This is a genomic window from Stenoxybacter acetivorans DSM 19021, from assembly GCF_000745895.1.
Taxonomy (GTDB): domain Bacteria; phylum Pseudomonadota; class Gammaproteobacteria; order Burkholderiales; family Neisseriaceae; genus Stenoxybacter; species Stenoxybacter acetivorans.
Genome location: NZ_JQKE01000020.1, coordinates 1 through 43073, shown reverse-complemented (window position 1 = coordinate 43073; position 43073 = coordinate 1). Strand labels below are relative to the sequence as shown.

Annotated in this window: 53 protein-coding genes, 3 pseudogenes and 1 CRISPR repeat array; of the genes and pseudogenes, 20 read left to right on the top strand and 36 right to left on the bottom strand. The window is 45.1% G+C overall.

Translation table 11 applies throughout. The annotated features are described in order from the left end of the window. The 12 genes and pseudogenes from Q384_RS03700 to Q384_RS03660 form a co-directional block, all read right to left on the bottom strand. A pseudogene (locus Q384_RS03700) lies at positions 1–289 on the bottom strand (IS481 family transposase); the annotation flags it as partial. A gap of 50 nt (positions 290–339) precedes the next feature. Further along, positions 340–477: a hypothetical protein gene (locus Q384_RS13195; protein WP_156956438.1), complete on the bottom strand. Its 138-nt coding sequence runs from the start codon at positions 475–477 to the stop codon at positions 340–342. A 2-nt stretch (positions 478–479) separates the two neighbouring features. After that, a complete protein-coding gene (locus tag Q384_RS03695; RefSeq protein ID WP_037586032.1) occupies positions 480–734 on the bottom strand; it encodes a hypothetical protein in 255 nt (84 codons plus the stop codon). Positions 735–1761: 1027 nt separating this feature from the next. Further along, positions 1762–1923 carry a hypothetical protein gene (locus tag Q384_RS13190; RefSeq protein WP_156956437.1) on the bottom strand — a complete coding sequence of 54 codons (162 nt, stop codon included), beginning with the start codon at positions 1921–1923 and terminating at the stop codon, positions 1762–1764. Further along, positions 1920–2177: a hypothetical protein gene (locus Q384_RS03690; RefSeq protein ID WP_037586031.1), complete on the bottom strand. Its 258-nt coding sequence runs from the start codon at positions 2175–2177 to the stop codon at positions 1920–1922. Before Q384_RS03690 ends, Q384_RS13190 begins: the two co-directional genes overlap by 4 nt. Positions 2178–2317: 140 nt before the next feature. Beyond that, the gene (locus Q384_RS03685; RefSeq protein WP_051940403.1) at positions 2318–2779 is read right to left on the bottom strand and encodes a DUF3577 domain-containing protein; all 462 of its coding nucleotides are present in this window, start codon (positions 2777–2779) and stop codon (positions 2318–2320) included. 318 nt (positions 2780–3097) lie between these two features. Next, the gene (locus Q384_RS03680) at positions 3098–4105 is read right to left on the bottom strand and encodes a DUF2326 domain-containing protein (protein WP_169740831.1); all 1008 of its coding nucleotides are present in this window, start codon (positions 4103–4105) and stop codon (positions 3098–3100) included. A gap of 38 nt (positions 4106–4143) precedes the next feature. After that, positions 4144–4893, bottom strand: a complete 750-nt coding sequence (locus Q384_RS03675; RefSeq protein ID WP_037586029.1) for a hypothetical protein — start codon at positions 4891–4893, stop codon at positions 4144–4146. Then, positions 4893–5177 carry a hypothetical protein gene (locus Q384_RS03670; RefSeq protein ID WP_051940401.1) on the bottom strand — a complete coding sequence of 95 codons (285 nt, stop codon included), beginning with the start codon at positions 5175–5177 and terminating at the stop codon, positions 4893–4895. Before Q384_RS03670 ends, Q384_RS03675 begins: the two co-directional genes overlap by 1 nt. Further along, a complete protein-coding gene (locus tag Q384_RS03665; RefSeq protein ID WP_156956436.1) occupies positions 5158–5997 on the bottom strand; it encodes a hypothetical protein in 840 nt (279 codons plus the stop codon). The genes Q384_RS03670 and Q384_RS03665 overlap by 20 nt, the downstream gene beginning before the upstream one ends. 139 nt (positions 5998–6136) lie before the next feature. Continuing rightward, positions 6137–6313, bottom strand: coding sequence for a DUF5131 family protein (locus Q384_RS12880; protein ID WP_245608502.1), 177 nt, complete (start codon positions 6311–6313; stop codon positions 6137–6139). Next, complete coding sequence (locus Q384_RS03660; protein WP_037586027.1) at positions 6314–6712, bottom strand: hypothetical protein; 399 nt, start codon at positions 6710–6712, stop codon at positions 6314–6316. A gap of 121 nt (positions 6713–6833) precedes the next feature. On the opposite strand from Q384_RS03660, the gene Q384_RS03655 reads away from it, so the two are divergent. Next, positions 6834–7823 (top strand): hypothetical protein, encoded by a 990-nt coding sequence (locus Q384_RS03655; RefSeq protein ID WP_051940399.1) that lies wholly within the window; start codon positions 6834–6836, stop codon positions 7821–7823. Here Q384_RS03655 and Q384_RS13185 read toward each other — a convergent pair. Further along, positions 7820–7981, bottom strand: coding sequence for a hypothetical protein (locus tag Q384_RS13185; RefSeq protein ID WP_156956435.1), 162 nt, complete (start codon positions 7979–7981; stop codon positions 7820–7822). The genes Q384_RS03655 and Q384_RS13185 overlap by 4 nt on opposite strands. Before the next feature lie 224 nt (positions 7982–8205). Here Q384_RS13185 and Q384_RS13915 point away from each other — a divergent pair, with 224 nt between their 5' ends. From Q384_RS13915 to Q384_RS03640, 3 genes are all read left to right on the top strand, one after another. Further along, complete coding sequence (locus Q384_RS13915) at positions 8206–8472, top strand: FitA-like ribbon-helix-helix domain-containing protein (RefSeq protein WP_037586026.1); 267 nt, start codon at positions 8206–8208, stop codon at positions 8470–8472. Between the two features lie 2 nt (positions 8473–8474). After that, entirely contained in the window at positions 8475–8900 is a 426-nt protein-coding gene (locus Q384_RS03645) for a type II toxin-antitoxin system VapC family toxin (RefSeq protein ID WP_037586025.1), read from the top strand. Between the two features lie 99 nt (positions 8901–8999). Further along, positions 9000–9257 carry a type II toxin-antitoxin system RelB/DinJ family antitoxin gene (locus Q384_RS03640; protein ID WP_245608501.1) on the top strand — a complete coding sequence of 86 codons (258 nt, stop codon included), beginning with the start codon at positions 9000–9002 and terminating at the stop codon, positions 9255–9257. 7 nt (positions 9258–9264) lie between these two features. Here Q384_RS03640 and Q384_RS03635 read toward each other — a convergent pair whose 3' ends face one another. Further along, complete coding sequence (locus Q384_RS03635; protein ID WP_037586023.1) at positions 9265–9447, bottom strand: hypothetical protein; 183 nt, start codon at positions 9445–9447, stop codon at positions 9265–9267. A gap of 61 nt (positions 9448–9508) precedes the next feature. Here Q384_RS03635 and Q384_RS03630 point away from each other — a divergent pair, with 61 nt between their 5' ends. Then, on the top strand, positions 9509–9790 hold the full coding sequence (locus tag Q384_RS03630; RefSeq protein ID WP_037586022.1) for a hypothetical protein: 282 nt from the start codon (positions 9509–9511) through the stop codon (positions 9788–9790). Between the two features lie 189 nt (positions 9791–9979). Here Q384_RS03630 and Q384_RS03625 read toward each other — a convergent pair whose 3' ends face one another. The 7 genes from Q384_RS03625 to Q384_RS03595 form a co-directional block, all read right to left on the bottom strand. Continuing rightward, positions 9980–10414 carry a hypothetical protein gene (locus Q384_RS03625; RefSeq protein ID WP_037586021.1) on the bottom strand — a complete coding sequence of 145 codons (435 nt, stop codon included), beginning with the start codon at positions 10412–10414 and terminating at the stop codon, positions 9980–9982. 105 nt (positions 10415–10519) lie between these two features. Beyond that, entirely contained in the window at positions 10520–10765 is a 246-nt protein-coding gene (locus Q384_RS03620) for a DUF551 domain-containing protein (RefSeq protein WP_037586020.1), read from the bottom strand. A gap of 55 nt (positions 10766–10820) precedes the next feature. Next, positions 10821–11300 carry a transglycosylase SLT domain-containing protein gene (locus Q384_RS03615; protein WP_051940397.1) on the bottom strand — a complete coding sequence of 160 codons (480 nt, stop codon included), beginning with the start codon at positions 11298–11300 and terminating at the stop codon, positions 10821–10823. A gap of 71 nt (positions 11301–11371) precedes the next feature. Continuing rightward, the gene (locus Q384_RS03610; protein WP_051940395.1) at positions 11372–14506 is read right to left on the bottom strand and encodes a conjugal transfer protein TraG N-terminal domain-containing protein; all 3135 of its coding nucleotides are present in this window, start codon (positions 14504–14506) and stop codon (positions 11372–11374) included. A gap of 30 nt (positions 14507–14536) precedes the next feature. Continuing rightward, positions 14537–16039 carry a conjugal transfer protein TraH gene (locus tag Q384_RS03605; RefSeq protein ID WP_037586018.1) on the bottom strand — a complete coding sequence of 501 codons (1503 nt, stop codon included), beginning with the start codon at positions 16037–16039 and terminating at the stop codon, positions 14537–14539. Between the two features lie 195 nt (positions 16040–16234). Further along, complete coding sequence (locus Q384_RS03600; protein WP_051940393.1) at positions 16235–16537, bottom strand: type II toxin-antitoxin system RelE/ParE family toxin; 303 nt, start codon at positions 16535–16537, stop codon at positions 16235–16237. After that, on the bottom strand, positions 16534–16824 hold the full coding sequence (locus Q384_RS03595; protein ID WP_037586017.1) for a CopG family ribbon-helix-helix protein: 291 nt from the start codon (positions 16822–16824) through the stop codon (positions 16534–16536). The genes Q384_RS03600 and Q384_RS03595 overlap by 4 nt, the downstream gene beginning before the upstream one ends. Positions 16825–16976: 152 nt before the next feature. On the opposite strand from Q384_RS03595, the gene Q384_RS03590 reads away from it, so the two are divergent. Together Q384_RS03590 and Q384_RS03585 are read left to right on the top strand one after the other, a co-directional pair. Then, positions 16977–17261 (top strand): type II toxin-antitoxin system TacA family antitoxin, encoded by a 285-nt coding sequence (locus tag Q384_RS03590; protein ID WP_051940391.1) that lies wholly within the window; start codon positions 16977–16979, stop codon positions 17259–17261. After that, the gene (locus Q384_RS03585) at positions 17261–17770 is read left to right on the top strand and encodes a GNAT family N-acetyltransferase (protein ID WP_037586014.1); all 510 of its coding nucleotides are present in this window, start codon (positions 17261–17263) and stop codon (positions 17768–17770) included. Before Q384_RS03590 ends, Q384_RS03585 begins: the two co-directional genes overlap by 1 nt. Here the strand turns inward: Q384_RS03585 and Q384_RS03580 are convergent. Continuing rightward, positions 17759–18232: a hypothetical protein gene (locus tag Q384_RS03580; protein WP_156956434.1), complete on the bottom strand. Its 474-nt coding sequence runs from the start codon at positions 18230–18232 to the stop codon at positions 17759–17761. The genes Q384_RS03585 and Q384_RS03580 overlap by 12 nt on opposite strands. A 33-nt stretch (positions 18233–18265) precedes the next feature. Here Q384_RS03580 and Q384_RS12585 point away from each other — a divergent pair, with 33 nt between their 5' ends. Beyond that, positions 18266–19135 (top strand): hypothetical protein, encoded by an 870-nt coding sequence (locus Q384_RS12585; protein ID WP_051940389.1) that lies wholly within the window; start codon positions 18266–18268, stop codon positions 19133–19135. A gap of 33 nt (positions 19136–19168) precedes the next feature. Here Q384_RS12585 and Q384_RS03570 read toward each other — a convergent pair whose 3' ends face one another. The 6 genes from Q384_RS03570 to trbC all read right to left on the bottom strand — a co-directional run bounded on the left by Q384_RS03570 (position 19169) and on the right by trbC (position 24803). After that, positions 19169–19738, bottom strand: a complete 570-nt coding sequence (locus Q384_RS03570; protein ID WP_037586012.1) for a hypothetical protein — start codon at positions 19736–19738, stop codon at positions 19169–19171. 96 nt (positions 19739–19834) lie between these two features. Continuing rightward, the gene (gene traF, locus Q384_RS03565) at positions 19835–20659 is read right to left on the bottom strand and encodes a conjugal transfer protein TraF (protein WP_245608500.1); all 825 of its coding nucleotides are present in this window, start codon (positions 20657–20659) and stop codon (positions 19835–19837) included. After that, a complete protein-coding gene (locus Q384_RS03560) occupies positions 20656–21060 on the bottom strand; it encodes a hypothetical protein (protein ID WP_156956433.1) in 405 nt (134 codons plus the stop codon). The genes traF and Q384_RS03560 overlap by 4 nt, the downstream gene beginning before the upstream one ends. 10 nt (positions 21061–21070) lie before the next feature. Next, the gene (traN, locus tag Q384_RS03555; RefSeq protein ID WP_211251075.1) at positions 21071–22783 is read right to left on the bottom strand and encodes a conjugal transfer protein TraN; all 1713 of its coding nucleotides are present in this window, start codon (positions 22781–22783) and stop codon (positions 21071–21073) included. After that, entirely contained in the window at positions 22735–24057 is a 1323-nt protein-coding gene (locus Q384_RS03550; RefSeq protein WP_051940382.1) for a hypothetical protein, read from the bottom strand. Before Q384_RS03550 ends, traN begins: the two co-directional genes overlap by 49 nt. After that, positions 24054–24803 carry a type-F conjugative transfer system pilin assembly protein TrbC gene (gene trbC, locus Q384_RS03545; protein ID WP_051940380.1) on the bottom strand — a complete coding sequence of 250 codons (750 nt, stop codon included), beginning with the start codon at positions 24801–24803 and terminating at the stop codon, positions 24054–24056. Before trbC ends, Q384_RS03550 begins: the two co-directional genes overlap by 4 nt. Before the next feature lie 846 nt (positions 24804–25649). On the opposite strand from trbC, the pseudogene Q384_RS14485 reads away from it, so the two are divergent. After that, positions 25650–26000 (top strand): annotated as a pseudogene (locus Q384_RS14485) (hypothetical protein); the annotation flags it as partial. A 739-nt stretch (positions 26001–26739) separates the two neighbouring features. Further along, positions 26740–26898 carry a hypothetical protein gene (locus Q384_RS13180; RefSeq protein ID WP_156956432.1) on the top strand — a complete coding sequence of 53 codons (159 nt, stop codon included), beginning with the start codon at positions 26740–26742 and terminating at the stop codon, positions 26896–26898. Between the two features lie 665 nt (positions 26899–27563). Here Q384_RS13180 and Q384_RS14240 read toward each other — a convergent pair. Further along, the gene (locus Q384_RS14240; RefSeq protein ID WP_281174498.1) at positions 27564–27698 is read right to left on the bottom strand and encodes a hypothetical protein; all 135 of its coding nucleotides are present in this window, start codon (positions 27696–27698) and stop codon (positions 27564–27566) included. 249 nt (positions 27699–27947) lie between these two features. On the opposite strand from Q384_RS14240, the pseudogene Q384_RS14480 reads away from it, so the two are divergent. Then, positions 27948–29546: pseudogene (locus tag Q384_RS14480) on the top strand (ADP-ribosyltransferase-containing protein); the annotation flags it as partial. 1079 nt (positions 29547–30625) lie between these two features. Then, positions 30626–30939: a CRISPR direct-repeat array (repeat unit 36 nt; unit sequence GTCTTAATCCCTTTGAAATCAGGGGGTTTGAATCCC). 227 nt (positions 30940–31166) lie between these two features. Here the strand turns inward: Q384_RS14480 and cas2 are convergent. The 5 genes from cas2 to Q384_RS03510 all read right to left on the bottom strand — a co-directional run bounded on the left by cas2 (position 31167) and on the right by Q384_RS03510 (position 33686). Next, positions 31167–31445, bottom strand: a complete 279-nt coding sequence (gene cas2 / locus Q384_RS03530) for a CRISPR-associated endonuclease Cas2 (RefSeq protein ID WP_037586008.1) — start codon at positions 31443–31445, stop codon at positions 31167–31169. Continuing rightward, positions 31421–31747, bottom strand: a complete 327-nt coding sequence (locus Q384_RS03525; protein ID WP_037586007.1) for a CRISPR-associated endonuclease Cas2 — start codon at positions 31745–31747, stop codon at positions 31421–31423. The genes cas2 and Q384_RS03525 overlap by 25 nt, the downstream gene beginning before the upstream one ends. Beyond that, positions 31702–32664, bottom strand: a complete 963-nt coding sequence (gene cas1, locus Q384_RS03520) for a CRISPR-associated endonuclease Cas1 (RefSeq protein WP_051940376.1) — start codon at positions 32662–32664, stop codon at positions 31702–31704. Before cas1 ends, Q384_RS03525 begins: the two co-directional genes overlap by 46 nt. 24 nt (positions 32665–32688) lie before the next feature. Further along, entirely contained in the window at positions 32689–32886 is a 198-nt protein-coding gene (locus Q384_RS03515) for a hypothetical protein (RefSeq protein WP_037586006.1), read from the bottom strand. 425 nt (positions 32887–33311) lie between these two features. Next, on the bottom strand, positions 33312–33686 hold the full coding sequence (locus Q384_RS03510; protein ID WP_037586005.1) for a hypothetical protein: 375 nt from the start codon (positions 33684–33686) through the stop codon (positions 33312–33314). Between the two features lie 98 nt (positions 33687–33784). Here Q384_RS03510 and queA point away from each other — a divergent pair, with 98 nt between their 5' ends. Continuing rightward, positions 33785–34822, top strand: a complete 1038-nt coding sequence (gene queA, locus Q384_RS03505) for a tRNA preQ1(34) S-adenosylmethionine ribosyltransferase-isomerase QueA (protein WP_037586004.1) — start codon at positions 33785–33787, stop codon at positions 34820–34822. 232 nt (positions 34823–35054) lie between these two features. Here queA and Q384_RS03500 read toward each other — a convergent pair whose 3' ends face one another. Both Q384_RS03500 and Q384_RS03495 read right to left on the bottom strand, forming a co-directional pair. Next, entirely contained in the window at positions 35055–35714 is a 660-nt protein-coding gene (locus tag Q384_RS03500) for a response regulator (RefSeq protein WP_037586003.1), read from the bottom strand. After that, positions 35711–37507, bottom strand: coding sequence for a histidine kinase (locus Q384_RS03495; protein WP_169740830.1), 1797 nt, complete (start codon positions 37505–37507; stop codon positions 35711–35713). The genes Q384_RS03500 and Q384_RS03495 overlap by 4 nt, the downstream gene beginning before the upstream one ends. Positions 37508–37740: 233 nt before the next feature. Between Q384_RS03495 and Q384_RS03490 the strand changes: the two genes are divergently transcribed. The 8 genes from Q384_RS03490 (at position 37741) to Q384_RS13165 (ending at position 42990) form a co-directional block, all read left to right on the top strand. Then, positions 37741–38922, top strand: coding sequence for an MFS transporter (locus Q384_RS03490; RefSeq protein WP_037586001.1), 1182 nt, complete (start codon positions 37741–37743; stop codon positions 38920–38922). Positions 38923–38958: 36 nt separating this feature from the next. Beyond that, entirely contained in the window at positions 38959–40344 is a 1386-nt protein-coding gene (locus Q384_RS03485) for a NarK family nitrate/nitrite MFS transporter (RefSeq protein ID WP_037586000.1), read from the top strand. Between the two features lie 268 nt (positions 40345–40612). After that, entirely contained in the window at positions 40613–40792 is a 180-nt protein-coding gene (locus Q384_RS13175) for a hypothetical protein (protein ID WP_156956430.1), read from the top strand. A 71-nt stretch (positions 40793–40863) separates the two neighbouring features. Beyond that, positions 40864–41142 carry a calcium-binding protein gene (locus tag Q384_RS03475; RefSeq protein WP_037585997.1) on the top strand — a complete coding sequence of 93 codons (279 nt, stop codon included), beginning with the start codon at positions 40864–40866 and terminating at the stop codon, positions 41140–41142. A gap of 401 nt (positions 41143–41543) precedes the next feature. Further along, positions 41544–42023, top strand: a complete 480-nt coding sequence (locus tag Q384_RS03470) for a hypothetical protein (protein WP_037585995.1) — start codon at positions 41544–41546, stop codon at positions 42021–42023. A gap of 25 nt (positions 42024–42048) precedes the next feature. Continuing rightward, a complete protein-coding gene (locus tag Q384_RS13170) occupies positions 42049–42201 on the top strand; it encodes a hypothetical protein (RefSeq protein WP_156956428.1) in 153 nt (50 codons plus the stop codon). 136 nt (positions 42202–42337) lie between these two features. Further along, on the top strand, positions 42338–42808 hold the full coding sequence (locus Q384_RS03465; protein ID WP_037585994.1) for a hypothetical protein: 471 nt from the start codon (positions 42338–42340) through the stop codon (positions 42806–42808). A gap of 29 nt (positions 42809–42837) precedes the next feature. Then, positions 42838–42990 carry a hypothetical protein gene (locus tag Q384_RS13165; protein WP_156956427.1) on the top strand — a complete coding sequence of 51 codons (153 nt, stop codon included), beginning with the start codon at positions 42838–42840 and terminating at the stop codon, positions 42988–42990. Positions 42991–43073 lie beyond the last annotated feature (83 nt).

Here is a 43073-nt window from a genome sequence, read left to right as displayed (position 1 = left end):
GATAAGTTTTATTGTACCGCTGCGCCTGCGCTTTGAGCTTGTCTTGAATGGCTTTTTCTACTTTTGCCAAACGCTTCATGCCGTAACGAACTTGTTTGAAGCGGCGGTTAGTGCTGTTTTTAGGCACGAATACCTGTAACCGCGCTTCTTTCAAGACTTTATAGATGGTGGGTCTGCTGACGCAATAGGTAGCCGCCAAATCAGAAACGCGGACATTTTCTTCTGTATAAAGCCGCCAAATTTCTTGACGCTGATAGGGCAGTAAACGGGTTCTTTTATGAATATTCATTACAGTATTTTCCTATAAATACTGTAAACAACGCTAGGAATTCTTACAGGTTAAGCCTCTTTAGCGGTGGTTTTTTTTTGTCTTTTTTTCTCTTGACTTTCAACGTGGTGAACAGCCAATAAGACCAGAGACCAAACAACCGCAGCCATTACAATGGCAGATAACAGAACTCCTGAACCGCTGATCATAGTCAGTCCTCCTCATGAGTAAAATCGGAACGGTTATTGCGTAAATAGTTGGCTAAAAACAGGCAACCATACGCACCCAATCCGTAAACAACAAGACTCAATAAACACTGCAATACAGTCATTTTGCTGAGCCACGGGGTTATTACAGCCGCTGTTACAAACACTTTAAACAGGTCGATTAAGGCTTTAATCCAATCATCAATTGTTTCAGTGCTGAATGGCGGGTGAATAATGAATTTTCGTAACATAGGGTTCATTGTATCACCTCCTGCCTGCGGGCTGAACGGCTTACTGCATCAAATCGGAACATACTGCCTCCTTTTCTGGTTAAAAAAATGCGGAGACAATCGTCCCGTGCGGGGCTGAACTGTCCCCGCGAGGGTTTAAAAGCAAATGCCTGTATTACAGGCTGATTTTTACTGCAAGTGCCGTAAATCAACACGAATGTCGATTGATGTTGTTGAACGGCTGACATCAAGACTGTAGGCAGACAGTCGGCTGTTGAAAACAGATACAAAACAAGCAAATAATTTGCCTCAACCACCTCAAACCTCAAAGCGGTTCGGGCAAATAGCCTGAACCGAAATTCAGGCTATTTGTGGTGCCGTAACCCGGCGGGTCTGCGCTCAACCCCAAGCATAAGCCTAAGGCCGCGGATAAAGTGGCACATCGAATAAACGATGAACCGATGCCGTATCAATGACGGCATGGAATCAAGATTAATCTGAAAAAAATATTCAAATTAATGTAAGTTAAATTCATCGTGAGGGGATAAGACCCTCTTAAGTTTTAAAGGGTTTACGCACTTATCCACAGAAATTGTGGATAAACCCGTGCATAAACCTAAAGTTTTAATCAAAAAATTCAAATTATTAAAGAACTTAGCTTAACTGCCTAAAAATGAGGCAGCCAATCTGCTTAGCCGTACCCACTGACGGCGTAAAACACCGGTAATGGACACGAGTGAGCAAATTACAAACAAATCAAGAGTGGTAAGCCCGACGATTTAACGGCTCGCCGTACCGTTACTGCCATAAAATCAAGAAAATAAGAGATATAGTCCAGATGATTGAGTAATCGAAACAAGCAGATACAGCAAAGCCGCTCAGTTACTCAAGCATCTGAACAAAGGTCAATACTTCAAGGCACAAAGGCGTGTGAAGTTCAGGTTGGGATATACGTCAAAACGTATGGAATCAAGACTGCGCTATAAGAAGATTCCCGTGAAGTTTATGCCGAAGCAAAAAACCTTCACGGAAACAAGCGGTTAAGCGTTATTAAAGTTTAAGGGTGGGTGTGTTCTGCTTTATTCGGAAGGGCATCTGAGGCTTCGCGTTCGCGCCGCTCCAGTTCTTTTTCCGCTTTGCCGCCGGCAATCCAGATATAGGCAACAATAGCAAAAGTTACCACGCCACCAAAAATAGTTGTCCAAACAGTTACCATCATTTTATATATCCTTTTAAGTCAAAGGCTAACGTCCATAATATAGCACAAAACAACAGGCTGAACAGAAAAACCACCAGCCATATCCAAACATTCCAGCCATATATGGTAAGACCAAACCACGCTTGTGTAACCAAGAACGCTCCGAAGATGTCCATTTTGGTTGCCAACGCATCAATTTGTTTATCGTTAAACCGTTCTATTCTCAAAAGAGAAATGAGCTTTCTGTTTAATTTACGATAAAAACCAAGAGCCATCGTTACTCCTTTAAGTGTTGTACAACAAAAAGCTCGGAGTAAAAAGACCCCTGATTTTGCCGAGGTAATTTCTACCCCGGGATCGGGAGGGTGTTTAAGCAAAGGAAACCGAAGTTTCCTTGCTTAAATCAAACAAAAAGTTAAGCTGCTTGAGTCAATTCAACAGAATCTGTTTCCTCTGTAGTCGTTGTCTCATCTGCTGCGCGGTAAAATACGCTGCCGTTGATACTGATGTATTTGAACTTAATCAAACGGCCATCAATATACGGTACAACCTGTTTGTCTTTACCTTCAAAAAAGCTCGGTACTAAATCACCGATGCGGACAGAACAAGTAACACTCGGCCGCGCTTTGTAGTCATCGGACAATAATGCAGGATATTCCTGAATCATTCTCTCAATTAATGCCTTGGCTTCCGAACCGGCAATGCGCACATCAAAGCGCGATTTCTCGGATTCATCACCTCGCAGCAACATCAAAGTGCAGCCATAGTAATGACTGCCGCCTTTTTTGACTTCAATTTTGCGCAAACGGTTCATAAAGCCGAAACCGTCGGCAAGCAGATTAACGTATTGGGTTTGGGGTTTAGTAGCTTGATTCATGATATGTCTCCAAAAAAAAGAGGCATACCATGCCCGAATCGGGGACAGTATGCCCCGAAAGGGTGTAAATTTAAGAAATAAAAGCAAATGCCTGTATTGCAGGCTGGTTGGTGTTTCAAGTGCCGTATCAACACGAATGTTGATGATGTTGTTTAACGGCTGGCATCAAAACTGTAGAGCAGACAGTCAACTGGTAAGCGACTTTATTATTTTAAAATTTTTTCAAATTGTCAAGAAAAAAATCATTTTTTTTGTTTCAAAGTTTTTTACAACTTAGTTTTTTATTTATAAACAAATAGTTATATAAACTATATTCTGCTAATCGAACCGATGCTTGAATAACATTTTGTCGGGTACATCTTCCAGATAAAGAATGGTTTGTTCAGCCAAATTAAAGTCATAATGTATTCCTCTTTGCTGATTTTCTTCAGTAAGCTCAATTTCTTCTGCATTAAATGTGGCAATATACTGAAAACTCTGGGTTTTACTTTGTTGATATAAATAATTAAGTAGATTGACTCTTTTTAGATTTTCGATACCATGAAATATACCATCATGAATCAAAAAGCGAGGCAACTGCAAATCATGCTTCAAAATATTGAATAACACGGTTAAATCATAAACCACCTGTTGCAGTTGTGAATTTCCAAGAGATTTCGTTGCCGGTAACTTAATTTGAATATTAATGGGTAATTGATTTTTATGTGCGTTGCTGTTTGTTTCAATACGGAGGAATGCACCTTCTGTATTGTGCTGAAGCCGATGAAAAGCGGCGGTACAAATTTCATTAAATGTGGTACTGATGTCATCGGTTAGTTCTTGGCAAGCGGCTAACGCGTCTAAAACCGCTCTTTTCAGGGTTATGAAAGTACTGTCACTGTCAAATAGTTGCTGATCAATATCATCAATTCGGGCTAACTGAATTTTCAATTCTTCTAACTGTGCTTTTCCCATGGCAAAACTACCCCATGCCTGACTCAAAGAAGCATTGTTATCCATGTCCACGCTGTGTAATAAGGCAGCACGTTGTTTGTCGTATTGAGTTAACTCTGACCAAATACGTGTGTGTTGTTCATTAAGATGATTCAACTGCCCACCATAAAATGCCAGCCGCTCTTTCGCCAAGGATTGCCGAAAACGCACACAATCATCAAGTGTTTTGTGAATAATTTGAGCAATGGAGTCAGATAAAGATTGGTATTGTGTGGTAATGTACCGTACATCAACATCATCACTGTTGGCTTGTTTGGTGAATTGTGTCAACTTGTGTATTTGCCGTGCGATTTGCTGTTCCTGCCGCCGTAGCTCGCTGATTTTTTTATCCAATTCGCTCAGTTTTTCGGATACCTTTTTGAAAGAATCAGTTAGCTCAAAACTTTGCAGCGAAGCAGACAAAATACCGCTAATTCTCGTTCTTTGATGACTGCTTCAGCGCGTATTTGTGTCAAAGATTTTCCATTATCTTTTAGTAATTGCTTTTTAAAATTTTCGTTTGCTGAATTTAATTCATTAATTTTTTCATATTGTTGCAATAATTGAATTAGTTGGGAAGTGGGCAATCCCAATAAATAGGCATTGAGTAAGGTGATGACTTTATTATTGCCGCCACCATGGGTTAAATAGGCCAGCGGGTCTTTTCTTTGTTTGCTCTCCAAATCGTCTTTGATGAAGAAACTCATCAGATTGCCGTAGCTGCTGTCTTGATGCTGCCATTCTTCACGTTGCGGAAACAACCAACTGCCTAAAATATACTTGGCTTCTGTAATACTGTATTCTGCTTCAGCCGCCTCGTTTATTTGCAAGAAAACCTGATTTCTTTGCTTAAAAGTACGGCGAATGATGACATTTCTGCCGCCAATATTGAGCTTTAAGCAAACATGGTGGTCTTCGTCTTGCAAAAAGGCATAGGCTGTTTTTGAACTGCAAAACAGATCTTCAGCACGAGTGGACAGCAACAGAAAATCAATTAACCGAATGGTGCTGGATTTACCGATGCCATTGGCTCCGCTGCCATGTATGCTGTTGTTTTTCTTGCCGATGATTAGATTGACGCCTTGCTTGAATTCAATATCTTTTAATAACAAGCCACTAGGCGACCATAATTTTTCTAACATCACAGTCCCTCTTCTTCTGCTTCAAACAAATCTGCTGGTTTGCGTTTTTTCAGATAAATGCGATAAGCCACATGTTCAATCACACCAATGGCATACAGAAACACCAAAGTATCATAAAAATGAACAGCAGTTCGGCGCATATCACGGCGGGTAAAATTATTCATTAAATCATCAACCAATATACCTTGCCTCTGATTCGGCTTTTTGTTCAGCTCGTGAATAATATTTGCGCCCATAACCGGCACTGATAGGCTTAAATCACTTTCAGGGTGCAGTAATGCCATTGTTTTCTCCTGATGAAGCCTGTTTAACACCAATCAAACATTGTGAAAAAATACACCATACGAAAGCAGAAATATAGCAGCGTAATTCGTCATCATTGATTCTGTTATATTGATTGTTAAATTGATGAATTAACGTTAATAATCGGCGAAAGCCACTATCACTTGAGGTACTGATAAAACTGTAATTGGAAACTACCTTATATTTAATGATTTCCAAATCGGTATTTTCATATGCAGACAGCATCTCTTCCACCACGGTTTGTTGTTGTAGTGTACTTATCATCAAATCCCGAAATTCCGCTGATTCCTGCTCATTGGCAGTATTGATGTTGATTTTTTCAAGGATAGCAGGAGCCAATGCCTTAAATTGAATGGGTTTACCTGCATATGGTTGTAACAAAATTTCATCAAATAAGCGTTCCAAAAAATCTCTGCCGATGTATTCATCGTTAATTTTCAATTTCCGATAGATTTGCAAACGCTCGGGAAAGGTTTTCTGTTCAATCAGTTGAATTAAATGGTTTAAACCATGTAATTGATGTTGTGTACCCAATTCCCGTACCTGTTTGATGGATTCGGGAGATGGTTCGCTGTTGGTGTAAAAACACCAACACGGATAATCTTTCTGCCAATATTTTAGATAAGATTGAAAATCTTTGTTTATCTTACGAATCAATTTTTTGGTTTCTACTTTTTGAGGTGCGTAGCAGGCGACACAGATATTCGTCTTTTCAGCTAAATTAATCAGGCAATCTGCACCTTGGTCTTTGTGTGAACGAATATCTTGTATGTGTGCCAAGCCATATTCAATTATCATCAAAAAATAAATAAATTCTTGAAATTCAAAATCAAATAGACTTTGTAATTGGAGGGATAGCTGGTTTTGCAGCGGCGAATTCATGTTTTTCCAATCAACATAAAATTTGGCTTTTGGTTCAAATCAGTGAAAGGGCTGGGTATTAAAGCCAATAAAAAAGTTGAAAACCCTCTTCATAGCCATTCGTACCCATAGCCTGTAGCCACCTTGCCATGACTTCTGCATAACAATTTTTGCAGCCCGGCGACACCTTGGTGCAACCGGTAGCCGGATTCCATGTTTGTTCAGTCCATTCAATGGCGGATTGGGTTGCCATCATTTATCCTTTCCGTTGATACGGTGTTTTTGGTTGCGCCAATTCACTGATACCGCGTAACAACTGCCTAATTTGCGGTATTGCTTGGGGATTGCGATTAGCGGCACACCGCACCATATCCCATTCGGTCTGAAGATTGTGCGACAGATCATTTTGTTCATAAACGGCGACACCCAAAAATTCGCACAAAGTAATTGCCCGGTCACTCAACACTTTAAATTTGCCCGAAACAACACGTGCGACACAGTCTTTATTTAATCTTTTAACTTTATGTAATTGAATATCATTGTAAAATTCCTGATTAAAATGCGCCACACACGCTCTTAGCGACCATTGCCGCTGTTGCAGCACGGCCGCAACATCTTGAGAAATTTGAGTGTGGGAGCGAAGTTTTTTATTCATACTGTCTTATAAAAATGATACATTTTTATCATATTATCGCATTCTTATAAGACAAACAAGATAATCTAAAACCGACTCAAATCTTTTAAAATACCATTATTCCCACTCACTGAATCCACCCATGAAACTCTTGGCATACACCTCTGCTCACGGCAATAGTGCGGTTACCGCCTTGACTGCTAAGCTCAACAAAGGCAGAACCGGGCAGTGTATTTATTACAGCCGGCACCCTGCCGGGCAGCGGCTGGAGATGTATTTACAGCGGCGCGGTGAAAAGCATTTTTTTGCCTACAAAGGTGAGCGCGGACAGCAAATCGGGATTAGCGAGCCTGAGACCCTAACACATGCGCTGTGCAAAAATGTATTGGCGGAACTGGCAAATACAGGGTTGGAAACGCTGTTGGAATTGACCGAAAACACCGAGCGGCAGCCGCCGTTTGCGGTGTGTTTGGTTTCGGGAGAAACTGAAAAGCGGCTAACGATTGACAATCAAGATTATGTAATTGATGTACTGTGTGTTTTCAGGCAGCCTGAAGATGAATCTTTGTTGTCGCATGAAATTCGCTGGAACGGGCAATTGGTGTTTGAAATCTGGCACAGCCACCGCCTTGCCGCCAACGATCCGAAATGCACGGCATTGGCAAAGCACGGTTTGCCTGTGATTCAAATCGCGGCGAAAGGCGGGGATTTTTTAAGCATCGATGAAGATGCGCTGTTGCAGATGTCAGACGAGGAAGCACAGGAACATATTGATAAACATCTGCAAAAACTGAAAAATGCCTTTAACAAACGCATTGTCGGCACTTTGCTGAAAAATCCGAAATCGTCCGTGTATCAACGCGCCGAGAGCGTTTATCTACGACTGAATGGGCTGGAGCAGGAGAATACCGTACAACGGCAGCTGCTTGATGAACTGGAGCAAGAAAAACAACATTGGGCAGAAGACAATCAACGCTTGCAAACTCAACTGACAGGCTGCCTGAATCAGTTACAGCAAGGATTACAGCAAGGGCAAGTATTGGGACAGAATGCAGCGGCAACAAACGGCAGCAGGCAGGATAGCGGCAGTGGGGTATGGCGAAGAATAAAACGGTGGTTTGATAGTGATTAAACGCTCTCCAGCCATTTCAACATGGATTCACCGTTTTTCATGGCTTCAGGTGGGACAAGGATAAACTCACCTTCAACCCGTTCGCGCAAAAGCTCTAAATCAAAATCAATGGTGTTTTGCGCCAAAATGCGTTTAAAAAATGCTTGTAACATAATCATACGAAATCATCTGTATTGCTGCTGTAAAACAGATCATCAACATGTGCAATGTCTTTCAAATATTTCTATTGATAGGGTATTACGTTTGAATTTTACCATAAGCTACCATTGGCCAGGCCTTGTACAATTACATTCAATCTATTAAAATGAATGTAATGATTGCAGTGATTGCAGTGATTGCAGTGATTGCAGTGATTGCAATATAATATACAGGAGGTAATGACATGGCGATGCTGACAGTACGTAATTTGCCCGATGAAGTGCATCGGGCGTTAAAAATCAAAGCTGCTCACAATGGACGCAGCACCGAGGCGGAAGTGCGTGAAATTTTGGCGGCGGCAGTAAAGCCGCAAGGGCGGATATTAATGGGAACCGCCATTATTGAGGCTGTGCGTAATTCAGGAGCCAAAGGTCTAAGCGATGAAGAACATGCTTCATTTACTGAACTCAGAAATAAAACCACGACTGAACCGATACGCTTTGAGGATTGAGCATGATACTGCTGGATACCAATGTCATTTCTGAATTGATGAAAGAGGAAGCCAGTCCCATAGTCAGGACGTGGTTGGACGAGCAGGTTTTTGATACGCTGTATTTGTCCGTTTTTACGGTATCTGAGTTGCATTACGGGATATTTGTTTTACCCGATGGTAAGAAAAAGACACAATTGCAACACGCCTTAGCCAATATTTTACCGCTGTTCAGCGGGCGTATCTTGCCTTTTGATGAACAATGCGCTCTCTGTTATGCACAATTGGCTGTTGCTGCGAGGCAAAGCGGCAAAGGTTTTCCGTTGCCGGACGCTTATATTGCCGCCATTGCCGCCGCGCATGATTTTGCGGTTGCCAGCCGTGATATTGCGCCGTACGATGCAGTGAAAATTCAAGTAATTAACCCTTGGGAAGCGAAGTATCATTAGCATCTGCATTTGTTGGTTTTTTGCCACACCAAACGGTTGTGGTTGGGGTTTAATTGAATTACAATGTAGTTCAATTAAACCCATACAGAGCAATTAATTATGGCAAATCATTTGGTGCAAACCCGTATTGACGGGCAAATCAAAGATGAAGCAGCAGCAGTATTGGCGGGCATTGGCATGACTGTTTCCCAAGCCGTGCGTTTAATGCTGACTCGGGTGGCACAAGAAAAACGCTTGCCGTTTGATCCCATGACAGCCCCCTCTGACGAAACCTTAAATGCACTGAAAGAAGCACGCTCCGGCACATTAAAACGCTATACTGAGACCAATGAAATGTTAAATGATTTAAATGCGTGATAAGGCTTTAAGCATTGTTTGTACTTTGCTCACTGCCCAGCATTTCTGCCATTTTTTCGACAATGGCGGCAAAGGCGGCGGCGGATTCAGGCAGAACCAAATCGTTGCCGCCGCTGTAGACGAGGCGGATTTGATGTTCTGCCGTTTCGGGGTTTTCTTTGAATTCGATAACAATGTGGGCAATGCTCATGGTTTACTCCTTTTAAAATGAATATTTGTATCACAACAACAAAAGAAAGAAGAGGTGTGCGATGTTTAAACGTTTAAGTCAATGGCTGGAAAACTATCTCGCCGCCGATGTGGTTGTGCCGCGCAGTGAAACCTGTAAACAGCTTGACCCCGATGATGATAGTGTGCCGAAATTTAAAAAATTAAAAAATTTAAAGTGTACTCCTTGGACACTGAAACAGAACATGGAGAACATGGATCGCATGGAGCAGGACCGTCAAAAAGAAGAAGATGATTGGAGTACCAGTCACAATAACCCGGGTAGCTCAGCTTATGGTGTCATTTATGGTGATAATTGGGATTAGAGGTGATGATTGCTCCTCTGAGACACTCAGATTTTTCCCGCCTATGTTCCTATTTCTTCTATTGATTGTCCTCCATTTGATGACTAATATTATATTTGGTTACAAAATCATGATTTGCCAAAACCATGACTTTATTACGCAGGCTGCCTGAATATTCAGGCAGCCTGTTTTATTTAGAAGCTATCCAAACTAAGGTGAAGCCAAAAACAATAATCCCACTGAGTTATTAAAAGAATGAGTATAAGATAACCCAAAATGATTGATAAGTTTGCTTACCAAATAAACACAATCCACACTATCCGCGATTTCCAGTTCTACCACATATCGCTTTTGTGGATTAAGTTTATTAAAAACCGGCCATTGCAATTTACCGCCGATGAGCATGCGAATCTCCAGTACTTGCCCTTTTTCATTTGCCAAACACATACAAGCAATGTGATAGCCCTCTTTTCGATAATGCCACCAATGCCGGCCACACTTTCTTCGATAATGCCACCAGTGCAATTCATTAGGTGTACCGATGGCTTGCTGAATATATGCCAATAAACTATCTATTTTATCGGTATGTTGCTGATTAGCTTGATATGATGAAGAGACTTCACTAATGGAAACTAAATGCTTCATGATTTTTTCCTCGTTGGGTTCGCCAATGCGAAATGCGGGCGGTTTCTGGTAGCTTTTATTTGTTTCAGGCAACCTGAAAATGTAGTGAGGCAATTCGGTGCAGCATTAATCCGGCTTCGGCGGGGCTAAAGGCTGCCAGTGTGTTGCAGCACGCGGGTCGTTTATGTGCAGTGGGTAATCATATTTTTCCCACTCCTCATCGTTCTCCCAAACAGTGGCTTCACCAAATCCGTCAGTTGTTATCCAATTTATTTCGTAGCAGTCTTTTCCCTTGATGATGCGATACGTCAGTACTACTTGCCATTTTTTCGGCAATTCCTTTTTGCACGGTATCCAATTATTCATATTCATTCTTTTACTCCTTTCAGGTGGTGGCTAGCCTAAAGCTGGGGATTTTATTTTCGGCTTAGCTTTTCATTTTGCGGTGCGCCCAATCTATGGTGTTTTGTACCGACCAGCCTTTTAAAAATGGATTGCTGCTGACGGCAGTTTGCCCCAAGATATTGCCGACGGATTGCGTTTTATCCGCTGTTTTCAGCAGCTGCACCGCTTTGCTGCTGCCTGCGAAATGCGCCAAATAAAGCGTTCCCGCAGTAACCGCCACCCCTGCCTGATGCAAAGCACGAGCGTTGTCTTCGGTGTGGCGTGTGGTCATTTCCCGCGCCAGCTGCGGATTGGTGCGCAGTGCCAAGATTTGCTGCTCACTTTTGCCTTGGGTTAAATCAGGGCGGTATTGTTTCATTACGTTTAACCATGTGCTGTCAATAAACTGCCCTAAGCCCATTGCTGTTGAGCGCGGATTTTTGGCATTGGGGTTACCGCTGCTTTCGGCATGGGTAATCTGGTTTACCAATTGCGCTACCGGCTGATGGGCAACGCGATACACGTTTTGCTGTGTACCGCTGCTGCCGGTGATGTATTCCCCGTTACCGCCGTAGCCGTAGGTGGCGGGCGGGGTTATTCCTTTGGGCGTGAGTGAAAGATGAATTCACCGCTGCCCGCCGGTCTGGAGGCTTGCGGTGCGGGCGGCGGTGCCACGTCACCGAATGCCACTTGTGCTTGGTCATAAGCCGTTGCCTTTGTGGCTTTGCCTTCACGCAATTGTTGTTGCAGCTTGGCAGACGGATCATTGCCGTGTTTGGCGATGTCAGTGAGCTGACCGGCAGGGGTTCCCAATACCCCACCACCTCCTTGATTAATGGGTTCATGGGTGGCACTGTCTTTCATGTCCATAAAGTTCATCACACTGGCATTATCAACAATTTGTTTTTGTTGCTGCACTTGGGCTTGTACCTCGGCATGCTGCGTTTCAATGCCTTGTTTACCCGCCGCAATATTCTGCTCGGTTTGCCCGATTGTTGTCTGAGCGGCTTGCTCCAATCGCGCACCTGTTTGTTGAATATCGTCGCTGACACCAACCGTTTTGGTGCCGACGCTGCTGCGTATTTCTCCGGCGGCATTATTGCCAAACTTGGCATCACGCATGGCATGAATATTGGCTTCATTTTGCTGTGCCGCCGCACTGACTTGGGTCCCGTCCGGGCGGCTGTTTGGTGTTAAACCGCCGCTGTTGACATAGCCGCCTGCGGATTGCTTCAATACTTGGGCTTGTGCCATACCCGCTTCCATCGCGGCAGCGGCAACCAATTCCGGATTGTTTTGTACTTGGTCGTAAGTCATGCCATGTGCATGGGCGTATTCTTTTATGGCTTTGGCATTGTCCACCGTAACCGATGCACCGCTGTTCTCACTCTTGGCTGCGGCTTGCTCGTAGTTCTGCGCTTGCTGGTAACTTTGCACCGAGGCTTGCTGTGCTTGTGCAGCAATCGTGTATTGATCACTGGCCTGCCGGGCGTAACTGTCCCCTTGATTGGCGGCAGTTTTAATGGCTTCGCTTTGAGCCATTTTTTGATTCATAGATTCGGTGAACGTGTGTCCTTGTTGGCGCAAAGCATCAGCAGATTTACTGACGGCAACATCAAAAGAATCTTTTTGGTTTCTATTTCCTTGTTTTTCTAAACTGCCGCTAACACTACCTTTTAAGCCGCCGCTGACCCCTGTACCGCCAATATCCATACCGGCACTGGCACTAACACCGGCACTGGCATTAGCACCTATCTTTGTTATCAACATACTGACAATTTCTGAAGTACTTTTTCCTTGAAATTGGCTGCTTAGTTTTTGTGCCGCTTGTGTGATGGCATTAAATGACTGCTGTTCACCCGCATCAAAACCAAAACTGGTTGCCGATTCCGAGCCTTTAGACACAGCACGATTAACCGCCCAGCTTTGCGCCAAGTTGTCGCCGACCGTTAAGGCGCGGGACGCGGTTGCCGATTGTTGTTCCGCTGCGGCACGGCTGTGTTTTGCACCCTCCGAATACAATTCAGACTGTGAATACGTCGATTGTCCGCCGACACGCCCCATGCTGTCTTTTGCCAAGGTGGTAATGCTGTTACCCGTCAGCGTATTCAAATCCGTTTTCCCGACCGGACTGACTGAACTGACCCCCGCCTGATGGGTGTAAACCGGATTGGGCTGAAATTTATTGGCAGAAACATTGTTGTAGCTGACATTGCCGGTGCTGATATTGCCCGCGCCGACAGAGCTGCCCACCGATTCGCCCTGCGATTTCGCCCCTGTCATCGCGCCGGTAAGCGAGCCGATTAAGCTGCGCCCGCCCATGGCAATCGCGCCGGCAATCGCCGGAACCAGCCAGAACATACCGCCTGCCACCGCTTGGGCATCGACCGCCGCCATCAGTAAACCATCAAAGTTGGTCGCGGCGATTTGTCTTGCCATCTCAACATTGGAGTCATTGCCGGCACTGATGGCATTGCTCATATTGAATTTGGCACTGAGGGTCATGACGTAATTCAAGATACTGGCAACGGGTGCCCACAGCTGTATCCACAACAAGGCATTAAAATAAAAAAGCAATACTCGGAATGCCATTATCCCGCCCAATAAGGCAATCAACACCACAATGGGCGAAATGCCCAATAAAATGGCTTCGGCGGCACTGCGGATAACGGGCAGGTATTGGCTTGCCATATACCAGCCGGTTTTTTGAGAAGTGATGTATTGCTGCCGCGCTTGGGCGGCGGCATAGGCTTGCTGAACACTGGCGGCATTTCTGTTGCGCTGCCCGTTGATGTACGCCGAATCACGTATCAGGTTAATCATGGTGGATTGCATGATCTGGGTGTAGGCGTCTAAGCCGGTGTTGCCCAGCATATAACCCAAAGACTCGGTGAGTTTCGGGGCGATTTGACTCCACATCATGCTGTCGGTGTAACCTGAACCGTAAACACTCGGAAACACCCGGCGAGCCAAATCGAAAAAGAGATTACTTGTCAGACCCGTTGTGCGGTCCGCCAATATGGGATAAGCATCTTTGCAAGCCATGGCTTCGGTTTTGCCGGTGTATTTGGGAATACGGGTTATCGGCATGTATTCACCATCTTTAACTTTATGTACTTGCGTGAACATCGATCGATTGGTTTTGCCGATTAAAGCCAAAATATCAGTGCTTCGCCGCAGGTCTTCAATGGTGTAGTAGTGATACATGTGTATGTCGAAGAAAGAGCATTGATGAAAAAACAATGCCCAGTCTTCTTTCAGGGTAACGTCGCGTATGCGGGTTTCGTTGAGTTGTTCATAAAGTTTTGCCCCAAACAACATACCGGTTTTGGAATAATTCAAATCATTCGGGGTGGTAAATATCCCCTCCATTTTGGTGGTGAGTTCATAACCGAATTGGCTGGTGATTGATGCCATCGCCGCAATGCCCAAAGGGATATTGCTGACTTTTCCGATGTAGTTTTGATTCCATGCGCCGCCGCGAAAGACCATATCCACTTTGGGTGTCATCATGCCCACCCACAGGAAAAATATCACCAAAACACTGGTGAATGAATCGCGCAAATCCAGTTTAAAGGCGGCAATGGCTAAAATCGCCATAAAGCCGAATAAAGAAGCTGCCAGTGCCGCGCTGCTGTACATGCCGGAACCAAACAGGGTGGCGATGGCTTGAAATACCCAAAACACCGCGTCGCTGTTGCCGTAAAAGGTGTAATACTCAAAAGTCATGATAATAAGCTCCTGATAAATTAGCGAGGGTTAGAGGCGATTGGCTTCATCAAAACGCAGTGAGTTGCCCATTTCTATATAATTCTCACGCCATTGGGTATCAAAGTGGCTGATTGCATTATTTAAGGTTTTTTCAGCTTCCAATGTTTCCAGGGTGGCTTGTTTGGCTGTGTACAGACTTTGGCGCAGCTCGCGCAAATTGCCGTACAACCTGTCTTTGTCTTTGTCGCCCACTTCTCCGGTTTTACTGAACAGGCCGGAGGCTGAACGAATAGCACGTTCATAATTGCTGAGTATGTGCTCTAAATATTCAATGGTGATGGCATTGACCATGGCATCGCTTGCCAAAATATGGGTATTGAGAAAGGCATCGGATACCGCCATTCTCAAAATCGGCATACTCGTGTGATTGACGAGTTTCACCATCTCTTCGCGTTGGGCAGCATTCCATTCGGCATCTTGAATGATGTTGTCCACCAATTTTTTCAGCAGCCGTTTGATTTTGTGTCTTATCGAAAAAATACGGGTATTCTGATTGACCGCACAAACCTCTCTGAGCTTATCGGTACCGTCGCGGCATTGCAGGATATTCAGGGTAATGGTGGCGGTTTCTTGGTCGGTGCCGGCATTTTTGATTTCTAAATTTTGGTTATCGAGCAGCTCAGTTACTTTTTTAATCGTCGGCTCATAGACCTTGTGATCGGTGGTAACGTCTCCTTCTTTGCCGCTTTTTTCTTTAATCGGGAAAAACACCGCCGTACCGGACAGACTGATCATCAAATCAATTTCTTCTTCGCTGAAGTTTTCAATGCGATTACCGCCGAAGCGTTTAATGGCTTCGTATGCCAAATTGCCGCCGGTAATGTCGATTACATCTTGCGGCGAGCCGCTGCCTCTGGCTTCATCGGCGGCTTTTTTTAATCTGGCTGCGGATTGACAATACCACGGCGCAGCACCGGCTTCTTCGCTGCCGTTACCGACAACCTCGGCTTTACAGCCTGAAGTCATGCCTTCGGCAATTTTGCCCATGACACCACCTACGACTTGCCGCGCGGCTTGGCAAGAATTCATATTGCCTTGATTAATCATGTCGGCAACATTGCGGATTTCGCCGATGGCATCTTGTATCATCGGGTCAAGGGCTTTGAGTGCCAGCTCAAATGCCACACCGGCGGCGTTGTTGCCAAGGTTGCGGGTAAACGCAATGAATTGCTCTTTGTTGACGAATGAAAAACCGCCGGCAAAAAAATCAATGCCGCCGCAGCCGGCACTGATAGAGGGCGGCTGGACGTTTACCGGATTCAGATGAGACACGGGCGCGCGCACCGACAGCGAGCCGCCGGTATAAAGCGAACCGGCTTGCCCGTGAAACGCACCGCCCTCGGTGTAATTACCTTCCACGCCCATGCTGTTAAACATATCTGCCATATCGTTTTCGATACCGGCGTGGACATTCGCGGGAATGATTAGGAAAAGAGAAACACAAATAGCCGACAGCGCGGTCGGCAAATTTTTGAGCTTTAAGTTAGACATAACCGTCTCCGAAAGGAAAACGGCTATGGCGAAAGATGTGTACTTTCGTCATAGCCTCAAAAACAAGGCATAGATTTAAGACACATCATGGATTAGGGTGGAAAGATTATGCACGGGTGCATGGGGCGTGTCAAGCGAATTAGTGCCGTTTTTTATGCTGTGTTGGGGAAAGCGGCATTGGTCAGAGAAGAGATGCTAAAAGCCTGTATTTTCAGGATACTGTTGCTTTCCGTGCAATACGGTAATGATACTGACGGTGTCGGCGTCTTCATCAAACACATAAACCATGCGGTATTTCTTGTTTATCGGATACAACTCACGGGTGTTTTTCACCAACCCTTGTTTGCCGATAAGCGGGTGGGCTTGTGCCAAATCCGCTGATCGCCGAAATGCCACCAGATGGCGTTCGGCACTGGCTAAACCTGTGTATTCTGCTAACTGTGTATGAATACGCACCATATCTTGTACGGCTTCCGCAGTCCAAAGCAAACGGGTCATGCGGTTTTATTCGCCGCTTGACGCATTTGAGCGTGAACCTGTTGCAGCATGTCATCGGTGGAATAAACTTTACCGGCGGCAATATCCGCCAAGCCTTTTTGCACCTTTTTTTCCACCCAAGCAAAATAGGCTTGTTCTGCCGCGTTATTATCGGTGGGTTGCTTTGTATAGTCTCGCATAAAATCCCGTAATAATTGTGCCCCGCTGCGGTCAGCCGCTTTCGCTGCCTGCATAAATTGCGCTTTTAAGGTGTCATCAACGCGAAAGGTAAAAGTGGCTTCAGACATAAAGAATACTCGGTTTAATGTGTTACAAATTATGTACATGGTAATGTAAAACGGATCACTTGCCAAGCGGGTTTTTATGCACGTATTTTGGTGTTAATAAGCACCAAAAATATGTACAATATTTTAATCTAAAAACATAAAGGAATATGGAAATGAATTTATCTGAGCGCAAAAGCGAGCGCATTAACCTGCGCTTAAGCCAAGAGGTGAAACAAGCCATTGAGCGCGCCGCTGTTTTTGAGGGCAAAACCGTCAGCAATTTTATTGTCAGCAGTGCTTTGGATTACGCCGAAAAAAGCATACGTCAGCATGAACGAATACATTTGGAAAAACAACACGCTCAGGCGTTTTTGGACGCGCTCAGCCAACCATTGACCTTTAATCAGGCTTTGCAAAATGCGTTATCAGAACATGCGCAGCACGTGGACAGCAACTAATGGCAGATTTCCGTTTAATCATTGAACCTTTGGCAAAACAACACAAGCGCACGGATTTTGATTGCGGCGTGCCGGCTTTGAACCGTTATCTTGCCAAACAAGCCGGACAAGACATCAAACGCTCAATCAGCCGCGTGTTTGTTGCCGTATCTGCCGATTGCCCTGAAACCATATTGGGCTATTACACCTTATCGTCTTTGTCCATTGATTTAAGCGAACTGCCCGAATCTCTGGTGCGCAAATTACCGCACCACCCCATTCCCGCCGCGTTATTGGGCAGATTGGCAATTTCCACGCAAGTACAAGGCAAAGGCATCGGTAAATTATTGCTGGCAGATGCTTTAAAACGTATTTTAGCCGTCAGCCGTGAGTTGGCAATTTATGCGTTGGTGGTTGATGCCATTGATGAAGCGGCAGGTCAATTTTATCAACATTTTGGATTGATGCCGTTGGGGGCGGTTGAGGATAATCGGTGGTTCTTGCCGTTGCGATCAGCATTAACGACTTGATTTGGATTTATTGGCACGGCTTCTGCGCCATTGCTGCCAGCGCAGAAATAGGCGCAGGCGTCGGTGGTAACCATGCCACAAGCAGAATTTAATGTATGCCCATTGGCGTTGGGATTCTGTGTAATCCTGTTCGCTGATGTTGTGGCGCACATAGGTACGACAACCAGGAAATACTGCACTAAAATCCGGATAAGAGGGTAATTCGGGAACAGCGGCTAAAAAGCGGTTTTGCCGGTCATAAAGTGCCATATCCGAAAACTCTCGGTTGCCGTCATGATTCGCTGCCAGCAAATCATGGTAAACGGCGCGGGCAAACTCGGGATAACGCACTTCATCAATGCCCAGATGTTTGCCCAATAACCGACTTAAATCATCAATGGCTTTATTATCGGAGTGACTGCCTGTGTATTGAAACCGTAAGGCACAATGCTTCATGAGAGCGAAGAGTTGATAAATGGGCATAATTGATTACCTTTAAATTTTTAAATTTAAAATATGAAACAATCCGCAGAAGATTTATCCAATCTCCACCACGCATCGCCATACGTGGTCAGTAATCCATTATTGCAAGCCTGTATTGGCGATGTGTCTTCGTTTCATACGTACAGTAATGGCTCAAACAGCACACTGGGTTTTAAAAGTTCTAAACGAACAGAAGGTTATTTGATTTTGTGTTGTTTATTACAAGATGCCTTAAAAGTATATCGGTATTACTATATGCCGGACAGAGCTTTTTCCAAGCTGCATTTATACAGCAAAGGCTTAGACATCAAAACCAAAATTCTTGAGCTGCACCGTGATTTAGATCCTTCTGTTTGGGACGACGCAATCATTGAGCTGAGGCAATTGTATGAGCATGTTCAAAGTCAATTACTGAATTATGCCTACCCTTATCAGCATATTACGCTGAAACGAAAAATAATTTATCAAAATATTTCAACGGGTTATGCAAGAAATTTAGTTGAATGGTATTTTGCTTATCAAGCTGTTGGTGCGCAGTCTATCCCTTTGAATATGGATACATTGAACAGCTATTTGAGTTTATCCACACCGGACAATATTTATCCCGCACTCATTACGTTGAAACAAGATATTGCCATTACTGATATTCTCTATTGCCATGATTTGATTGCGGGTTGCTCCGACAGCCATGCTTATCCTTTTTCCATTACTGAAGTGGGTGAATGGGTTGTTATTAACCGCAGTCGCACCGGTTTGGTGCATATGCCTTTAGCCAATATTCTGCTTGCTGATACTGAACAATTAGAGCGAGAGTTGGGTATTGATATCGCTAAAATCCAAGCCTCTGCAGAAAAAATTATCGCTAAACACAAGCCGGTGATATTCCAGTCATTTGATTTGTGAATAATACCTGCTGTATTTAAAAACCTGCTGTATTTAAAAACCTGCGTCTTTCCAACGTGGCTGAAAAAACAAGTCATTGAAGTAAAATAATAATTTTTCTTTAAAACCAATAGGTAAGACTAATTTACCTTTACGTCTGACATCTGCTGCTGTTTTTGGCGAGCTGTTTCGCCATTGTTCGTATCCACATGGCAGACACTGCAATAAAATTCCTTTTTCTTCTTCAAACAAGCGGCAAATGAGCTGACCTTCATCACGATTGCCGACTGAAAACAAAAATTGTCCTGTTAGGCTGTAAATCGCCCATTCAAAATGCAGGGATTCATCACTGAAAATCTGTTGCATTAATTCACGGCGCATTCGATAACGGGTATTTGGCGGAAATACTTGGTCGTTTTCAGCAGCGGTTTGTTCTAATTGACACAGAAACACGCCGATTGAGCGAGTGCTGGCTGAACGGTATTTGTTTTGGCGGGTATTGCCGTCAATATGCAATACGGCTCTTTGTTCTTCGGTTACCGCTATCCGCCAGCCAATACTCGGCAATTCACTAAAAAATCGTTCCAAGGATTCGGGGCTGAGTGGGTATTGATGGCTGTTCATACATAAGGTCTGCCGTTGGTAAAGGTGTGGTTTGAGTGAAGAATATGCGCGGCGCATGGCGCACTGCTGCCGCTTAAGGGGATAAATCGTTTAAAGTCAATACACCGCACCCACAGGCAAGGTATAGGTTAAAAAGCGATCCGCTAAAGTGGATTCCGCCATAACCCCAAAACCCAAGGGTTTGAATTGTTTGGTTTGGGTGTCCATAACGTAAAGAGCGGGTACGGTGGTCACTTGCAGTTTTTCGGCGATGCCGTTGTTCGGTAAAAACTGCGGGAAATCGGGCAATGGTCCGCCGTCTAAGCTCACCGGCATCACTTTGATGCCGTGGGTGTCGGCAAAGCGGCGCACAATCGGACTCATGGCATGGCAATAGGGGCAATCGCTGCGGTAAATAAACAACACGCCGTGCTGTGCCGCCAATTGGCGTATGGCAGCGGCTTTGTCTTTCACGCGGGCGGCATCATAGTTTTGTATCGCCAAGGCGGAAGTGGGTCTGCCGCGCTGGGAGTAATCCAAATCGGGATTTTGCCAAATCACCCGCTGCCACTGATCGGTGAATGCCGCCGATTGATTCATGGCAAATTCTTGTAAGGTGATGTAGCGTTTTAAATTGGCTTCGGTGGGCGACATAATCGCGATTTTGCGCGCCTCGTCCAGCTGCTTTTGCAATAATTCAAACTGCACCAATTCATTGGCAACGGGTGCGGTTTGTTGTTGCTGTTCTTCGGGCTTGGTTTGTTTGGCGCGTGGGTCCGGGTACCACTGGAAAGCGCGCTCGGGGTTTTGCCACACGTCTTGGCTGTACCAATTGCCATCAGCACGAGCGGCATTGAATACCGACAGCAAACAGCCGAATACAATCAGCCACGCAATACGATTCAGCCATTTTTGTTGTTTGCTGTCCATGTTGTTATTCATGACTTGCCCCGATTGGGACACACTTCAATGTCCACACTTTCGGGCGGCACGGCAGCGGCATTTTTGTCATCAGAACGAAAGGTCAGCCGCACCACACCGCAGTCAGATTTACCTTTCGGTGTGCCTGTTTTGACCGCGTCAATAAATATCGGAATATCACGCCCGAATTTTTTCTTCATGGCGGCAGCGGCCTTGCCGGTGAATTGGCCATGTGCTTCACCGTGGCGCATGGCCAGGGCAAGCAAGGGTTTGGGGTCGCCTTTGGGCAAGGGGATAATTTGTTTTGCCAATGCTTCGGTTTCTTTTAAGGGAATACCGCCGTTAAAGGTTTCGGCAGAAACGGCACCGATTGCCGTACAGGCAAGTAAAGCGGTCAATATGATTTTCAATCGTTGTTTCATTTCTTCCCCTTTAATTACCATAGCGGTCGTAGTAGTTTGCGGGCTGCTGGCTGCCGCTTTGTACATTCTCTTGCGCCCGCTGCTGCGCCGCCGTGCTTTGTTGATGGACGTTTTGCATATTGCTGACAATCTCGCCGTAGAACTCGCTTAAATCCATTTTTGAGAAATCCAGCTTTTCAATTTCTTGCGCCAAAAAACCGGAGCAGTCGGGCGATTTCGTATCACCCCAGCCGCGCTTGAGTTGCTTTCTGCCCTCAACCGCAAAAATCTTTGCCAATTTGCTGACAAAGCAGCATTGACTTTCTGTATTTTTGACACAGGCACCCAGTGCTTTTTTGTCGCAATATGCGCCCACATAGACACACAAACCTGCTTTGCGTTTCATCGCGGTCAAAGTATCCGCCTGACCGCAGGAAAGCCAGTTTTGCAGTGCCATAATGGCAATGGCAATCGCAAAGGTGGCGGGGTTAAAAGCAAAAGCAATTGACCCGCTGGAGGTGAATGTTGCGGTAAACCCAAATGCACCGATACTGGTTTCGGCAGCCACATAGCCGGAGGCGGCAGTTAAGCCCGCGGCAGAAGTAACTGATGTGGCCAGATAGCTGGCTGCCTGACCGGTGAGCGTGGAAAAGGTGTAATGACTGCCGACGCTTTGCAACAGATAATTGGTTGCCAATTGAGTACCGGCTTGTTTGGTGAAATCGTTCATGCTGCCCACTTCGGCATCGGTTTCACAGCAATTGCCGCCCAATAGTCCGTCCAATGCGCCGTCTAATTTCACCGAGCAGAAATTAGGTTCGCCGTTAAAAAATCGTTGGTTTTTGGGGTCAAAAAAGCGGCTCAGTTCCCGCGCCAACTCCATAGAGGTCATGGTTTTGGCAAAATCGGGATCGGTACAGCTGTCGGCTTCATGTTCACCCGCCACATCGGCATTGGAACAGGTATAAGTCTTTTCACGGATTTGGCAGACACCGTTATCAGCGGCAAACGTACATTTTTCGGATTGCAGCCGGCAATTTGGGTTTTGTTCATGCTCGCCGCATTCATCGCTTTGGGTGCCGCTGCCCAAGCATTGCAAGGTACGCTCTTCCGCCCAGCAATCGCGGGTTACGGATACGCCGTTGATGATTTTGGTGGCTTTCCCTTCCACGCATTTTGTGGCGGCAACGGCGCAGCTGCTGTCTGCCGCCCGGCAAGCGGTGTTGTCCCAATCAGTGGTAATCAGATGCGAACCGGGCAATTGGGTGATTCCCGTACTCACGATCATCGGCTTGTCGCAGCTGTATGACATTTCGTATTGCAAACACAATCCCGTTGTGTCATCGCTTTTAAGACAATTTTTAATCTGTGCTTCACACGTTTTTTCTGAGTCAAGACTTTGACAGACGTTGGTCGGATTGGCTGACACGCAGGTGTATTGTGTTTCTTCACGCCAACAATCGCGCTCAATCTCAAAACCGTCCACCATGCGTTTGCCGCCTTTTTCAACACACACCTTACCGACAGGCTTGCACATTTCCGTACCGTCGGCACTCGCGGTGTAGCCCATATCGGGTAAATCACTGAATTCGGCGGCATAAACCAGCGGCGATACGGCCACGGGCGCAAGATAGGCAAACAAGGTAATCAAACTGATGAGTTTTTTGAGCCTGTTCAGGCAGCCGGTAATCATATTCAGCCCCCTTGGCTTCGCTGTTTCGCGCCGATTTTGTTGGCGTTGCAACGCTGTGTATCTGCCGTCCAGGTATCCTTGCATTTGGGCGGACAGCTCTCTTTAATCCAAAAAATCAGCGCGGCTTCGCCCTTGTTGCCGACAATGGTGCGGGTTTTGATTTGATTTACCCCTGTTTTTAAATACGGGCGTAAATCCATGGATAAGCGGCTGACCCACGTTTCTCCGCGTTCCAAATCACCCAGATATACGGAACCATCGGGGTTGATGCGTTCGGTTTCGTGCAATACATTGCCGTCGACTTCCACCACCATGCGATGACCGCGCTCATCAACGACAACAGTCAGCCACTTTAAGCCGCCGCCGGTGCTGTAAATCACCGTATCGTTGATTTCCACCACCAAATAATCGTCATACTCCACCCGCTCCAATTCAAAGCGGGCAAGTTTGCTCAAATCGGTTACTTCAAAGCGCATTTGGCGGTCATAAATCCCGTTTTCCGGTCCGTATTCCGTCCAGTAATTATCGCCGATGGTGCCGAATAACAGCTGCTGCGTCAGCTCATCACCGACACCGTGCTGAGTCAGCCTGATATTCATGTCGGCCGCGACACTGTCGGCACGAAACACACAACCGACCACCGGCTCACAAGATACGGCTAAACTTTGCGGACAGTCATAACTGAATGACTGAAATTGCCGGCGGGTGCAGCGATAGTTGTATTCGGGATCAACCGTTACCGCGAGATTGGCGCGGCACAAAAATGACTCCGTCCCGATGTATTGATTACAGCTGACCGCCTTATCCACTTGCGGTACGGTCAGCGTGGTGGTCGGGCAAGCCGTACCGGCCATATTGCCGACGCTGCCGTCTGCATTGAGCGGGTATTTCCATTGGAATTTGTCTAAAGCCGCTCCCGGTTGCTTGCCGATGGCTGAGATGTTTTCAATCAGCTTTTCATTGGCGGATAAAGTCGCGGTCGGGTCTTTGCCTTCTTGGGCCATAATGAAATTAATGCTTTCGCATTCTTGGCGCAGATACAAATCGGTTTTTGCCGCCTCGGTCTGACATTTCGCTTGTTTGTCTTTGCCGAATTCGGTCGGAATAACCACGCCGCCGCCATAGTATGATTCGGCAAAATCAGGGTTGGCGTTGTAGCGCGGAAGGTATTGCTCGGGCTTCTGTGCGTTTTTGAGCGTGCTTTCGCTTAAGCCTTGAATGTTAATTTCGTTGTTTTCCGCCGCGGCCGGCAAAGGCAGCAACAGCACGGCAGCGGATAACAGCACCGCCGCCGCTTCAGTGAAACCGACACAGAGCGGCATCATTGTCTGCCCTCCAGCTTGGACAAACGATATACGGCGTCAATTGCCAATTCGCCGCCGTTTCGCTCACGGCTGAAGCGTTCCAACACCGCGTGTAAAGATACATCGCCTTTCAATTGCAAAGCAGCAGTGCATTTGCCGGCCTCGTTATCGGCACACGAACCCTCGCCATTGTTTTTTGCCAGCACAAAAGTCGGTACTTCGGCAATTTGGTATTGATTGAATAATTCGGGGTGAATCAACACTTCACCGCCCAATTGAGCCAGTTTTTCCGAAGCGGCAGCGGTTTGTTTGAGGCTGCCGTTTTTAAAGCCGCGCAGCACCATGACCGCACCGGCTTTTTTTGATTCACGGGCAATTCGCAATAAGGAGGCTTCCGGCAATGAAAACGACACAAACACCATGAAATCGGTGGGTTGGTCTATCGCTTGCGGTATAACGGTTTGGTATTGTTGTGCCAATCGTGCGGGGTCGGCGGTTACGCTTTTGTCATGCCCGTAATCAGGGCTTTCAGGCAGCCTGTGTTTGATGGGATTGAGCGCGGGAATTTCAGGCTGCCTGAAGCGTTCATCGCCGACATAAGGATTACTCGGATCTTGAATGCGCTGTAATGTGTCTTGGGTGCGCCGCTTGGCCGCTTCCATATCCGCGGAGGCAAAACCATTTGCCCACACCAAGGCAGAACACGCCAGCGTTGCCGCCGCGATACTTAATCCCACTAATCTCAATTGTTTTTTTAAACGTTTCATCTGCCGCTTCGCCTTTTTTAATCGTATTGATATGCCCCGCAGCAATCGCGTTTGCGGAATAATTGATAGGCGGAGTGCGAACCCAATTTTAAGCCGTGAATTTTATCCCGATTAAACCGCCCAAATAAGTTTTACCAGCCCGCATTGTGTTCCAATGCGGATTTTTTTATTTCTGAATAACAATAACACTGCACTTATCGCCAAAACCACCCAATTGAACTGCACCCTGAAAATTGGATATCCAAACCCAACTTTGAGGTGCAGTCCAAATCGGGTGGTTTTCTTTATATATAAATACAATAAGATCAAATGATCACAAATTATATTTTTTACAATTTTAGTTACTTAAAGGCTATTGTATTTTATTAACCAAAGGATAGTAATTCACTCAGTAACTGCACGCGGCATCTTAATCCCTTTGAAGTCAGGGAGGTTTTAACCCCAATTGCTCAAATTGAAAATGGTAGAAATAAAACGTCGTAATCCCTTTAGAAGTCAGGAAGGTTTTAACCCCTATCAAGAATACTACAACGGAACGGGCTATGTGTCGTAATCTCTTTGAAATCAGGGGGTTTGAATCTTGGTCAGTTTGTCGTCGATGCGCACGATATACGTCTTAATCCCTTTGAAATCAGGGAGGTTTTAATTCATTTGTAAAACAACAGTGCATGACGAAAAAACGTCTTAATCTCTTTGAAGTTAGGGAGGTTTTAATCTGGGGTAAACATGGGTTTATCCGTGCCAAAAATGTCTTAATCCCTTTGAAATCAGGGGGTTTGAATCCGTTAAAAGTGCAGCTGAGCAAATTGTCTTAATCCCTTTGAAATCAGGGGGTTTGAATCCCAGATGCAAGATGCGGACTTGGAGATTGCAGAAGCTGATGATTTGACGCCTACAATCTCTCAAGCTGATAATCAGTATCGAAACAGAAACCGCGCCGCATCTCAAGTACAAATCAATAAAATCGCTAATAATCTTGAACCTGAATTACTGGGAGACAGTAAGGATATTGGGACAGGTGCGCCTACGCTTGCCAATGACGGCAAAACGATTATCGGTGGTAATGGTCGTATGCTGGCTATTCGTCAATCGTATGACAATAATCAAGACGGAAACTATAAGCAGTATTTAATCAACAATGCTGATAATTTCGGCTTGCGGCGTGAAGATATTGAGGCGATGAGTAAGCCTGTTTTGGTGCGCCGTTTGAAAAATAATGTTGATGTCAAAAAAATGGCGGTGTCTTCTAATGAGGGCGGCGGATTAAAGATGTCGGAGCTTGAGCAGTCTCAAGTTGATGCGGATAGATTGCCTGATTTTGGTACTTTTCATGCAAATAATTCTTTTGAACTGAACACACAAAGTAATAGTGATTTTGTGCGCCGCTTTGTCGGAGCAATGCCAACGACTGTACAGGCTGAAATGGTTGATGCAGACGGACGGTTGAGTAAAACAGGAGTGCGCCGTCTTGAGAATGCGCTGATTTACCGTGCATACGGTAACAGCCCTGCCCTTGAACGGTTGGTAGAGAGTACAGATGAGGGGCGAAGAAATTTAGCAAACTCTTTAAAGCAAATCGCACCGAAAATCGCCAAGGCAAAAGACTATATCCGAACTAAACAGATGCACGATGCGGATATTTCAGGGGAGATTATTCAAGCGGTTGAAAAATTAAATCAGCTGCAAGAGACAGGGCAATCAGTCAATGATTATCTGGCACAGCAAAGCATGTTTGCTGATACGGATTTAAATGATGTTGCGCGTGAATTAGTTAAGTTTTTGGACGATAATAAACGAAGCGCAAAAGCGATCACTGCATTGCTTGGTAATTACTATGATGCACTGGCATCACGCGGAAATCCCAACCAAGGTGATGTTTTTAACAACCAACAACCGCCAACCAAAGGCGAATTATTAAGACAAGCAAGGAAACAATATGAACAACAACAAGGCATCAATCAAGACGGAACAGAAAGCGCAAGAGAAGCCGGACGCGCTGACGAGCTTAATCAACAAAATCAACAACGACCCAATCGCAGCAGCGGCGATGAAAGAAGCCTTGGCGAAAACCAAGAAAGAACTGAAACAGAAGTAGAAGAACAAACTGATAAAGTCTATGAGCTGAATGATGATTTTTATTTAACGGGTGGGAATACCCGTTATTCGCGCAGTGCGATGAAAGACACACACCGGGACAAAATAGCCCAAGCGGTGCGCGATGCCGTGGGCGAACATGCCAAACAAATTGATGTTTTAACGCAACAACAAGCATTGAACGAAATTCAACGGCAAGAAAACGGCAACAATACCCGACAAAGTTTATCGGAATTAGACGGGGTGGCGGGTTGGTATGACCCTGCAACAGGCAGAATAAAACTCATTGCCGATAATGTTACGCCGCGCATGGCTCAATTGGCGGCTTGGCATGAACTGGTTCACAGAGGCATTGATGTTCGCGGACGGAAAGACTATGAAAGAATATTTCAAAATCTGGAAGAACACGGCACTTTCAAACAATTAGCTGATGCCATTCAGTCAATGCGCAAAGATGCGGACGACCCTGCTGCAAGAAGCCGATTAGCAGCATTGGAAGAAGCGGCCGCCGAATTATTCGGTGCGGTGAAAACAGGCGATTTTGCTTTGATTGAAAACCGTTACCGTGATTATGGTTTTAAAAAAATCCCCATTGCTCTGCAAAGAGGCGGCATTCCCAGCCGATTACAAAAGCTGAAAACACAGCTGGCTAATCTGATTCGTCGATTATTCGGGAGAACACATCAAGTTACCGATGCGGATATTTTTGCACTCATGGGTAAGATTGAGGGTGATATTCAGGCATCTAATAATCAAGGCGGCAGCGGTGTTGGTGTGTTGCGCAATTTGATTGCTTGGCACGGCTCTCCGCATAATTTTGATAGATTTAGTACAAAAAATATTGGTACTGGTGAGGGTGCGCAAGTACATGGCTGGGGATTGTATTTCAGCAGCGACAAGGATATTTCCGATAAATATTATCGGGAACGGCTTTCAATTCTCGGAGAAAATAGAATTAGTATCAATGGAAAAGTATATAATTTATTAGATATTTATAACGAGCCAGATAGATACATTAGCGATATTGAAAAATTGTCAGTAGATATTCTTATGGAGAGTGATATTCGCGGATATGACATGATTGATGGCATCATAGTTCAAATAGACGACTATGAAAAACTGAAAAAGTCTGTTGATGATAATAGTGATAACCCCTATAAGATTACCAGTGAATTATTGGATGATTATCAAATAACTATTATAAAAAATACTCTTTATGCTCGTGCAGAAGATGTTATTAAAGCAATGAAACTTATTGATGACGGTAAAGTCAAAAAAGTTAAAGGGCAGCTTTATCGCGTTGATATTCCTGAAATTGATGAAATGCTTGATGAAAATGCTGTCTTTGATAAACAGCCGCCGAAAGTTCAAGACGCATTGGAAGAGATATACGTCAAAATAGACGAGTATGGCAATGCCCCTCCGAAAGATATGAACGGCGGAGAACTGTATGAAGACTTGGTATTTGAAAATCGTAATCGCGAAAATCCTGAAAAAGAAGCCTCGCTTGAGTTACTGAAACATGGTGTTAAAGGCATCAAGTATCTTGGTGAAGGCAGCAGAAAAGCTAACAGAAAGCCGATTGATAATTACGTTATCTTCTATGAAGATGATGTGAATATCCAAGAGAAGTACTTTAGCCGTGTCGGCTCTAATGAGAAATCATTTAAAGAAACCGCTAAACAATACGGCGGTGAAGAGGCTTATAACGAAGTCAAAGCCAACGGTGATACTGATTTGAACTATCGTCAGTGGGTGCAGGTACGCACGCCTGAATTTAAAGAATGGTTCGGCGATTGGGAGAACGACCCTGATAACGCTTCTAAGGTGGTGAACGCAGAAACAGGTGAACCGCTGGTGGTTTATCACGGTACATCAGACAAGTTTACAGAGTTTGATTTGTCAAAAGCCAGACGTGATGCCGATATTCCTGCATTTTTCTTTTCACAAGATGAGCAAGAGGCTGGTGATTATGGAAAATCCGGCAGTTACTTTTTAAATATCCGGCAACCAACAGAAAAACCCTCTTCTGATATGCAAGGCACTAAAGTAAGAGAAGAGTTAATTAAACAAGGATATGACGGTACGATAATTGATGAGGGAGACGGCTATGCAGAATATGCGGCGTTTAACCCAAATCAAGTCAAATCAGCAACTGATAACACTGGCACGTTTGATGCCGACAACAATGATATTCGCTACAGCCGAACAGATGCCACAAAAGCAGCTTATGAGCGGCGGATTGATGAACTGTTTAGCGATGAGAAAGCAAATCGTGTCGGTGTAACTGTACTAAACCGTTCCGATATGCTGGATATGCTTGGCTATGGTGATATGCCTGTTGTCTTAAAAGAAAGCAAGGTAATAGACAGTAAGTACAATCATGCCAATATGACGGCTGAAGTGTGGAAAAAAATCCCTGACTGGATTGATAACCCTGCTTTGGTGTTTGACAGTGAAACGGTGAAAGACAGATTGGTGTTTGTTGCGCCGGAGCAAGTGCGTGGTAATCCTGCTTTAATCATTCTTGAGCCGAAAGATGATGCTCTGGAAACGCATTTGTTGGTAAACGCTTATGATAATACGGACAGTACAAAACCGTATGGTCGTTGGTTGAACGATGGTTTATTGCGTTACGCGGACAAAGAAAAAGCCCGTGAGGTTGTGCCAAGAACGGTCGGACTCCGATTGTCCGATACGCTACGCAACACCCAAGGGCGTAAGCGCATTCTAACAGAAAGGAATTTACAAGGCTATAGAAAAAACAATCCTTTTGTTGAAAAAGTTGATGCAGGTCAAGAAAACAAGCGGTTCAGCAGACAAAGCAATGAAATTATTGATTTCTCAAAAACAGGGAAATCAGACAGTGTTTGGCAAAAACCCAGTATTCAGAACTACAGCGCGTTTAAAAAGTGGCTGAAAGATGAAGTCATTGATACCGGACTGGAATTGTTCGCCGATAACTTAGTTCCCGTTTTGCGCTGGACTGAGGGCTTACCTATTGGTAAACGTTTGCAGCTTGACCTTAAATCCGCCATGTACCGCGCAGGGGGTATCCGCACGGCATTGAACAGCGAAGCGGAAGTAAGCTATCTGAAACCTGCTTTTAAATTGATGAGCGATGCGGCGGTCGAATACAAAATGGACGCGGAAGATGTGAAGCGTATCGTTGGCTATTGGATGTCCGCCCGTTACGCCAAAATCAAAAATACAGACTTAATTCGGCAAGATGAAAATGCGTACAACGCAGCGGAAAAAATATATAACGAAAAGCAAGATGATAAAAGTTATAACAAAATGCTTATTGCGAAACGTGATTTATTGAACAGGCAAAGTGATGTCAATAATCCTAATCCGCAGGAAAATAAATTTAAACGCGGTGTTGCCGGTGGATACAATAACGCCAAATCTGATTTGGTCGTTGCTAACTTTGAGAAACTAATTCCGAAGAAAAAGCTGGAAGAAATTGCTAAGCCATTGTACCAATTATTGCACCATAAGTTAGATATTGACTTAAACAGCGGAAGAATTACACAAACTGAATATGATGCTTTTAAAGCAAATCCTTTGTATGTGCCATTGACCGGTGATAATAAAGAAAGTGATATTGATGATGTTATTGTTCAAGGACAAACAAAAATCAACCAAAGCAGAGATAAGGCGTTAAAAGGTCGTACCGGTTCAATGGCAGAAGATGCTATTGATGCGATTATGGCAAGCCTTGCTAAGTCTTAATCCCTTTGAAATCAGGGGGTTTGAATCCCCTGGTTCCATAATGCGGTGAAACAAATGTTATTGTCTTAATCCCTTTGAAATCAGGGGGTTTGAATCCCGTGTTGTTGCAGCGGACATGAGTTTAGTCAATCCGTCTTAATCCCTTTGAAATCAGGGGGTTTGAATCCCAACAGCAAGCGGCGAGCAGTCAGAAAGCGAAGCGTCTTAATCCCTTTGAAATCAGGGGGTTTGAATCCCGTATCAAGGAAACGCAAGAAAAATACCCTGATTTGTCTTAATCCCTTTGAAATCAGGGGGTTTGAATCCCCCAGCCCTTTACAAAAAATACTCCAGTAAATCAAATAGATTTTTGTTTATTTGTGTAAATAAAAATCTTATCAAAAACTTACTTTCCTAAGTTTTGTTAAAGGCAGTTTCAGTGCTTGTTGTCATTATTGGCAATGCCAACCGATTAAACCGCAAGCGATATTTGTTATTTTCTCACGCTTTGTTATTGCTGTCATACCGTTTTTTTCAGGCAGCCTGAAACACGGTTTATGCCACCACAAAAAACGGCGTTTCCCATGGTTTCGCCAGCCCCAAATAGTGAGCAGGATAATGTTCTCCGAGGCTGAGCAGCAATAAGGCATCATTGTCTGCCAGTAAATCGTTTAATTTTTGTTCCAATAGCTGCCGTTCCGCCAAAGTCAGCCGACACAAATACGCCGACTTTTGTTTGCCGATGGCATAGGCTTGTAACATTTGGGCAACGCTGCGGCGGGCACGGCTGTTGCCGATGTCGTAGCAAATCAAGTAATCAGTGCGTTCAGGCATAAATCCCCCGTTAAAATCACGCCGTCGGGTAAGATTTTCTTGCCGAATCGGCGGCAATACAAACGATTATCCAAGCGAAATACCCACAAGGAATCTTCATCAATTTGCAACAGCTTTTGCAAATCCTGCCATAAGTGCTGCCATTCCGCCCAACCGCCTTGATACAAAAATACGCTGTTTTGCAGAGGCAAGGCGGATTGACTGCAGCGGCGGTAGATGCGCTGTAAACGTTGCTTATCGGCGATGTCATACACCATCAGTTGTTTGATGTTTTGCGGCATATTTGTGCCCATGTTTGCCATTGGGTATCGTTTTCCGTGTTGGCGCACTCAATGTTAAAGCGGTTAAGACAAGTGTGGATTTCTTGCTTTAAATGTGCCCGCCAGCCGGCAGCATCGGCTTCAAACAAGGGGTAGTAGGCTTGGCGTTGGGCTTTATGTAACAAGCACGCGCCGTATTGGTATTCAAAATCGCTCGCTTGCCAAGTGCCTTGTAAGAGGTGTTGCCACACCCAGCGATCAATGTCGGCGCGAACGGGTTCCATTACATCGCACGCCAGTGAAGCGCGATTGGCTTGCGGCTGGTGGTAAAAGCCCAAAGATGAATCTAAACCGGCAGCGGTTAGCAGGCGAACGCTTTCGGCATAAAGCAGGGTGTAGCTGAGAGACAGCAGGGCATTAACGGGGTCGGGCGCGGGGTGCTTTTTCCTGCCCTGAAACAGCCATTCGGCAGGCAACAGGCTTGCCAGTTGCCGCCAATAGTATTTGGCGGCTTGCCCTTCCAAGCCCAGCAGGGTTTCGAGGCTTTTCGCTTGGTTGATTTGGGTGTGCCAATGTTGCCAAAGGCTGTGGTCGGTGGTTTGATAATGATGCAAATGTGCTTGCTGCGTACTGAATTTATCCGCCAGCAGTTGTTGCGCCAAAGGTAGGGCGTTTTGAGTGCAATGCCGATATTGATTTAATCGCCGCGCGGCATCGGCTTTGGCAGGCAAAAGCAAGCTGATTTCATGCTTCAAACCGCTTAACACAACCACGCCGATGCCCAAGCTGCCGAGCTTGCCCAAAACCGAAGCGGTCAGCTGAATTTGCCCGATAATCATCAGCCGTTCCAACAGGCGCAAGGGAATGTTGGCAACGCGGCGGTCTGCTTCGTAAATCAACAGGGTGTCTTTTTGGGTGCGTAAGGTCAAGCCTTTTTTATCAAGGTATAAACTGCTCATATCGTGCCCTTTACTTGATGTGTCTTATTTGATAAATGTCTTGATGGCTATCGCAGCGGCGGGAATCATCGATTGATTTAAGACAGAGTAATACAAGCAAGTTGCTCCGATGACCACTAATCCGATTGCCGCAATCGCGGTTTTCACCACATCATTGCTGCCATTGACTTCAACAGTGCCAATGTCATTAATGGTGAATTTGAACCAGTTTTTATCGCTCATCGTTATATTCTTTCTGTGCTTTTGTGAACATGGTTCACATCTTAGAGCAAGACAGAAAGAATGGTTTTTTTCTCAAGCTTGAAGTGGAAACGGTGGCTGTTTGTATCCAAATTGATTGTTCTTTGAAAAAATCTGCTGCGCTGATTTTGCCAAACGCTTCATGCCGTAACGTGCTTGTTTAAAACGGCAGTACTGTTTTGGGGTGTGAATACTTGCAAACGTATTTCTTTAAGACTTGATACAGGGTGGGTCTGATGAGGCAACAGGTAGCCGATAAATCGGCAACGCGTGTATTTTCTTCTGTGCCAAACCACCCTGTTTCTTGATACTGATATGGCAGTAAACGGGTTCTTTCTATGGCTGTTTATGACAGCATTTTCCTATCAATACTGTAAACGACGCCGGGAATGCTTACAGCTTACACCTCACTTCATCAGCCGATTGACGCAGGCGGTAACGGTTTTTACCGATACATCAGCCAATACTTGTGTGCGCTGATTGGGGTCGAGCAATTTTGCCATATCGGTTAATGTGATGCTTTGCAGTACTTCCTCTGATGCGCACCCGCAAATTTTATCTTCCCACCGCTGTTTTTGTTCGGCAGTCATTGCCATGACAATCAATTTCCATTCACTGCGCTGATTCAATTCGGTGCGGCATTGATTGTCGATTAGCGTTTTGGCGATGTTTGTGCCGATATTGGTATTGGCGGTGGATTCGCCTTGCGTATTCACATTGCCGCTTTCGATGCATGCACTCAGTGTGCCTGCCAAAACCGCTGCCGCCAGATATTTTTTCATTTATTTCTCCGATTTTTAAAAATAATTACCAGTCATTTTGCCACAGCGGCCGCGTTATAATGCGCGTTTTTATCCTAAATTAACACCTGCAAAACGCCATGCACATCAATGATTTCGATTTTAACTTGCCGCCGCAGCTGATTGCGCAGCAACCGAGCACCGAGCGCGGCGGCAGCCGTTTGCTGGCGGCTTTGCCGCAGCAGCCTTTGGCGGATAGATGGTTTCGCGATTTGGCGGATTATGTGAACGCAGGCGATGTTTTGGTATTCAATAACACCAAGGTCATGAAGGCGCGGCTGTTTGGGCAGAAAGAAAGCGGCGGCAAAATTGAGGTGTTGGTGGAGCGGGTGATTGATGCACACACGGCGTTGGCGCATATTCGTGCGTCCAAATCGCCCAAGCCGAATACGCGTTTGTGGTTTGACGGCGGCATTCAGGCAGCCATGACGGAGCGGCGCGGCGAATTGTTTTGTCTGCATTTTTTCGGTGAAGAAGATGTGTGGTCGTTGTTGGAACGCATCGGACACATGCCTTTGCCGCCGTATATCGAGCGTGAAGCCGATGACACAGACAACGCGCGTTACCAAACCGTTTATGCCAAACACGAAGGTGCGGTTGCCGCGCCCACCGCAGGATTGCATTTCACCGACCATTTATTACAGCGTTTGCGCGGCAAAGGCGCGGTATTGCGTGAAATCACTTTGCATGTGGGCGCGGGCACGTTTCAGCCTGTGCGTGTGAACAATATTGCCGAGCACAAAATGCACAATGAGTGGTATGAAGTGGGCGAAGACACGGTTGATGCCATTGAAACCGCCAAGCAGTCGGGGAAACGGGTGTGGGCGGTCGGTACTACTGCCATGCGCGCGCTGGAATCTGCCGCGCTTTCAGGCAGCCTGAAAGCGGGCAGGGGCGATACCAATATTTTTATCACGCCGGGTTATTCGTTTAAAACGGCAGACCGCTTAATCACAAATTTCCATTTACCCAAATCCACTTTGCTGATGTTGGTGAGCGCGTTTTCCGGTGTTGATGAAATCCGTGCTGTTTATCAACATGCCATCGCCGCGCAATACCGATTTTTCAGCTACGGCGATGCGATGATTTTGGGGCGGAAAGATGAATACGGCATTTGATTGTGCTTTTAAGTATTGTTTAAACAGATACAGCCGTTTCATGTTTCAGGCTGCCTGAAACATGCGTAAATGGTCAAAAGCCGCCAAAAGCAGTCAAAGCACGGTAATTCATTTGATTTTGGCTGTTTGGCGGCGGCAACAGCAGATTACCGCAGTTGTATATGCGGTGCGATAACAAGTAAGCCGCCGCTGCGGCTTGTTTTCAGGCTGCCTGAAATTGTTTTTCGGGTGTTTAGCACTGGTCTAAACCATGTTCCACGGCATAGACGGCTGCCTGAACGCGGCTGTGCAGTTCCAATTTGCGCAGCAGGTTTTGAACGTGTACTTTAACCGTGCTTTCTGCCAAATCCAGCTTGCGGGCGATAACCTTATTGCTCACGCCTTTTGCCAGCCACGCCAAAATTTCACGTTCACGCGGTGTAAGTGTTTCGTGAATGGTGTTTTCAAGCGTCGGCTGCTGGGGAGAACGCAATTGATTAATGAGCTTGGTGGTGATTTCCGGTGATAAAACATTGTCGCCGTCCACGGCTTTGCGAATGCTGTCAATCAGAAAATCGGTATCGATGTTTTTCAGCAAATAGCCTTTTGCACCGCTGCGCATACATTCTTTTAAATCAACAACGTCTTCTGATACGGTCAGCATCAATACGGTTAATTCGGGATTGCTGTTCAATAGCTGCGGCAAGGCTTCGCGCCCGTTCATTACCGGCATGTCCAAATCCAGTAAAATCACATCGGGTTTTAATTGTTCAGCCAGTTTCACGCCCTCCAATCCGTCGGACGCTTCGCCGATAACATCAAAATCGGTTTGCTGTGTCAGCAAAAATTTCATGCCGCTGCGAAACAATTTGTGGTCATCAACCAGCAAAATGCGAATTTTCTCGGGAGTCATGATGTTTCCTTCGTATTGTTGGGAATATTTAAAATCACTTGAGTGCCTTGCTGTAAAACGGATTTTACGCACAATTCGCCTTTGGCGCGGCTGGTGCGCTCGTTCATGATGCCCAAACCCACATGCCTGTCTTGCTTGTTGTGAATGCTTGTCATATCAAAACCAAAGCCGTTGTCATTCACGGTTAATATAAAGTTCGGCTGGTAGCTGATGGTGATGGTTACATGAGTGGCATGGGCGTGTTTGCGTACATTGGATAAGGCTTCCTGAAGAATAAATAAGGCTTGTAATTGCTGCTCCATGTCTAAAGGCGGCTCGTTTTGATTGATGCTGCTGCTGATTTCGATACCGGTTTGTTTCTGAAAGCGGGCGATAACCGATTGTACGGCATCAGCAAAACCTTGATTGCCGATGCGGGTGCGGAAATTCAGCAATAATTCGCGGACATCGTCGTATGCTTCCTGTACGCCTTCGCGGATAAATCTCAAATTTTCTTCGGCTTGTTCAAAGTTCTTTTTGGCAATGGCTTGACCAAGCATTTGCACTTGCAGGTTGAGAAAAGATAAAGATTGGGCAATGCTGTCATGCAGACCTTGCGCCATAAGGTTGCGCTCTTCAATCACCGCCAGCTGTTTTTCCAATTGAATGCTGCGCTGATTTTCAATGGATACGCCCAATTGGCTGCACAAGATTTCAATCAGCTTGATTTGTGCCGCGCTCAAAGCCGCTTCATTGCTGAAAAACAGACTCATTTGACCAATATTGTCTTGGTTGTGCTGAATGAGGAATTGGGTTTCAGTGATTTTGTTGGTTTCGTTTGACTCTGAAACGGTGTTTTCATGCGGGCTGTTTTCATACGGGTTAACGGACGCGTTACTGTTGCCGCTGTTTTTGTCAAAGAGTTTCAAAGAGCCGTCTTGTGCTTGGCTTAAATTCAAAATGTGTTTCAGGAAGCCTTCGATCATGTTTTCCTGTGTTTGTGATTCGTGCAAAAAAGCGGTGATGTCATACATTTGGCGCAGAACATGATTTTTTTCCTCCAAATCCACGGTTTTTTCATGAATTTTGGCTTCTAAGTGATCATATACATCGGATAAGTTTAATGCCATTCGGTTAAAACCGCCCGCCACTTCACTGAATTCATCACCGTTTTCTTCGGAAATGCGTACGCTCAAATCACCGCGCCCGATTTGCAAGATACCGTTTTTGAGTCGGGTAAGCGGTTTAATCACCAATTGATTTAAAAACAGCAGTGCGATAAATGCCGACAACACCACCATGCCAATCAGCATAAACTGAAACAGCCTCAGCAATTGGATATTCTGGGTGTTTTCGGTTTCGATGGTTTTTACCAAACGGTCTATTTGGGAAATGAATTGCGTGGTTTCTTGCAATTGATTCACGTTTAAATGGGTTGGTTCTTGGGTTGATTTTTTGAATTCCTGAATAAATTCAGCAGCGGTAACGTAAATGTCATCCAGCTGCTTTTGTACGGTGCTGTTTTCGCTGTGCAGCCAGTTTCCGGCGTGCAGATTTTTTAAACGGGTTAATACGGTATAAAAATCCGCTTCTTCTTTGGCAATTTGTTCTTGCTGCTGCGGCAAACTGGCCAGTGCTGCCATGTGATACATGCGTTTGCGCAGGCTGCCTGCATCATTGATGGCAATACCGCCGCTTTCCAGCTCCCACGATAAATTTAAGGTCATGCCTGTGAACAGCAATGCACCGATAAGCCAAAACACAATGGCTGTTAATAAAGTGGCTGAAAGGCTGTGTAAGGGTTTATTTGTCATAAGGTTTTCTGAAAAACGGCGGGCTGCGCCGTGTGGAAACAGTGAAATCGTATCCTTAAATCGGTGAACATGCCAATAAGCCATCATTATTGTTTTATTCATCAAAAGTAATTAGTTTGCCTTAGCCCAAAAAAACACCGTTTACGGTCATTCGGGCAATATTGAGTGAGGAAAAATCGGCGTAGCCTGAAACCTGTTAATCTTTCTTTACTCAAATGATGGTGAGGTGTTTTATGAAAACCGACAATTACAAAGCATACAGTGTACTGGGTTCCAGTACGGTGGCTTTTACGGTCTGTTTTATGGTGTGGATGATTTTTGCGGTGTTGGGTGTGCCGCTGAAAAAAACCTTGGGGTTGTCTGAAACCGAATTCGGTATTTTGGCGGCAATGCCGGTGTTATCCGGTTCATTGATTCGTGTGCCGCTGGGCATTTGGACTGATCGCTACGGCGGACGGATTGTGTTTTTCCTGCTGATGCTGGTGAGTGTGCCCGCGGTGTTTTTACTGCAAGTGGCTACTCAGTTTTGGCAATTTTTGATTATCGGCTTGTGGGTGGGCTTGGTCGGCGGCTCGTTTTCGGTGGGCACACCCTATGTTGCCCGCTGGTTTCCGCCGAAACGCCAAGGCTTGGCAATGGGTGTATTCGGCGCGGGCAATGCCGGTGCGGCAGTGAATAAATTATTGGCTCCCGCCATCATCGGTGCATGGGGCTGGCAAATGCTGCCGAATGTGTACGGCGTAATTTTGTTGGTTACCACCATTTTGTTTTGGGTGTTCACCTACAGCAAACCGGAACATTTGGTTCCGCCCACAGTGAAATTGGGCGACCAAATGCGCTTGATGAAAGACAGTGCCGTATTGCGCTACAGTCAGTATTATTCTGTGGTGTTCGGCGGTTATGTGGGTTTGTCTTTGTGGATGGTGCATTACTACCAAGACCAATACAGCCTGCCGCTGGCAACCGCCGGTTTTCTGGCAGCGTGTTTCTCTATGCCGGGCGGTGTATTGCGTGCTGTGGGCGGCTGGTTTTCCGACCATTTCGGTGCGCGGCGGGTTACTGAATGGGTGTTCTGGATTTGTGCCGCCATTTTCTTATTATTGAGTTTTCCGCAAGAAAAAGTGGGCATTTCGGTAACCATGTTTACGGTGCTACTGTTCTTGGCGGGCATTGCCATGGCAATTGGTAAAGCCTCTACATTCAAATACATTTCCGATGAGTTTCCGAAAGACATCGGTACAGTATCCGGCGTGGTGGGTCTGGCGGGCGGTTTGGGCGGCTTTCTACTGCCGATTATGTTCGGCGCACTGGTGGACCTCACCGGAATCCGCTCCAGCAGTTTCGCACTGATGTTTGTTACCGTGCTGGTGAGCTTGATATGGATGTATATTTCTGAAGGCAAATTTAAAAAATAATCAATGATTCAATAATCATAATCAGGAGTATTTGTAATGGCAAAATTATTAACCGATTGGCAGCCGGAAAACCCCAGCCAATGGGCACAGAGCGGACGCAGCATTGCCCGCCGCAATCTGTGGATTTCCGTGCCGAGTTTGATGCTGGCGTTTGTGGTGTGGCAGGTGTGGAGTGTTGTGGTGGTTAAGCTGCCGCAAGTGGGTTTTGAATTCACCAAAAACCAATTGTTCTGGCTTGCCGCGATGCCCGCACTTTCAGGGGCAACCATGCGTATTTTCTATTCGTTTATGGTGCCGATTTTCGGCGGCCGCCGATTCACTGCGGTTTCTACCGCCAGCCTGCTGATTCCTGCCATTGGCTTGGGTATTTGTGTGCAAAACCCAAACACAAGTTATGCACTGATGCTGGTGTTGGCTTTATTGTGCGGTTTCGGCGGTGCTAATTTCAGCTCGTCCATGGCAAACATCAGCTTTTTCTACCCGAAAGCGGAAAAAGGCAATGCACTGGGCATTAACGCTGGTTTGGGTAATTTGGGTGTATCGGTGGTGCAATTTGTGGTGCCGCTGGTGATCACCGCCGGTGTGTTCGGCGCGTTTGGCGGCGAGCCGCAAGTCTTGAAAAATGCCGACGGCAGTACAGGCTCTATTTGGCTGCAAAACGCCGGCTTTGTGTGGGTGCCGTTTATCGCCATTTGCGCAATTGCCGCTTGGTTTGGCATGAATGATATTTCCTCTGCCAAAGCCTCGTTCAAAGAACAGGCAGTGATTTTTAAACGCAAACACAATTGGCTGATGTGCTGGCTTTATATCGGTACTTTCGGTTCATTTATCGGTTTTTCCGCAGCATTTCCTTTGCTCACCAAATCTGAATTTCCGATGGTTGATCCCACCAAATATGCTTTTCTGGGTCCTTTTGTCGGCGCGTTGTCGCGGGTAGTCGGCGGCTGGGTTTCTGACCGTGTACCGGCGGGTAAAGTAACGCAATACAGCTTCATCATTATGATTTTAGCGGTGTGCGGCGTGATTTTCTTTCTGCCGCATAACGGCATGGGCGGTAATTTCTGGGGCTTTTTCTCCTGCTTTATGCTGCTGTTTGCGTTCACCGGCGTGGGCAATGCCTCTACGTTTGCTCAAGCACCGCGCATTTTCTCCGCACTCACTGAGCTGCGTCTGAAAAATGCCAGCGAAGACATGCTCTACCAAGCAAGAAACGATGCCGCGCGCGAATCTGCCGCTGTGGTGGGTTTTATGGGTGCGATTGGTGCATACGGCGGCTTTTTTATCCCGAAAAGTTTTGGTACTTCCCTCGCCGTTACCGGCAGCCCGGTTGCCGCGCTGGTTGGGTTTATTGTGTTTTATATAACTTGTGTGCTGATTAATTGGTGGTACTACGCACGCAAAAACGCTGAAATTGAATGTTGAATTGAAGCGGATTTAATTGAAAGATAAACAGGCTGCCTGAAAACGGTTTCAGGCAGCCTGTTTTTTATAAAAAGTTTTTTGGTTTCAATCTAGTTACTTTGGCTAATACCTGATACATCATTCTAGAGTCTGTGGATATTTAAAACTCAGCATAGATTAATTTCAGCAGCACAAAAATAAATCACAGCCGAAAAAACAAATCCATTTTATCGGCTCTTATGGCAATTCGCTTATATTCTTTCAGCTGATTAAAGTAATTTTCAACCAATTGAGCATCATCTTCAGCAGCAAAACCGCATCCGAACCACTGCTTGACCTCTTTAGTGATTACCTTGATACGGTATCGGGTAAATATCATGGCAAAGATTGCCTCAATGGCAGCAGCGGCAATGACCATATGGCAGGCGGCGGACACGATTATTTAATCGGCGGCAGTGATAATGATTGACTGTGAGGTGATTTCGCTATCGATGAGGGGCAAGAAAAGGTTGCTGTTGCCGATGAATACGAGATGATGTTTTGGACGGCGGCGAGGGCGATGATGAGTTATACGGCGGTCAAGGCAATGACCAGCTGCATGGCGGCGAGGGCAACGACATTTTATTGGGCGATGATTCTGTTGAGGGGCATCAGCATAATCAAGACATGGCGGGCAATGATACTTTGTATGGCTATTACGGCGATGATGTGTTAAACGGCGGTGAAGGCAATGAAGAAAATGCTATTAAAACCCTGTATCACGGCAACAATTATCTGGGTAGAGGCAGCAGTGTGGCATGTTGTTTGGAAATTGTGTAAAAGCCTAATTTTACCGTTGCATACCTAAAATAAAAGGGTGTAGTATGCCAAAAAATGTTAAGCATCATTACGTTATTTATCTGTATCTGCGGGGATTGGGTAATGTATTCGATGGGTCAAAATTTATTAGACAGGCTGCCTGAAAGCACGGGACTGAGTTTCCATGCTTTCAGGCAGCCTGTCTGTGCTTAAATTACAGGTTCTGAACTCTACTACTTTGTTGCATAGTAATAGCGACAGCATAGTGAATAGCAAAAAAGAATAGAATTTAGCTATTTACGAAAGCATTTTCTGTAAAATATTTTCGCAAATGGCTTGATTAGTAAACAAAGGCATACAGCCTGAGCAGTAAAAATCAAGGGTTTGATTATTTACCATACTTTAAACTAAGGATATATATTATGGCTTTTGTGAATGAAATTATTTCTGAGGAAGATATTCAGAAATATGGGCTTGATGAGCTTATGGGTGATTTCCATCCTTTCGATCTTGATTGGGGTAAAGGAGGGAGAGGAAGACCTGAAGGGTTTTGGTACTCATGGACGATAGATAGGGATAGAGGTATTTATTTCATGATAGTTAAAACAATTAAAGAGATAGGGCCGAGTGATAGACCTGAACCAACAAACAAAAGAATTGCTGTTCTTAATTTTCAAGAGCGGCGTGTACCTTTAATAATTGAACGCACTCATTGCCCACACTCTTTTTCAGATAATCCTTTTTTGCTCGCTTGGGATTTATTGGAAATAGATACCTCAAATGTACCAGAGATGTCAAAAAAATCTGTTATTGCTGTATTAAAAGAAGCTCTCACCATTTATGGATATGATGGGGCATATAGTAAAAAAATCCCCAATACCGTTGTTGAGTTCAGTTTTTAATCACTAAAATTTTAGGAGAATCAAAATGTCCCTTACCATGACAGAAGCCAATGCACTTCTTGCCAATGTTTCTACTGATGAAGATTTGCGTAATCTGATTGCTCAACTTGATGTTTCTGGCTCGGGTTATACTACCTTGCTATATAGTGGTAGCATGGTGAATAGCAAAAAAGCATAGAATTTAACCATTTACGAAAGCGTTTTTTGTAAAATATTTTCGCAAATGGCTTGATTAGTAAACAAAGGCATATTGCCTAAGCAATAAAAATTAAGGGTTTAATTATTTACCACACTTTAAATGAAGGATACGTATTATGGCTTTTGTAAATGAGATTGTTTCTGAAGAAGATATTCAGAAATATGGACTTGATGAGTTAATGAGAGGTTTTTTTCCATCTGACAGAGAGTGGAAAAATGGAAGACCGTCAGGGTTTTGGCATGCTTGGACGATAGATAGAGATAAAGATATTTATTTCATCATGGCAAAGACAATTATGGAGACTGGTATGAGTGGGCGTCCCGAGCCAACAAATAAAAGAGTTGCTGTTCTCAATTTCCAAAGGCGGCGTGTACCTTTGATAATTGAACGCACTCATTGCCCGCATTCTTTTTCAGATAATCCTTTTTTGCTTGCTTGGGATTTATTGGAAATAGATATTTCAAATGTACCAGAGATGTCAAAAGAATCTGTTATTGCTGTATTAAAAGAAGCTCTCACCATTTATGAATATGATGGTGCATATAGTAAAAAAATCCCCAATGCTGTTGTTAAATTCAGTTTTTAATCAAAAAGGTTCATTTAAGGAGAATCAAAATGTCACTAACTATGTTAGAAGCCAATGCACTTCTTGCCAATGTTTCTACTGATGAAGATTTGCGCAATCTGATTGCTCAGCTTGATGTTACCGGCTCAGGTTCTACTACCTTGCTATATAGTAACAGCATAGTGAATAGCAAAAAAGCATAGAATTTAGCTATTTACGAAAGTATTTTCTGTAAAATATTTTCGCAAATGGCTTGATTAGTAAATAAAGGTATATTGCCTAAGCA

Coding starts and splice junctions, on each gene's coding strand:
- Q384_RS03605 (WP_037586018.1), bottom strand. CDS start 16,039: ATGTCTAACTTAAAGCTCAAAAATTTGCCGACCGCGCTGTCGGCTATT.
- Q384_RS03525 (WP_037586007.1), bottom strand. CDS start 31,747: ATGGCAAACATGGGCACAAATATGCCGCAAAACATCAAACAACTGATG.
- Q384_RS03675 (WP_037586029.1), bottom strand. CDS start 4,893: ATGTTAGAAAAATTATGGTCGCCTAGTGGCTTGTTATTAAAAGATATT.
- Q384_RS13915 (WP_037586026.1), top strand. CDS start 8,206: ATGGCGATGCTGACAGTACGTAATTTGCCCGATGAAGTGCATCGGGCG.
- Q384_RS03635 (WP_037586023.1), bottom strand. CDS start 9,447: ATGAGCATTGCCCACATTGTTATCGAATTCAAAGAAAACCCCGAAACG.
- Q384_RS03515 (WP_037586006.1), bottom strand. CDS start 32,886: ATGAGCGATAAAAACTGGTTCAAATTCACCATTAATGACATTGGCACT.
- cas1 (WP_051940376.1), bottom strand. CDS start 32,664: ATGAGCAGTTTATACCTTGATAAAAAAGGCTTGACCTTACGCACCCAA.
- Q384_RS03490 (WP_037586001.1), top strand. CDS start 37,741: ATGAAAACCGACAATTACAAAGCATACAGTGTACTGGGTTCCAGTACG.
- Q384_RS03690 (WP_037586031.1), bottom strand. CDS start 2,177: ATGGCTCTTGGTTTTTATCGTAAATTAAACAGAAAGCTCATTTCTCTT.
- Q384_RS03640 (WP_245608501.1), top strand. CDS start 9,000: ATGGCAAATCATTTGGTGCAAACCCGTATTGACGGGCAAATCAAAGAT.
- Q384_RS03465 (WP_037585994.1), top strand. CDS start 42,338: ATGGCTTTTGTAAATGAGATTGTTTCTGAAGAAGATATTCAGAAATAT.
- Q384_RS03610 (WP_051940395.1), bottom strand. CDS start 14,506: ATGACTTTTGAGTATTACACCTTTTACGGCAACAGCGACGCGGTGTTT.
- Q384_RS03590 (WP_051940391.1), top strand. CDS start 16,977: ATGAATTTATCTGAGCGCAAAAGCGAGCGCATTAACCTGCGCTTAAGC.
- Q384_RS03495 (WP_169740830.1), bottom strand. CDS start 37,507: ATGACAAATAAACCCTTACACAGCCTTTCAGCCACTTTATTAACAGCC.
- Q384_RS13195 (WP_156956438.1), bottom strand. CDS start 477: ATGATCAGCGGTTCAGGAGTTCTGTTATCTGCCATTGTAATGGCTGCG.
- Q384_RS03510 (WP_037586005.1), bottom strand. CDS start 33,686: ATGAAAAAATATCTGGCGGCAGCGGTTTTGGCAGGCACACTGAGTGCA.
- Q384_RS03550 (WP_051940382.1), bottom strand. CDS start 24,057: ATGATGCCGCTCTGTGTCGGTTTCACTGAAGCGGCGGCGGTGCTGTTA.
- Q384_RS12880 (WP_245608502.1), bottom strand. CDS start 6,313: ATGATGGCAACCCAATCCGCCATTGAATGGACTGAACAAACATGGAAT.
- Q384_RS03620 (WP_037586020.1), bottom strand. CDS start 10,765: ATGAATATGAATAATTGGATACCGTGCAAAAAGGAATTGCCGAAAAAA.
- Q384_RS03645 (WP_037586025.1), top strand. CDS start 8,475: ATGATACTGCTGGATACCAATGTCATTTCTGAATTGATGAAAGAGGAA.
- Q384_RS13190 (WP_156956437.1), bottom strand. CDS start 1,923: ATGATGGTAACTGTTTGGACAACTATTTTTGGTGGCGTGGTAACTTTT.
- Q384_RS03660 (WP_037586027.1), bottom strand. CDS start 6,712: ATGAATAAAAAACTTCGCTCCCACACTCAAATTTCTCAAGATGTTGCG.
- Q384_RS03630 (WP_037586022.1), top strand. CDS start 9,509: ATGTTTAAACGTTTAAGTCAATGGCTGGAAAACTATCTCGCCGCCGAT.
- Q384_RS12585 (WP_051940389.1), top strand. CDS start 18,266: ATGAAACAATCCGCAGAAGATTTATCCAATCTCCACCACGCATCGCCA.
- queA (WP_037586004.1), top strand. CDS start 33,785: ATGCACATCAATGATTTCGATTTTAACTTGCCGCCGCAGCTGATTGCG.
- Q384_RS13185 (WP_156956435.1), bottom strand. CDS start 7,981: ATGATTATGTTACAAGCATTTTTTAAACGCATTTTGGCGCAAAACACC.
- Q384_RS03500 (WP_037586003.1), bottom strand. CDS start 35,714: ATGACTCCCGAGAAAATTCGCATTTTGCTGGTTGATGACCACAAATTG.
- Q384_RS03585 (WP_037586014.1), top strand. CDS start 17,261: ATGGCAGATTTCCGTTTAATCATTGAACCTTTGGCAAAACAACACAAG.
- trbC (WP_051940380.1), bottom strand. CDS start 24,803: ATGAAACGTTTAAAAAAACAATTGAGATTAGTGGGATTAAGTATCGCG.
- Q384_RS03580 (WP_156956434.1), bottom strand. CDS start 18,232: ATGCCCATTTATCAACTCTTCGCTCTCATGAAGCATTGTGCCTTACGG.
- Q384_RS03485 (WP_037586000.1), top strand. CDS start 38,959: ATGGCAAAATTATTAACCGATTGGCAGCCGGAAAACCCCAGCCAATGG.
- Q384_RS13165 (WP_156956427.1), top strand. CDS start 42,838: ATGTCACTAACTATGTTAGAAGCCAATGCACTTCTTGCCAATGTTTCT.
- Q384_RS13170 (WP_156956428.1), top strand. CDS start 42,049: ATGTCCCTTACCATGACAGAAGCCAATGCACTTCTTGCCAATGTTTCT.
- traF (WP_245608500.1), bottom strand. CDS start 20,659: ATGAATAACAACATGGACAGCAAACAACAAAAATGGCTGAATCGTATT.
- Q384_RS03685 (WP_051940403.1), bottom strand. CDS start 2,779: ATGAATCAAGCTACTAAACCCCAAACCCAATACGTTAATCTGCTTGCC.
- Q384_RS03570 (WP_037586012.1), bottom strand. CDS start 19,738: ATGAACAGCCATCAATACCCACTCAGCCCCGAATCCTTGGAACGATTT.
- Q384_RS03595 (WP_037586017.1), bottom strand. CDS start 16,824: ATGTCTGAAGCCACTTTTACCTTTCGCGTTGATGACACCTTAAAAGCG.
- Q384_RS03625 (WP_037586021.1), bottom strand. CDS start 10,414: ATGAAGCATTTAGTTTCCATTAGTGAAGTCTCTTCATCATATCAAGCT.
- Q384_RS03655 (WP_051940399.1), top strand. CDS start 6,834: ATGAAACTCTTGGCATACACCTCTGCTCACGGCAATAGTGCGGTTACC.
- cas2 (WP_037586008.1), bottom strand. CDS start 31,445: ATGCCTGAACGCACTGATTACTTGATTTGCTACGACATCGGCAACAGC.
- Q384_RS03560 (WP_156956433.1), bottom strand. CDS start 21,060: ATGAAACAACGATTGAAAATCATATTGACCGCTTTACTTGCCTGTACG.
- Q384_RS03670 (WP_051940401.1), bottom strand. CDS start 5,177: ATGGCATTACTGCACCCTGAAAGTGATTTAAGCCTATCAGTGCCGGTT.
- Q384_RS13180 (WP_156956432.1), top strand. CDS start 26,740: ATGAACAACAACAAGGCATCAATCAAGACGGAACAGAAAGCGCAAGAG.
- Q384_RS03600 (WP_051940393.1), bottom strand. CDS start 16,537: ATGACCCGTTTGCTTTGGACTGCGGAAGCCGTACAAGATATGGTGCGT.
- Q384_RS03695 (WP_037586032.1), bottom strand. CDS start 734: ATGAACCCTATGTTACGAAAATTCATTATTCACCCGCCATTCAGCACT.
- Q384_RS03470 (WP_037585995.1), top strand. CDS start 41,544: ATGGCTTTTGTGAATGAAATTATTTCTGAGGAAGATATTCAGAAATAT.